The organism is uncultured Brevundimonas sp., from assembly GCF_963975535.1.
In the GTDB taxonomy this organism is placed as follows: Bacteria; Pseudomonadota; Alphaproteobacteria; order Caulobacterales; family Caulobacteraceae; genus Brevundimonas.
On record NZ_CAXBHE010000010.1, the window covers coordinates 1 to 54,495 of the forward strand.

57 protein-coding genes and 7 tRNA genes (1 of these 64 only partly in view) are annotated in these 54,495 nt (G+C 67.4%); 31 read left to right on the forward strand and 33 right to left on the reverse strand.

What is annotated here, in order from left to right; translation table 11 throughout:
• Window positions 1-117 precede the first annotated feature (117 nt).
• Window positions 118-191 (reverse strand) — tRNA-Gly (locus AACZ75_RS12970).
• Between the two features lie 87 nt (window positions 192-278).
• Window positions 279-362, reverse strand: a tRNA-Tyr gene (locus AACZ75_RS12975).
• A gap of 145 nt (window positions 363-507) precedes the next feature.
• Between AACZ75_RS12975 and rlmB the strand changes: the two genes are divergently transcribed.
• Together rlmB and AACZ75_RS12985 are read left to right on the forward strand one after the other, a co-directional pair.
• Complete coding sequence (rlmB, locus tag AACZ75_RS12980) at window positions 508-1,395, forward strand: 23S rRNA (guanosine(2251)-2'-O)-methyltransferase RlmB (RefSeq protein ID WP_339873381.1); 888 nt, start codon at window positions 508-510, stop codon at window positions 1,393-1,395.
• A gap of 43 nt (window positions 1,396-1,438) precedes the next feature.
• Window positions 1,439-2,296, forward strand: coding sequence for a YjbE family putative metal transport protein (locus AACZ75_RS12985; protein ID WP_339873383.1), 858 nt, complete (start codon window positions 1,439-1,441; stop codon window positions 2,294-2,296).
• Here AACZ75_RS12985 and metG read toward each other — a convergent pair.
• The 6 genes from metG to AACZ75_RS13015 form a co-directional block, all read right to left on the reverse strand.
• Window positions 2,293-4,005 carry a methionine--tRNA ligase gene (metG, locus tag AACZ75_RS12990; protein WP_339873384.1) on the reverse strand — a complete coding sequence of 571 codons (1,713 nt, stop codon included), beginning with the start codon at window positions 4,003-4,005 and terminating at the stop codon, window positions 2,293-2,295. The genes AACZ75_RS12985 and metG overlap by 4 nt on opposite strands.
• A gap of 66 nt (window positions 4,006-4,071) precedes the next feature.
• A complete protein-coding gene (locus AACZ75_RS12995; RefSeq protein WP_339873386.1) occupies window positions 4,072-4,488 on the reverse strand; it encodes an MAPEG family protein in 417 nt (138 codons plus the stop codon).
• A gap of 49 nt (window positions 4,489-4,537) precedes the next feature.
• Window positions 4,538-5,905 (reverse strand): MATE family efflux transporter, encoded by a 1,368-nt coding sequence (locus AACZ75_RS13000; protein WP_339873387.1) that lies wholly within the window; start codon window positions 5,903-5,905, stop codon window positions 4,538-4,540.
• A 66-nt stretch (window positions 5,906-5,971) separates the two neighbouring features.
• Entirely contained in the window at window positions 5,972-6,373 is a 402-nt protein-coding gene (locus AACZ75_RS13005; RefSeq protein ID WP_339873389.1) for a DUF1489 domain-containing protein, read from the reverse strand.
• A gap of 242 nt (window positions 6,374-6,615) precedes the next feature.
• A complete protein-coding gene (locus tag AACZ75_RS13010) occupies window positions 6,616-8,514 on the reverse strand; it encodes a biotin carboxylase N-terminal domain-containing protein (RefSeq protein WP_339873391.1) in 1,899 nt (632 codons plus the stop codon).
• A gap of 38 nt (window positions 8,515-8,552) precedes the next feature.
• Window positions 8,553-9,452: an enoyl-CoA hydratase-related protein gene (locus AACZ75_RS13015; RefSeq protein ID WP_339873392.1), complete on the reverse strand. Its 900-nt coding sequence runs from the start codon at window positions 9,450-9,452 to the stop codon at window positions 8,553-8,555.
• A 65-nt stretch (window positions 9,453-9,517) separates the two neighbouring features.
• On the opposite strand from AACZ75_RS13015, the gene AACZ75_RS13020 reads away from it, so the two are divergent.
• On the forward strand, window positions 9,518-9,880 hold the full coding sequence (locus AACZ75_RS13020) for a DUF2200 domain-containing protein (RefSeq protein WP_339873393.1): 363 nt from the start codon (window positions 9,518-9,520) through the stop codon (window positions 9,878-9,880).
• Window positions 9,881-10,041: 161 nt separating this feature from the next.
• Here the strand turns inward: AACZ75_RS13020 and AACZ75_RS13025 are convergent, their stop codons facing one another.
• On the reverse strand, window positions 10,042-11,649 hold the full coding sequence (locus AACZ75_RS13025) for a carboxyl transferase domain-containing protein (protein WP_339873394.1): 1,608 nt from the start codon (window positions 11,647-11,649) through the stop codon (window positions 10,042-10,044).
• A gap of 88 nt (window positions 11,650-11,737) precedes the next feature.
• On the opposite strand from AACZ75_RS13025, the gene AACZ75_RS13030 reads away from it, so the two are divergent.
• On the forward strand, window positions 11,738-13,582 hold the full coding sequence (locus AACZ75_RS13030; protein WP_339873395.1) for a patatin-like phospholipase family protein: 1,845 nt from the start codon (window positions 11,738-11,740) through the stop codon (window positions 13,580-13,582).
• Here the strand turns inward: AACZ75_RS13030 and AACZ75_RS13035 are convergent.
• The 16 genes from AACZ75_RS13035 to AACZ75_RS13110 form a co-directional block, all read right to left on the reverse strand.
• Window positions 13,464-14,252 carry a methyltransferase domain-containing protein gene (locus AACZ75_RS13035; protein WP_339873397.1) on the reverse strand — a complete coding sequence of 263 codons (789 nt, stop codon included), beginning with the start codon at window positions 14,250-14,252 and terminating at the stop codon, window positions 13,464-13,466. The genes AACZ75_RS13030 and AACZ75_RS13035 overlap by 119 nt on opposite strands.
• 28 nt (window positions 14,253-14,280) lie before the next feature.
• A tRNA-His gene (locus AACZ75_RS13040) sits at window positions 14,281-14,357 on the reverse strand.
• Window positions 14,358-14,437: 80 nt separating this feature from the next.
• A complete protein-coding gene (locus tag AACZ75_RS13045) occupies window positions 14,438-15,172 on the reverse strand; it encodes a M48 family metallopeptidase (RefSeq protein WP_339873399.1) in 735 nt (244 codons plus the stop codon).
• Window positions 15,173-15,301: 129 nt separating this feature from the next.
• Entirely contained in the window at window positions 15,302-16,015 is a 714-nt protein-coding gene (locus AACZ75_RS13050; protein WP_339873401.1) for an energy transducer TonB, read from the reverse strand.
• A 15-nt stretch (window positions 16,016-16,030) separates the two neighbouring features.
• Entirely contained in the window at window positions 16,031-16,465 is a 435-nt protein-coding gene (locus tag AACZ75_RS13055; protein ID WP_339873403.1) for a biopolymer transporter ExbD, read from the reverse strand.
• A 5-nt stretch (window positions 16,466-16,470) separates the two neighbouring features.
• On the reverse strand, window positions 16,471-17,373 hold the full coding sequence (locus AACZ75_RS13060) for a MotA/TolQ/ExbB proton channel family protein (RefSeq protein ID WP_339873552.1): 903 nt from the start codon (window positions 17,371-17,373) through the stop codon (window positions 16,471-16,473).
• Window positions 17,374-17,761: 388 nt separating this feature from the next.
• Window positions 17,762-20,344, reverse strand: coding sequence for an ATP-binding protein (locus tag AACZ75_RS13065; protein WP_339873405.1), 2,583 nt, complete (start codon window positions 20,342-20,344; stop codon window positions 17,762-17,764).
• 157 nt (window positions 20,345-20,501) lie between these two features.
• Window positions 20,502-20,577, reverse strand: a tRNA-Phe gene (locus AACZ75_RS13070).
• A 110-nt stretch (window positions 20,578-20,687) separates the two neighbouring features.
• A complete protein-coding gene (gene yacG, locus AACZ75_RS13075; protein WP_339873407.1) occupies window positions 20,688-20,855 on the reverse strand; it encodes a DNA gyrase inhibitor YacG in 168 nt (55 codons plus the stop codon).
• On the reverse strand, window positions 20,855-21,877 hold the full coding sequence (locus AACZ75_RS13080) for a ribonuclease E/G (RefSeq protein WP_339873408.1): 1,023 nt from the start codon (window positions 21,875-21,877) through the stop codon (window positions 20,855-20,857). The genes yacG and AACZ75_RS13080 overlap by 1 nt, the downstream gene beginning before the upstream one ends.
• Entirely contained in the window at window positions 21,874-22,464 is a 591-nt protein-coding gene (locus AACZ75_RS13085) for a nucleoside triphosphate pyrophosphatase (protein ID WP_339873410.1), read from the reverse strand. Before AACZ75_RS13085 ends, AACZ75_RS13080 begins: the two co-directional genes overlap by 4 nt.
• Window positions 22,465-22,476: 12 nt before the next feature.
• The gene (infA, locus tag AACZ75_RS13090) at window positions 22,477-22,695 is read right to left on the reverse strand and encodes a translation initiation factor IF-1 (protein ID WP_003164348.1); all 219 of its coding nucleotides are present in this window, start codon (window positions 22,693-22,695) and stop codon (window positions 22,477-22,479) included.
• A 102-nt stretch (window positions 22,696-22,797) separates the two neighbouring features.
• On the reverse strand, window positions 22,798-23,265 hold the full coding sequence (locus tag AACZ75_RS13095) for a UPF0262 family protein (RefSeq protein WP_339873412.1): 468 nt from the start codon (window positions 23,263-23,265) through the stop codon (window positions 22,798-22,800).
• Window positions 23,262-23,747 (reverse strand): DUF2948 family protein, encoded by a 486-nt coding sequence (locus AACZ75_RS13100; protein WP_339873414.1) that lies wholly within the window; start codon window positions 23,745-23,747, stop codon window positions 23,262-23,264. The genes AACZ75_RS13095 and AACZ75_RS13100 overlap by 4 nt, the downstream gene beginning before the upstream one ends.
• A complete protein-coding gene (gene murA, locus AACZ75_RS13105; protein WP_339873416.1) occupies window positions 23,737-25,026 on the reverse strand; it encodes a UDP-N-acetylglucosamine 1-carboxyvinyltransferase in 1,290 nt (429 codons plus the stop codon). The genes AACZ75_RS13100 and murA overlap by 11 nt, the downstream gene beginning before the upstream one ends.
• Before the next feature lie 99 nt (window positions 25,027-25,125).
• A complete protein-coding gene (locus AACZ75_RS13110) occupies window positions 25,126-25,281 on the reverse strand; it encodes a hypothetical protein (RefSeq protein WP_339873418.1) in 156 nt (51 codons plus the stop codon).
• 100 nt (window positions 25,282-25,381) lie between these two features.
• On the opposite strand from AACZ75_RS13110, the gene AACZ75_RS13115 reads away from it, so the two are divergent.
• A tRNA-Thr gene (locus AACZ75_RS13115) sits at window positions 25,382-25,456 on the forward strand.
• A gap of 192 nt (window positions 25,457-25,648) precedes the next feature.
• The gene (locus tag AACZ75_RS13120) at window positions 25,649-26,002 is read left to right on the forward strand and encodes a hypothetical protein (protein WP_339873419.1); all 354 of its coding nucleotides are present in this window, start codon (window positions 25,649-25,651) and stop codon (window positions 26,000-26,002) included.
• Window positions 26,003-26,089: 87 nt separating this feature from the next.
• On the opposite strand, the gene AACZ75_RS13125 is transcribed toward AACZ75_RS13120, so the two are convergent.
• The 3 genes from AACZ75_RS13125 to AACZ75_RS13135 form a co-directional block, all read right to left on the reverse strand.
• Window positions 26,090-26,695, reverse strand: a complete 606-nt coding sequence (locus tag AACZ75_RS13125; protein ID WP_339873420.1) for a hypothetical protein — start codon at window positions 26,693-26,695, stop codon at window positions 26,090-26,092.
• A gap of 51 nt (window positions 26,696-26,746) precedes the next feature.
• Window positions 26,747-27,244: a peptide-methionine (R)-S-oxide reductase MsrB gene (gene msrB, locus AACZ75_RS13130; RefSeq protein WP_339873422.1), complete on the reverse strand. Its 498-nt coding sequence runs from the start codon at window positions 27,242-27,244 to the stop codon at window positions 26,747-26,749.
• 90 nt (window positions 27,245-27,334) lie between these two features.
• Complete coding sequence (locus tag AACZ75_RS13135; RefSeq protein ID WP_339873424.1) at window positions 27,335-28,813, reverse strand: hypothetical protein; 1,479 nt, start codon at window positions 28,811-28,813, stop codon at window positions 27,335-27,337.
• A gap of 189 nt (window positions 28,814-29,002) precedes the next feature.
• On the opposite strand from AACZ75_RS13135, the gene AACZ75_RS13140 reads away from it, so the two are divergent.
• The 6 genes from AACZ75_RS13140 to AACZ75_RS13165 all read left to right on the forward strand — a co-directional run bounded on the left by AACZ75_RS13140 (window position 29,003) and on the right by AACZ75_RS13165 (window position 36,279).
• A complete protein-coding gene (locus AACZ75_RS13140; protein WP_339873426.1) occupies window positions 29,003-30,997 on the forward strand; it encodes an acetyl/propionyl/methylcrotonyl-CoA carboxylase subunit alpha in 1,995 nt (664 codons plus the stop codon).
• Window positions 30,998-31,341: 344 nt separating this feature from the next.
• On the forward strand, window positions 31,342-32,769 hold the full coding sequence (locus AACZ75_RS13145; RefSeq protein ID WP_339873428.1) for an alpha/beta fold hydrolase: 1,428 nt from the start codon (window positions 31,342-31,344) through the stop codon (window positions 32,767-32,769).
• Between the two features lie 95 nt (window positions 32,770-32,864).
• A complete protein-coding gene (locus AACZ75_RS13150; protein WP_339873430.1) occupies window positions 32,865-33,785 on the forward strand; it encodes a hypothetical protein in 921 nt (306 codons plus the stop codon).
• Between the two features lie 23 nt (window positions 33,786-33,808).
• A complete protein-coding gene (locus AACZ75_RS13155) occupies window positions 33,809-34,366 on the forward strand; it encodes a fasciclin domain-containing protein (protein ID WP_339873432.1) in 558 nt (185 codons plus the stop codon).
• 114 nt (window positions 34,367-34,480) lie between these two features.
• Entirely contained in the window at window positions 34,481-35,032 is a 552-nt protein-coding gene (locus AACZ75_RS13160; RefSeq protein WP_339873434.1) for a DUF805 domain-containing protein, read from the forward strand.
• Window positions 35,033-35,094: 62 nt separating this feature from the next.
• Complete coding sequence (locus tag AACZ75_RS13165) at window positions 35,095-36,279, forward strand: patatin-like phospholipase family protein (RefSeq protein ID WP_339873435.1); 1,185 nt, start codon at window positions 35,095-35,097, stop codon at window positions 36,277-36,279.
• A 39-nt stretch (window positions 36,280-36,318) separates the two neighbouring features.
• On the opposite strand, the gene AACZ75_RS13170 is transcribed toward AACZ75_RS13165, so the two are convergent.
• Together AACZ75_RS13170 and lipB are read right to left on the reverse strand one after the other, a co-directional pair.
• Entirely contained in the window at window positions 36,319-37,986 is a 1,668-nt protein-coding gene (locus AACZ75_RS13170) for an ATP-binding protein (RefSeq protein ID WP_339873436.1), read from the reverse strand.
• A gap of 109 nt (window positions 37,987-38,095) precedes the next feature.
• Window positions 38,096-38,812: a lipoyl(octanoyl) transferase LipB gene (gene lipB / locus AACZ75_RS13175; RefSeq protein WP_339873437.1), complete on the reverse strand. Its 717-nt coding sequence runs from the start codon at window positions 38,810-38,812 to the stop codon at window positions 38,096-38,098.
• A 29-nt stretch (window positions 38,813-38,841) separates the two neighbouring features.
• Between lipB and AACZ75_RS13180 the strand changes: the two genes are divergently transcribed.
• The 6 genes from AACZ75_RS13180 to AACZ75_RS13205 all read left to right on the forward strand — a co-directional run bounded on the left by AACZ75_RS13180 (window position 38,842) and on the right by AACZ75_RS13205 (window position 44,628).
• Window positions 38,842-39,138 (forward strand): FliM/FliN family flagellar motor switch protein, encoded by a 297-nt coding sequence (locus AACZ75_RS13180; protein WP_339873439.1) that lies wholly within the window; start codon window positions 38,842-38,844, stop codon window positions 39,136-39,138.
• Window positions 39,139-39,276: 138 nt separating this feature from the next.
• Window positions 39,277-39,361, forward strand: a tRNA-Leu gene (locus tag AACZ75_RS13185).
• A gap of 61 nt (window positions 39,362-39,422) precedes the next feature.
• Complete coding sequence (gene mgtE, locus AACZ75_RS13190; RefSeq protein WP_339873441.1) at window positions 39,423-40,844, forward strand: magnesium transporter; 1,422 nt, start codon at window positions 39,423-39,425, stop codon at window positions 40,842-40,844.
• A 100-nt stretch (window positions 40,845-40,944) separates the two neighbouring features.
• On the forward strand, window positions 40,945-42,447 hold the full coding sequence (locus AACZ75_RS13195) for a lysozyme (protein ID WP_339873443.1): 1,503 nt from the start codon (window positions 40,945-40,947) through the stop codon (window positions 42,445-42,447).
• Window positions 42,448-42,486: 39 nt separating this feature from the next.
• Window positions 42,487-43,650, forward strand: a complete 1,164-nt coding sequence (locus AACZ75_RS13200; protein WP_339873445.1) for an isovaleryl-CoA dehydrogenase — start codon at window positions 42,487-42,489, stop codon at window positions 43,648-43,650.
• 336 nt (window positions 43,651-43,986) lie between these two features.
• Window positions 43,987-44,628: an exopolysaccharide biosynthesis protein gene (locus AACZ75_RS13205; protein WP_339873553.1), complete on the forward strand. Its 642-nt coding sequence runs from the start codon at window positions 43,987-43,989 to the stop codon at window positions 44,626-44,628.
• 59 nt (window positions 44,629-44,687) lie between these two features.
• On the opposite strand, the gene AACZ75_RS13210 is transcribed toward AACZ75_RS13205, so the two are convergent.
• The 3 genes from AACZ75_RS13210 to flbT all read right to left on the reverse strand — a co-directional run bounded on the left by AACZ75_RS13210 (window position 44,688) and on the right by flbT (window position 46,469).
• Window positions 44,688-45,515: a flagellin gene (locus AACZ75_RS13210; RefSeq protein ID WP_339873446.1), complete on the reverse strand. Its 828-nt coding sequence runs from the start codon at window positions 45,513-45,515 to the stop codon at window positions 44,688-44,690.
• Window positions 45,516-45,718: 203 nt separating this feature from the next.
• Window positions 45,719-46,084 (reverse strand): flagellar biosynthesis regulator FlaF, encoded by a 366-nt coding sequence (gene flaF, locus AACZ75_RS13215; protein WP_339873448.1) that lies wholly within the window; start codon window positions 46,082-46,084, stop codon window positions 45,719-45,721.
• Window positions 46,044-46,469: a flagellar biosynthesis repressor FlbT gene (flbT, locus tag AACZ75_RS13220; protein WP_339873450.1), complete on the reverse strand. Its 426-nt coding sequence runs from the start codon at window positions 46,467-46,469 to the stop codon at window positions 46,044-46,046. Before flbT ends, flaF begins: the two co-directional genes overlap by 41 nt.
• A 157-nt stretch (window positions 46,470-46,626) precedes the next feature.
• Here flbT and AACZ75_RS13225 point away from each other — a divergent pair, with 157 nt between their 5' ends.
• The 13 genes from AACZ75_RS13225 to AACZ75_RS13285 all read left to right on the forward strand — a co-directional run.
• A complete protein-coding gene (locus tag AACZ75_RS13225) occupies window positions 46,627-47,088 on the forward strand; it encodes a hypothetical protein (RefSeq protein WP_339873451.1) in 462 nt (153 codons plus the stop codon).
• A gap of 12 nt (window positions 47,089-47,100) precedes the next feature.
• Window positions 47,101-47,298 carry a hypothetical protein gene (locus AACZ75_RS13230; RefSeq protein ID WP_339873453.1) on the forward strand — a complete coding sequence of 66 codons (198 nt, stop codon included), beginning with the start codon at window positions 47,101-47,103 and terminating at the stop codon, window positions 47,296-47,298.
• A gap of 77 nt (window positions 47,299-47,375) precedes the next feature.
• The gene (locus AACZ75_RS13235) at window positions 47,376-48,248 is read left to right on the forward strand and encodes a MoxR family ATPase (protein ID WP_339873455.1); all 873 of its coding nucleotides are present in this window, start codon (window positions 47,376-47,378) and stop codon (window positions 48,246-48,248) included.
• A gap of 93 nt (window positions 48,249-48,341) precedes the next feature.
• Window positions 48,342-49,211, forward strand: a complete 870-nt coding sequence (locus AACZ75_RS13240) for a methyltransferase type 11 (protein WP_339873456.1) — start codon at window positions 48,342-48,344, stop codon at window positions 49,209-49,211.
• Between the two features lie 250 nt (window positions 49,212-49,461).
• Window positions 49,462-50,055: an HD family hydrolase gene (locus AACZ75_RS13245; protein WP_339873554.1), complete on the forward strand. Its 594-nt coding sequence runs from the start codon at window positions 49,462-49,464 to the stop codon at window positions 50,053-50,055.
• 4 nt (window positions 50,056-50,059) lie between these two features.
• Complete coding sequence (locus tag AACZ75_RS13250) at window positions 50,060-50,998, forward strand: NAD regulator (RefSeq protein WP_339873458.1); 939 nt, start codon at window positions 50,060-50,062, stop codon at window positions 50,996-50,998.
• A 91-nt stretch (window positions 50,999-51,089) separates the two neighbouring features.
• Window positions 51,090-51,179, forward strand: a tRNA-Ser gene (locus AACZ75_RS13255).
• 343 nt (window positions 51,180-51,522) lie between these two features.
• Window positions 51,523-51,984 (forward strand): helix-turn-helix transcriptional regulator, encoded by a 462-nt coding sequence (locus AACZ75_RS13260; RefSeq protein WP_339873460.1) that lies wholly within the window; start codon window positions 51,523-51,525, stop codon window positions 51,982-51,984.
• Window positions 51,985-52,009: 25 nt separating this feature from the next.
• Window positions 52,010-52,342 (forward strand): hypothetical protein, encoded by a 333-nt coding sequence (locus AACZ75_RS13265; RefSeq protein ID WP_339873462.1) that lies wholly within the window; start codon window positions 52,010-52,012, stop codon window positions 52,340-52,342.
• Window positions 52,343-52,361: 19 nt separating this feature from the next.
• Window positions 52,362-52,790, forward strand: a complete 429-nt coding sequence (locus AACZ75_RS13270; RefSeq protein WP_339873464.1) for a hypothetical protein — start codon at window positions 52,362-52,364, stop codon at window positions 52,788-52,790.
• Window positions 52,791-52,858: 68 nt separating this feature from the next.
• Complete coding sequence (locus AACZ75_RS13275) at window positions 52,859-53,125, forward strand: hypothetical protein (protein ID WP_339873466.1); 267 nt, start codon at window positions 52,859-52,861, stop codon at window positions 53,123-53,125.
• Between the two features lie 133 nt (window positions 53,126-53,258).
• Window positions 53,259-53,663, forward strand: a complete 405-nt coding sequence (locus AACZ75_RS13280) for a helix-turn-helix transcriptional regulator (RefSeq protein ID WP_339873468.1) — start codon at window positions 53,259-53,261, stop codon at window positions 53,661-53,663.
• A 539-nt stretch (window positions 53,664-54,202) separates the two neighbouring features.
• Window positions 54,203-54,495, forward strand: the beginning of a protein-coding gene (locus AACZ75_RS13285; protein ID WP_339873470.1) for an aldolase/citrate lyase family protein. 514 nt of this gene lie beyond the right edge of the window; only the first 293 of its 807 coding nucleotides appear in the window; it begins with the start codon at window positions 54,203-54,205; its stop codon lies beyond the right edge, outside the window.

A 54,495-nucleotide genomic window follows, 5' to 3' on the forward strand; every position in this document is an offset into this window, starting at 1 on the left:
CAATCGTGCCGATGTTGCAATGCGGCTTGTTACGTTCGAACTTTTCCTTGGCCATCGCCAAACTCCTGGTGGCCCGGGTCCGTGACGGAAGGGGCGCTTCTGCTCAGTTCAAAAATCTGGAGCGGGTAGACGGAATCGAACCGACATATTCAGCTTGGAAGGCTGCTGTACTACCATTGTACTATACCCGCACGGAGACGGCGTCGGCCGCCCGGAACCCCGGTTGACCTTCACCGCCGACCCTCATCGTCGCCGGGTCCCTCGTTTCGAACAGCGCGTGGTGGGGGAAGCAGGACTCGAACCTGCGAAGCTTACGCAGGGGATTTACAGTCCCCCCCCTTTGCCACTCGGGACATTCCCCCAAGCGCGTTTCGAACCGTCGGACCAACGCCCCGGCAACCTTTCGGTGACCAGGGCAACAAAAGCGTTCGGTCTCCGGCGTCGCCTGCGATACAGGAGGCACCGGACCCGAAAGCCTCAGGGCTCCAAATCGGAGGGCGTCTTATAGTGTCGCAAAATCGAGAACGCAACGACCGGAAAACCGGTAAAAAGCCCCCCTTCCGGGGCAAGGCACCGGAGGCCTCGGACGCGCCGCGCAAGGGCGGCTGGAACCCCAATCCGCCGACCAAGGCCTTCAACCCGTCCGCCCCGCGCCCGTCGCGCGGCAAGGTCGACGCCGACAATTTCGTCTGGGGCCGCCACCCGGTACTGGCCGCCCTCGCCAATCCCGCCCGCAAGGGCATGGGCCGGCTGCTGGCCAGCCCCGACCGCGCCGTCGAACTGGAGCGCGACAACCTGACCCACGGCCACGCCGTCGAGGTGATGGAGCCGCAACTGCTTGACCGCATGCTGCCCGCCGGGGCCGTGCACCAGGGCCTGGTGTTCAAGGTCCAGCCGCTGGAAGGTGTGGCCCTGGCCGACATCGCCGAACCGGCCGAAGGCGTCCTCGTCATGCTGGACCAGCTGACCGACCCCCAGAACGTCGGAGCCATCTTCCGCTCGGCCCTGGCCTTCGGCGCACGCGGCATCATCGTCCAGGACCGCCATTCCCCCGCCCTGGCCGGGGCCCTGGCCAAGGCCGCCGCCGGCGCCACCGAACGCCTGCCCTGCGCCCGGGTGACCAATCTGTCGCGGGCCCTGGAAACCCTGGGCGAGCTTGGCTGGCGCGCCGTCGGACTCGACGGCAGCTCCGATGAGACGCTGGAGAGCGCGCTTGATTCGCGTCCGACGGTGCTGGTGCTCGGGTCCGAGGGGGACGGCATCCGTCGCCTGGTGGCCGAGCATTGCGACACCCTGGCCCGGATCCCCATGCCCGGTGGATTCGAGAGCCTGAACGTCTCCAACGCCGCCGCCGTGGCCCTGTATGAAGCGACGCGGGCCCAGCGGCCGTCCTGATCCCCGTCTTGCCCGCCCGCCCCCAGTGACCTAACAGCGCATCATGTTCGACTTTCTCAGCTCTCCTGAACTCGCCAGTCAGCTCGCCGCCCTCGGCCAGGTGATGATGATCGACCTCATCCTGGCCGGCGACAACGCCATCGCCGTCGGCCTGGCCGCCGCCGCCCTGCCGGTCGAGCAGCGCCGCAAGGCGATTCTGATCGGCCTGGCCGCCGCGGTGGTGCTGCGCATCGGCTTCGCCCTGATCACCGTCCAGTTGCTGGCCATCATCGGCCTGCTGCTGGCGGGCGGGATCCTGCTGCTGTGGGTGTGCTGGAAGATGTGGCGCGAGATGCGCGAACAGGCCACCCACGACCAGGCCGAGGCCTCGGTCGAGATGGAGGCCGCCCTGTCGGTCCATCACGGCGGCGGACCGACGCCCGAGGCCCTGGGCCTGAAGCGCAAGACCTTCGGCGCGGCCCTGGTCCAGATCATGATCGCCGATGTCACCATGTCGCTGGACAATGTGCTGGCCGTGGCCGGGGCGGCCCATGCCCACCCCTGGATCATGGTCTTCGGCCTGGTCCTGTCGATCGCCCTGATGGGTCTGGCCGCCAGCTATATCGCCCGGATGCTGAGCCGCCACCGCTGGATCGGCTACGTCGGTCTGGTCGTCGTCCTGTACGTCGCCCTGCACATGATCTGGGACGGCACCCGGTCGGTGATCGTCCGCACCGATCGCATGGACGCTTTCAATGCCGCGGCTCCGGCCTTCCTCGACATCACGCCCAAGGAGGTCGAGAAATTCCGCCGCGGCACCAGGGATGAGCCCAGACCGGCAACGCCCTCGGTCGATGTGCGGGTCCCCGCCCCGGCCAGGGTCGCTCCGGCGGTTGCGCCGGAACGGGCACCGGCAGGCTAGACCTCGGCCTCACGGCCACCGAAACGTTCGGCCCATTCGGCCACCTGGGCGTCCTCGATCTTGCGGAACAGCACCTCGGCCGCCGCCACCGCCTGGCCTCGTGGCAGCCGGTCCAGCAGGTCATCACTGGCCAGCGGCCAGCTCAGGTCGGTCTCGCCCACCGTGGCGGCGATCTTCGCCGCGCTGGACGGCATGATCGGAGCCGCCAGGCGGGCGAACAGGGCCACCAGATTCAGGCCGGTGCGAACGCCCACGGCCGCCCGCACCGGATCGGTCTTGAACGCGGTCCACGGGGCGGCGACCTGCAGATATTCATTGCCCAGAACCCACACCGCGCGGATCGCCTGGGCCGCCTTGCGGAACTCCATGGCCTCCAGCTGGGCCGTCGCCTCGGCGATACCGGCGGCGAGGTCGGTCTCCAGCTGGGCCTCGACCAGACCGGGCTCGCCGCCGTCGGGCACCACGCCGTCAAAGCGGCTCTCGGTGAATTTGACGATGCGGTTGACGAAATTGCCCAGCACATCGGCCAGGTCCTTGTTGGTGCTGGCCTGGAAATCCTCCCAGGTGAAGGCCGAGTCCGCGTGCTCGGGCCCATAGGCGGTCAGCCGCCAGCGCCAGTAGTCGGCCGGCAGCAGCTCCAGCGCCTGGTCCATGAAGACGCCGCGCTTCTGGCTGGTCGAGAATTTGCCGCCGTACCAGTTCAGCCAGTTGAAGGCCTTCAGGGTGTCGACCGTCTTCCACGGCTCGCCGCTGCCGAGAATGGTGGCCGGGAAGCTGACCGTGTGGAAGGCGACATTGTCCTTGCCCATGAACTGGACATAGCGGACGTCCTCGGCCCCCTCGTCGGTGCGCCACCAGTCGCGCCAGCTCAGGCCGTTGGCCTCGGCCCATTCCTCGGTGGCGGCGATATATTCGATCGGGGCGTCGAACCAGACGTAGAAGACCTTGCCCTCCATGCCCGGGCGCGGCCCGCCGTCGGGCCCCACGACCGGCACGCCCCATTTCAGGTCGCGAGTGATGCCGCGGTCGATCAGCCCCTCGTCCAGATGTTTCAGCGCGATCGAGCGGGCCAGGGTCTGCCAGTCGATGCGCGAGTCGATCCAGTCGCGGATCCGGTCGGCCAGTTTCGTCTGCAGCAGATACAGGTGGCGCGTATCCCGCACCTCGAGATTGCGCGAGCCGGACACCGCCGAATAGGGCGCGATCAGGTCGGTCGGGTCCAGCAGTCGCCCGCAGTTGTCGCACTGGTCACCGCGGGCGCTGGGATAGGCGCAATGCGGGCAGATGCCCTCGACGTAGCGGTCCGGCAGGAAGCGGGCGTCGTCGATCGAATAGATCATCCGGTCGACCCGTTCCTCGATCAGGCCGTTGGCCTCGAGCGCGGCGGCGAAATGCTGGGTCAGGCGCTGGTTGGCGGCGCTGGACGAGCGGCCGAACCAGTCATAGCTCAGGTCGAAGGCCTCGCCGGCGGCCTTCTGGATCTGATGCTGTTCGTCGCAATAGGTGCGCACGTCCTGACCGGCGGCGGCGGCGGCCAGTTCGGCCGGGGTCCCGTGCTCGTCGGTGGCGCAGATATAGAGGACCTCATGCCCCTGGGCCCGCTTGAACCGGGCCCAGACATCGGCGGGCAGCATCGATCCGGCCAGGTTTCCCAGATGCTTGATGCCGTTGATATACGGCAGCGCCGAGGTGATGAGAATGCGGGCCATGGAAGTCCAGACGTTCGGGGAACGTCCATATAGAGAGCACCGCCCCCCGCGGCCAAGCCCCGTGACCTAGATGGCGTGGGTCGCGGCAAAAACAGCCAGCGTGATCGTCATGCCGATCAGGACCAGGATTCCGGTGACGAAGGCCAGGAACCGGCGGCGCACATTATTGCCGTTCAAATGGATCAGGCTGTGCACCAGCCGGCTGCCGACAAAGGCCCAGGCCAGGCCGACCATGACCGGACCGTCGGCCCCGATCACCATGGCCATCAGCACCAGGGCGTAGAACAGCACCGGAGCCTCGAACTGGTTCTGGTACTGGTTGGCGATGAGACGTGCCCGGGGCGGCCAACCGTCATTGGCGACGGCAATATCGGCCAGCCGCACCTCGCGACGCTTCAGCGCCCCGACGCGGGTGTTGCCGAGCAGCAGGACCAGACCCAGCGACAGGGCGATCTGGATCAGGAACGGGAACAGCAGGGTCATGGTGCCTCACCAATGCGTTTTGAAACGCAACTATCTCACCGGACAGCGTTCAGCGCAATGCTGACGCTTCGTCCGGGCGGAGCGGCAGCCGGCGCGCCACGCGGAGGAACCGCGCCGTCAGCAGGACCGAGGAGAACAGGCTGGCGATGATGATCGCCCAGACCAGGCCGTCGACGCCGATCCGGTGCGCCAGCCACCAGCCGAGCGGGATCATCACCGCCCCATAGGCGACGAAATGCATGATCGTCGGCCACCAGACGTCGCCGGCCGCGCGGTTGACCTGGGCCGCCACGACCTGGATGCCGTCGGCGACGAAGAACAGGCAGGTCAGCATCAGGGCCGGCACCACCACGGCCAGCAGGGCCGGGTCACGGTTGTAGGCGCTGGCGATCAGACCCGCGCCCGGCCAGACGATCAGGGCCATCACGAAGCCGAGCACCGACACCACCCCGATCCCGACCATGCCGGCCCGCAGCACGCCGCGCCCGTCCCGCTCGCCATAGGCCCGGCCGACCATCACCCCGGCCGCCGCCGACAGACCCATCGGCACCATGAAGATGATGGCGGTGACGTTCAGCACCACGGCCCAGGCCGAGGTCTCGATCGCGCCCAGCTGGCCGGCGATGAAGGTCATGGCGGCGAAGGCCCCGACCTCGATGAAATAGCTGGACCCGGCCCCGTAGCCGACCTTGCGCTGCTCGCGTTCGGCGGTGCGGTTGCGGGCCGGGCGGTCGAACACGCCCAGGGCCCGCGCCTCCGGCAGGCGCACGATGTAGAGGATGAGGAAGACGGCCAGGGCGGTGCGCGCCCCGAAGGTGGCCCAGGCCGAGGCCAGGGCCCCGTTGATCCCGAGACCCAGCAGGTCCGGCACCAGCACGAGGTTCAGCACCAGGTTGACGGCGTTGGCGATCCACATGGCCCACATCCCGGCCTTGGGCCGGTGCAGGGCCTCGAGGAAGAATTGCGCCGCCACACTGACCAGATAGCCGGGCATCGACAGGGCAAAGACGATCAGCGCCGGTGACGCGCCCTCGCCCAGACCGTCGGCCAGGCCGATGTTGCGCATGATCCAGGGCCCGAACACGACCATCGCCAGCATCGAGGCCACGCCCAGCTGCAGGCCGTAGGCCACGCCGCGCCGGAACACGCCGCCGACCTCGTTCTGACGCCCCTCGCCGAGGTAGCGGGCGGTCATCACCTGGACGCCCATCATCAGCCCGACCGCCGTGGTCACCAGGATGGTGACCGGGGCGAGGGCCAGCGAACTGTAGGCCAGCTCGCGCGCTGACCAGTTGCCGACGACGATGACGTCGGTGAGCCCCATGGTCATGATGCCGATGCGCGCCAGCACGACCGGCCATGCCAGGGTCAGCAGGTCGCGAACGGCGGTACGGGTCTTGGCACTGAGGGCGATCATCGGAGGCGGCAAAGGCCACGCCCGGCGGCCCGGGTCAACACCCCGCGGCGGACGTCAGACCACGTCCTACCAGGCCCCCATCTCGCGCAGGTGTTTGGCCAGATCCTCGGGCAGGTCACCAGGGTCCAGGGTCGAGAGATCCGGCGGGGCGTCCTTCGGTTCCAGATAGCGCCAGCCCTGGAACGGCCGACGCGCCTGGGGGGCGGTGCGCACCACCGCGTTGGACAGGCGGATCTGGCATTTCGCCCCCGTCTTGCCCTCCCCTGCCGGCGTGATGTCCAGCACCCGCTGGCGACAGACGACCGACCCCTTCATCACCCAGTAGAGCGATCCACCGTCCTCGATCTCGGCCGCGCGTTTCGGCGTCATCCGCGTCGGCACGATCAACCATTGATTCTTGGCCGCCCGCCGTTCCAGCGTCTCGACCTTGGCCACGCCGACGCAGAGCTTGATGATGTGAAGAGGCATGGGCCCGGCTTTAGCATCCATTTCGGAGTCGCAAGGAAGAACAACATACGTCCCTCTCCCGGCGGGCGAGGGACAAATCCGTCGGACTCAGGGGGTCCGAAAAAGTGCAAATCAAAGCCAGAGAAATCAAAGACTTGCACTCACTGGACTCGGTATTTGCCGAGTCCGGTCAACCCCGCCTCCGCGACCACAGGGGCCGGCAGATATATCCTGTAAGCTTCTGTATTTTATAACTATCCTGATCAGGCGCCGGCCTCGACCGTCGCCAGCACCGCATCGGCCCCGACCTGTTCGCCGACCGCGAAGCCGACCGCGCCGACCACGCCGTCGAACGGCGCGACCAGGGCGTGTTCCATCTTCATGGCTTCCAGCACCACGACCGGCTGGCCCTTCGTCACGGCGTCCCCGGCCTTGACGGGGGTGGCGACGATCTTGCCGGGCATGGGCGCGCGCAGCGCACCGTCGGAGGCGGACCCGCCGCCGGCACCGGCCCGGGCAAAGGCGCGAACCTCGAAGGCCGAGCCGTTCTCGAAGGCGACGCCGGCCCCATCGGTCAGGGGCAGATAGCTGATCACCGCATGGGCCTCGTCGCGCATCGGCACCGCCCGGCTTTCGCCGTTGACGACCAGGTGCTGAAGCGTCTGCGCGGCCGCGTTGGCCCGGAAACCGAGCGAGCCGTTCCAGCCGTCCCACGGACTGCCGGGGTCTTCGGACACCTCCGGTTCGGCATCGGTCCGCAGATAGTGCGCCGCGTCTTCCAGTCCCATGGCCGACAGGGGGTCTGCCGCCAGCTCGGCCTCTTCCGCGGCAATAAAGCCGGTGTCGATATCCCCGCTGACGAAGCGCGGATGTTCCAGGCATTTCATGGCAAAGGCCGCGTTGGTCCGGATCGGCCAGACCTCGACCTCGCTGCACGCCTCCGCGAGCGCCCCGGCCGCCTCCTCCCGCGTCTCGGCGTGCACGATCAGCTTGGCGATCATCGGGTCGTAGAACTGGCTGACCTCGCCCCCCTCCTCCACGCCGGTGTCGATGCGGATATCGTCGGGCAGGCGGAAATGCTCCAGCCGGCCGATACTGGGCATGAAGCCGTTGGCCGGGTCCTCGGCATAGAGGCGGGCCTCCATGGCCCAGCCGTTCAGGGGAATGTCGGCCTGTTTCAGCGGCATCGGCTCGCCGGCGGCGACGCGGAACTGCCATTCGACCAGATCGACGCCGGTCACGGCCTCGGTCACCGGATGCTCGACCTGCAGCCGGGTGTTCATCTCCATGAACCAGATACGGTCAGCCTTCAGTCCGTCCGAGGCGTCGGCGATGAATTCGATGGTCCCCGCGCCCTCGTAGTGCACGGCCTGGGCGGCGCGCACGGCGGCGTCGGTCACGGCCTTGCGGGTGGCGGCGTCCATGCCGGGGGCCGGAGCTTCCTCGATCACCTTCTGGTGGCGGCGCTGCAGGGAGCAGTCGCGCTCATACAGATGCACGACGGTGCCGTGGCTGTCGCCGAACACCTGAACCTCGATGTGACGCGGGCGGGTGATGTATTTCTCGATCAGGACGCGGGGATCGCCGAAGGAGGACTGGCCCTCGCGCTGGGCCGAGGCGAGGCCGTCGGCGAAGTCTTCGGGGCGCTCGACCTTCTTCATGCCCTTGCCGCCGCCCCCGGCGACGGCCTTGATCAGCACGGGATAGCCGATGGTGTCGGCCGCCTCTTGCAGGCGCTCCAGCGACTGGTCCGCGCCGAGATAGCCGGGGGTGACCGGCACGCCGGCCTCGATCATCAACGTCTTGGCCGCGTCCTTCAGCCCCATGGCCCGGATGGCCGCGGGCGGCGGGCCGACCCAGACCAGGCCGGCGGCCATGACGGCCTCGGCGAAGTCGGCATTCTCGCTGAGGAAGCCATAGCCGGGGTGGATGGCCTCGGCCCCGGTGGCCTTGGCCGCCGCCAGCACCTTGGCCGCGTCGAGATAGGACTCCCGGGCCGCCGCCGGGCCGATCAGCACCGCCTCGTCAGCCTCGCGTACGTGCAGGGCCTTGGCATCGGCTTCGGAATAGACGGCGATGGTCCGGATACCCATGCGGCGGGCGGTGCGGAACACACGACAGGCGATTTCGCCGCGATTGGCGACCAGGACAGATGTGAACATGGGCCGTTCCTAGCGTGCGGATACCGCCCGCGCCACTGTCACTCGGCCCAGCGCGGCTTGCGCTTGTCGAGGAAGGCGCGAACGCCTTCCTGGCCCTCGACCGAGACGCGCGCCTTGGCGATGCGGTGAGCCGTATCCTCCATCAACGAATGATCGATCTTGTGATGGGCGACGTGGTGCACCAGACGCTTGGCGTCACCCATGGCCCCCGGGGCACTGGTGCCCAGCCCTTCACTGACCCAGGCGACATAGCCGTCGATGGCCTCGGCGTCGGCCAGCACCGAATCGATCAGGCCGATGCGGGCGGCGTGATCGGCGTCGAACAGATTGCCGGTCAGGAACAGGGCCCGGGCCCAGCGCGGACCGACGGCCTCGACCACATAGGGGGCGATGGTCGCGGGAATCAGGCCCAGCTTGACCTCGGAGAAGGCGAATTTCGTGCCCCGGACCGCCACGGCCATGTCGCAGGCGGCGACGATGCCGGCCCCGCCGCCCATGGCCGCGCCCTCGACCAGGGCCACGGTCAGGGCCGGGATGTCGTGCAGCGCCTTCAGCATCTTCGCCAGGCCCATGGCGTCGTCGCGATTGTCGCTCTCGGACCAGCCCGCCGCATCGGCCATCCATTGCAGGTCAGCCCCGGCGCAGAAGGTCCCGCCCGCTCCGCGGATGAAGACCGCGCGGATATGATCGGCCCCGTGCAGGGTCTCGAAGGCCTCGTGCAGCGCGCCGACCGTGCGGGCGTCGAACGCATTCTTTTTGGCCGGACGGTTGATGGTGATGAAGACGAGACCCGCCGGGGTCGAGCGGATCTGCACCAGCCGGTCATCGGCGTCCGGGGCCGGGTCGGCCAGCAGCGGATGGACGATGGCGTTGATCTTGGCCGCCTCGGCATCGGTGACGTCGAGCGCGTTGAGGTCGGCTTCGGTCGGTTTGGTCATGGTAGTCTCCTGCTGCTGCACCGGTATAACGCGCGGCGAGGCAAACGGAACACGGGTGAGACGATATGGCGACCAGCACGACCGACCGTGTTCGCCGGATGAGCGTGGCGAGCGTCTATGTCCACTATGTCGCCAAGGCCGAAAAGAAGGGCCGGACGCGGGCCGAGGTCGACGAGGTCACCCGCTGGCTGACAGGCTACTCGCAGGATCAGCTGGAGGCTTTGCTGGCGGCAGGGACCGATTTCGAGACCTTCTTCGCCGAGGCCCCGGCCATGAGCCCGGACCGTTTCCTGATCACCGGCGTGATCTGCGGCCACCGGGTTGAAGAGATCGAGGACCCGTTCATGCGCGAGGTCCGCCACCTCGACAAACTGGTCGACGAACTGGCCAGGGGGAAGGCGATGGAGAAGGTGCTGCGGGGGAACTAACGGCGCTTGTCATCCCGGAAAGCGCGCAGCGCTTATCCGGGACGGACGGCAAAACCCTCAAACCCGCTCCCGGATAGCTGCGGGCGCAGCTTCCGGGCCGAAAGCCTTCATCGTCGGACCGTCCCGGATCGTCGCTTCGCGACGTCCGGGATGACAAGGCGCTACATCCGGAACACGCCGAACGTCGTCTCCGGGATCGGCGCATTCAATGAGGCCGAAATCGCCAGCCCCAGCACGTCGCGGGTCTGGGCCGGGTCGATCACCCCATCGTCCCACAGCCGCGCCGTCGCATAATAGGGATTGCCCTCGTCCTCGTATTTCTGGCGCACCGGGGCCTTGAAGGCCTCGGCCTGGTCCGGGGTCCAGCTGTCGGCGTCGCGGTGGACCGTGGCCAGCACAGCCGCGGCCTGTTCTCCCCCCATGACGCTGATCCGGCTGTTGGGCCAGGTGAACAGGAAGCGGGGTCCGAAGGCGCGGCCGCACATGCCGTAGTTGCCGGCCCCGAAGCTGCCGCCGATCAGGACGGTGAATTTCGGCACCTCGGCCGAGGCCACGGCGGTGACCAGCTTGGCTCCGTTCTTGGCGATGCCCTCGGCCTCGTATTTGCCGCCGACCATGAAGCCGGAGATGTTCTGCAGGAAGACCAGCGGGATCTTCCGCTTGCAGGCCAGTTCGATGAAGTGGGCCCCCTTCAGCGCGCTCTCGGAAAACAGCACGCCGTTGTTGGCGAGGATGGCGACCGGATAGCCCCAGATGCGGGCGAAGCCGCACACCAGGGTGGTGCCGTACAGGGCCTTGAACTCGTCGAACTCGGAGCCGTCGACCAGACGGGCGATGACCTCGCGTACGTCATAGGGGGCGCGCACGTCGTCAGGGATCAGGCCGTACAATTCGTCGGCGTCGAAGGCCGGGTCTGTGGGCGCGCGCACATCGATCTCGACCCGTTTCACGGTGTTCAGGCTGTCGACGATGGTGCGCACGATCTCCAGCGCGTGCTCGTCGTTCTCGGCGACATAGTCGACGACGCCCGAGCGGCGCCCGTGGGTCTCGGCCCCGCCCAGCTCCTCGGCCGAGATCACCTCGCCGGTGGCCGCCTTGACCAGCGGCGGGCCGGCCAGGAAGATGGTGCCTTGGTTGCGGACGATGACGCTCTCGTCCGACATCGCCGGGACATAGGCCCCGCCCGCGGTGCAGCTGCCCATGACGCAGGCGATCTGCGGAATCGATTTCGCGCTCATCCGCGCCTGGTTGAAGAAGATGCGACCAAAATGGTCGCGGTCCGGAAACACCTCGGCCTGGTGCGGCAGGTTGGCCCCGCCCGAGTCGACCAGATAGACGCAGGGCAGGTTGTTCTGTTCGGCGATCTCCTGGGCCCGCAGGTGCTTCTTCACCGTCATCGGGAAATAGGCCCCGCCCTTCACGGTCGGATCATTGGCGACGATCATCACCTCGCGGCCCGAAACCCGGCCGACGCCGCAGATCATGCCGGCACCGGGGGCACCGTCGGGGTCCTTGTCATTGCCGTACATGCCGTTGGCGGCCAGCTGGCCGACCTCGAGAAAGGGCGAGCCCGGATCCAGCAGCCGCTCGACCCGATCGCGGGGCAACAGCTTGCCACGCTTCACATGGCGGTCGCGGCTGGCATCGGAGCCCCCCAGGGCGGCCTTGGCCACCTTGGCGCGCAGGTCTGCGACCAGGGCGCTGTTGTGGGTGTGAAGGGCCTTGAAGGCCGCACTGTGCGGATCGATTGTCGACGTCAGCTTGGGCATGAGGCTGGTTTAGGTCGGTTCAACGCCCCGGGGAAGCCGTTGCCGCAAAAGCACCCGCAGGTTCCGCGAATCGGCGCTAACTGTCGGCATGGCTCCCATGCGATCCGACCGGCTGGAACACGCCCTTCACCGCATCTTCGGTGGCAGCGGCAATACCCACGCCAGCTGGTTCGCCCTGACCGGCGGCGAACCCCTGTTCAATGCCGGCGACCCGTCCGACGTCCTGTATCTGCTGCGCTCGGGCCGTCTCGGGGTCTTCCGCCACGAGGAGGGGCATCCGGCCCAGTTCGTCGGCGTCATCCGGCCCGGCGAACCCGCGGGCGAAATGGCCATGCTGGCCGGCACGCCCCACACCGCCGGCGTCGTCGCCCTGCGCGATTCCGAAATGGTGGCCCTGCCGCGCGAGGCCTTCTTCGAGGCCGCCCGCACCGAGCCCGACCTGATGGTCGAATTGTCACGGCTGATGATCCAGCGGGCCCGCGACCGTGCCGCCGGTGGCGGCGAGCCCAGCGTCTTCGGCTTCATCGCCGCCCGGCCCCGCCCGATCCGCGGCTTCGTCGAACAGGTCGCGGCGGCGATCATCCGCCAGGGCTTCACCTGCCAGGTCATCGACAGCTCGGCCCTCAGCTCGGCCTCGGACTGGTTCTCGCGCGTCGAGGACGCCCACGAATTCGTCCTCTATGTCGCCGAATCCGATGAACGCACCTGGGGCGCGCTCTGCGCCCGGCAGGTCGACCGGCTGTTCATCGTCGGCAACACCCTGCTGGCCCCGCCCCTGTATCCACTGCCGCACAAGGGGGTCCTGGACTCCCAGCAGCGCACCGACCTGATCCTGATGCGTGACCCGCGAATGATCCGGCCGGCCAATACGGCCATCTGGCTCGATACCGTCCAGCCCGGTCGCTGGTTTCACGCGGTCGAGGGCGACACCGGGGACGCCGCCCGCATCGCCAGGGTCGTCACCGGCACTGCCGTCGGCGTGGTCTTCTCCGGCGGCGGTGCCCGGGCCTATGCCCATGTCGGCGCGCTCAAGGCCCTCGCCGAGGCCAAGGTCCCGATCGATTTCGTCGGTGGTTCCTCGATGGGGGCGGTGGTCGCCGCCGGACCGGCCATGGGCTGGTCCCATGAGGAGCTCGAGGCCCGCATCTGCAAGGCTTTCGTCGACAGCGACCCCCTGTCCGACATTACCTTCCCGCTGGTCGCCATGACCCGGGCCCACAAGGTCGCCGAACTGCTGAAGGAGGCCTATGGCGAAGTCGACCTGGCCGACCTCGTGCGGCCCTTCTTCGCGGTTTCGACCAATCTGACCTCGGGTCAGATCCTGGTGCATCGCCGCGGCCTGATGCGCCAGGCGATGCGGGCGACCATCGCCATTCCCGGCGTCATGCCGCCGGTGGTCATCGACGGGCAGGTGCTGGTCGACGGGGCTGTGCTCAAGAATTTCCCCGCCGACGTGATGCGCCAGATGAACAGCGGCCCCGTCGTCGGCTGCGACGTCTCCCGCACCCGTGGCGTCGACCCGGCCCTGATCCAGCAGCCGCAGTCGATCTGGAGCATGATCGTCACCGGCTCATGGAAACGGGGCCCGCCGATCGTCTCCATCCTGATGCGGGCGGCGACCCTGACCTCGGATTCCGAACTCGAACAGTCGCGCGCCGCCACCGACGTCCTGATCCAGCCCACTCCCGAAGGTATCGACATCCGCGACTGGAAGGCATTCAAGCCGGGTGTCGCCGTCGGCTACCAGGCCACACGCGACGTCCTCGCGACCCTGGACAAGCCGATCACCGACCTGCGCCGCCGTCAGTCGGTCATCATCGCCGCGCCACCAGAAACAGTCGGGGAAACGGCAGCAGGGTCGCGCCGTCGGGCTGCGGCGGGAAAGCCGCCGAAAGCGCCGCGCCGAGCGTCGAAACGAAAGCCGCCTGCATAGGCGCATCCCGCTCGAGGGCAGCGAGATAGGGCCGCAGGGCGGCGCCCTTCATCCACTCCAGCACTGCATCGGGGCCGGTCAGGACGTGCAGATAGGTGGTAGACCATAGGTCGACCGACCCCGCACCGGTGGCCAATACCTCGTAATAGCCCTCGACCGGCAAGAGCGCCGCCATTCGGGGAACCGGCGCGAGCGCCTCGGCCCAGGGGCCCTCGGCCGCAACCGAACGCAACACGGCATGATGTCGTGTGCCGTGGGCCATCGGCATCTGCACCGCCAGCGCGCCGCCCGGTGCCAGGGTTCCGACCAGCCGCGTCAGCAGGTCCCGATGGTCCGGGATCCAGTGCAGGGCGGCGTTGGAGAAGATCAGATCCGCAGACCGCGCCGGGATCCAGTCCGCGATATCGCCCTGGACCCAGTCGATGACGGCATCGTGCCGTGCCGCTTCGGCCAGCATCGCCGCACTGCTGTCCAGACCGTGGACCGCCGCCGCCGGATAACGGCCCTTCAGCAGGGCCGCTTGGTGTCCGGCTCCGCAGCCCAGGTCCCAGATTTCACGGGGTGCAAGATCTTCCGGCAGACGCAGCAGCAGATCGAGGGCGGCGCGGTCGCGCTCACCGTCGAACCGGGCATACTGTCGGGGATCCCATACCGGGCTCGCGTCGGTCATGGCGGGGTTCCTCCGTCCGTGACAGCGATGGTACCGCCTCTCAGGCTTGAACTGAGGACCTCCGGTTCCACAAACCGGCGCTCTAACCAACTGAGCTAAGGCGGCGCTATCGACGCGAGGGGCGTTCTCTATCGGGACTTCCCGACCCGATCAAGCGACCGGGCCGGTTTTATGTCACGTGGCGGTCAGTTCCAGCCGCGGCTGGCGATATACTGCTGCAAGGCGTCGATCCGCGAGGCGTCGGACGGATGGGTCGAGGCGAACTCGGGCGTCGCCGTCTGACGCTGTTCCCCCATCAACCGCCACAGGGCGATGGCCTCCGAAGGCCGGTATCCGGCGGCCTGCATGTAATCGACCCCCAGCCGGTCGGCTTCCAGCTCGTCGCGGCGCGAGTAACGCAGCAGGAAGCCATACTGGGTGATAACCCCGGCGACGCCGCCGGCGGTCTCGCCATAGCTGCCGACGCCACTCTGGATCAGGCCGCCGAGGGCGTTGCTCGAGGCGCGCTCGGCCCCGTGGCGCGCGACAACGTGGCCGACCTCATGGCCGATGACGGTGGCCAGCTGGTCGTCGTTCTTCACCAGGGCCAGCAGGCCGGTGGTCACACCGATCTTGTAGGAGGGCAGAACAAAGGCGTTGGGACTGTCGCTGACGAAGACCGCATATTCCCAGCTGCGGTCGCCGAGGCGGGCCCCGCTGACGACCCGGTCACCGACGCGACGCAGGCGCTGGTTCAGGGCCGCGTCGCGCGACACCGGCTGGGTCCGCAACGCCTCGGACCAGGCGGCGTCGGCCTGTCGGGCAAGCGAGGAATCATCGACGATCAGGAGCTGGTTGCGGCCCAGGGTCTCGTTGTAGGCGCAGCCGCCCAGGGTCAGGGCGGCCAGGGCGGCGGGCAGGACAAGGCGGGTCAGGGTCATGGACGTGTCTCCGGAAAGGTCCACCGTAACGCTTTACCGCGCCAGAGGCTCCCGGCCCGCGACCGGAGATCCAAACAAAAACGCCCCGGAGCAAGCTCCGGGGCGTTTCCGATGGATTTGCGTAACCGACTACTCGAGGCGGAAGCGGGTCGTAAAGCGAACCCGGCCACCGGTGGCCACACCGTCCACCTGACGCGGGGTCAGACGGGCGCTGCGGGTGCCGCGGATCGCGGCCTGGGCAAAGCCCATACCACTGGGATCCTCGGAAACCACGTTGCAGTCACTGACGCTGCCGTTGGCCTGAACCTGGCAATCCAGGGTCACGGAGCCTTCCTCGACGTTGCGCTGCATGGCGCGGTCAGGGAAGTCACCAGCCGGACGACGCGCCCAGGCGGGGTTGGTCACGACGGCCGGACGCGGCGGCGCGGGCGGTGCCGGCGGAGGCGGCGGACCGGGGACGATCACGGGCGGGCCCGTATACTCGACGCGGTCTTCCTTCTTCGTCGGCTCGATCGGCAGCGTGACCGGCGGCGGCGGTGCCTGGGTATTGAGCACCGGTTCCCTCACCTGAAGCTTCGGCGGGGGCGGTGTGTCAGGCGGCGGCGGCGGCGGCGGCGGCGGCGGCGGAGGCGGCGCGGGTTCGATCAGCTCCACATCGACGGCGTCGTCGACGTAGTTGAACTCCTTCAACACGAACTTCTCGTTGTAGAGCCAGAGACCCGCCATCAGGTGGATGATGACCGACATGGTGATGCCGATGATCGCGCCTGTGGAGAGGCCCTTTTTCTTCTTACGCGGCGGATCCAGAATCGGATCGCGATGGGCGTGGGTTTCAGCTGTCATACTCTCGACCGACCCCTAGGATGATTGGTCTTCGCCGACCAGAGCAACGCTGTAGAAGCCGTTGTCCTGGAGAGCATTCATGACCTGCATGAAGTCACCGTACCGCGTCTGCTGGTCCGCGCGGATGAAGATCCGCTCTTCGGCCGGGTTCCGGCGACCAATCTGGGTCGTCAGGTCCGCACCGAGGCTGCCGACATCGGTCCTGAAGTCGCCGATGAAGACATCGCCGTCGTTCTGGATCGAGATAAACACCGGCTTCGGCGGATTCTGGGCGGGCGGCGCGACGGCTCGCGGAAGGGTCACCGGCACCGACACGGTGGCGAGCGGGGCCGCCACCATGAAGATGATCAGGAGAACGAGCATGATATCAACGAAAGGGGTGACGTTGATGTCGGAGTTCGCCTCGACGTGATACTTCCCGCCGCCGGAACCTGAAAGCTTGGCGGCCATCCGTCTTACGCTCCCTTGTCGAGTTGACGCGAGATGCCGTTGATCAGTTCAGCGTTGAAGCCGTCCGACCGCGTGCCGTAGCTCGCAATCCGGGTGTTGAAGTAGTTGTAGAAGATAACCGCCGGGATAGCGGCGAAGAGGCCGATACCGGTGGCGAGCAGGGCCTCAGCGATACCGGGAGCCACGACCGCCAGGTTGGTGGTGTTGGACTCGGCGATGCCGATGAACGAGTTCATGATCCCGTAAACGGTACCGAACAGACCCACGAACGGTGCGGTCGACCCGGTCGAGGCCAGGAACTGCTGACCGCCCGAGAGGCGCCCTGCCATACCGGCCTGGACTGCCGCGACGGCGGTCTGGGCGCGGAGCAGGGCCGAGTCACGGTGATCACCGGTGACGCTCAGTCCAGCTTGACGCGACAGTTCGATTTCTTCGGTCGCCGCGGCGGCCATATCGGCCAGCGGGTTACCATCGAAATCGTCCGAGGTGGCGACGCGACGCATGTCAGCGATGGTGCGGGCCCCGCGGAAAGCTTCAAGGAAGCGGTCCGTGGTGCGGCCGAGTGCGCCGAACTCAAACATTTTGATCAGCAGCAGGGTCCAGGAGAAGACCGAAGCCAGGATCAGGCCGATCATCACGACCTTAACGACCATGCCCGCGTCCATGAACATGGAGATCGGGGTAATGCCGCCGCCGCCGTGTCCGACAGTCTCTGCGACCGTTACCGGTGCATCAGCGACCGGAGCGGCTTCAGGAGCCGGGGCTGCCGCAGCGGCGTCAGCCGCCGGGGCGGTCGCGGCTGCGGGTGTTGCTGGGACCGCATCCTGCGCGAGGACCGGCGAACCCGCCATGAGCACGGCAGCGCCGGCCAGAGCGAGAAGCGTATTCTTCATTTTGCTATCGAGCATAGTTCGCCAGTTCCTGCTTTGGTCTGACTCGTGAAAGCCTAAAAGGATCGTCGCCACGAGCGCGGTCGACCCCAATTGAAAATGTCGCCCGCAGGCTCGGTCCTGAGACCATCGACTACGGAACGCCTGCTTGCGCATCCGGTTGCCTCGCGACTTCCGGCAGCGATGTCAAGCGCCCTTGATTAGCATACTCTCGGACGAGAGGCCGCTGGAATTAAGGAGCGGTAAGGCTCCTTTGAACAACCCATACCGGAGCGTCAAGTGCTGAAGGTCTCTTTTCCCCTCTGGGGGGAGTAGCTTGGCAGTTGACCGCACAATTGCGGGAAAAACCGGAGTTTGTAGCGATCCCGCCCAATGCCGGCGGCTTCCGTGCGCAATATTTTGCCACTCACCCGGCGGCAGCCCTGAGGCCGTCCGCCGCCGCGAATTCGCGCTCGGCGTCGTCTTCCGACCGGTCCCGGCCGGACGCCTGAAGGGCCGCCTCCAGAGCCGCGAACAGGCTTGCCGCAGCGATCGGCTTGGTCAGGTGACCATTCGCCCCCGCCTGCACGGCAGCCTCGGCGTGCTCGGGCATGGCATTGGCGCTCAGCGTGTAAATCGGAGTCGCTTTTTCGCCGTCGGCCACCTCACGTGCACGGATCAGCCGGATGGCGGTCAGCCCGTCCATCACCGGCATCTGCATGTCCATCAGGATCATGTCGAACGCCTCCTTCTCGAACAGGGACACGGCCTCGGCCCCGTTCTCGACGCAGGTCAGTTCGACGCCGGTGCCGTCAAACAGAAGCTCCACCACCTTGCGGTTGATCGGATGGTCTTCGGCCAGCAGCACCCGCGGGGCTCCCGCCTCCTGTGGGCGCGCCTGGGACGGGCGGCTGACCTTGGCCACGACACCCGCGGGTGCCCGGGCCAGATTCAATGTCAGGGTGAACGTCGAGCCGAGACCGGGCCGGGACTCCGCCTCAAGCTCGCCCTCCATCGCCTCGGCCAGTGCCCGGGAGATCGCCAGGCCCAGGCCCGTTCCACCGAATCGGCGGGTGATCGAACCGTCCGCCTGTTCGAAGCGCTGGAACAGCCGGGCCTTAACTTCCGCATCGAACCCAATTCCGGTGTCGGTGACAGAGATGATCACCCTGCCGTCGTCAGCCTGGATCGCATTCAGTGAAATACTGCCCTCAGAGGTGAACTTGACCGCATTGGACAGCAGATTGCTGACCACCTGGCGAATACGCACCACGTCACCGACAAAGGCCCCGGCCAGGGCCGGCGCGACCGTCAGGTTGAAGTCCAGGGCCTTCTGCCGCGCGTTCGTCTCGAACAGGGCGACGACGCTCTCAAGGCAGGCTTCCAGATCAAAGGCCTCGGCCTTCAGTTCCAGGTGGCCGGACTCGATGCGTGCCAGGTCGAGCACATCGGTCAGCAGCGTCTCCAGGGTCTCGCCGGACGTCGCGATCAGATCGACCATCTTGGCCTGTTCGGATGTCAGCTCGGTCCGGGCCAGGGCCGCATTGATGCCGATCACGCCGTTCAGCGGCGTACGGATCTCGTGACTCATATTGGCGAGGAACTCACTCTTGGAGCGGTTGGCCTCGTCCGCCAGGCGGGTCGCGGCCTTCAGGCGGCGGGCCTGTTTGATCTGCCAGAACAGGATCGCGGCCAGGAACGCGACCAGAACGACCGCCAGGGCGATGAAATAGCGCCCGAACACGAGCATGCGGGCGTCGGCCTCGGCCAGGGCGTTCGCCGAGGCGAGGGCCTTGCGTCGTTCGGCCAGCTGAACTTCGAGGCTACCGGTGACCTGATGGATGCCGCTGCTGAAGGTCTGCAGCTGCAGGACATTTTCGGTCTGATTATACTGCCGCAGCTTGACGAAGGCCTCGGCGACCCGCCCCTCGGCGAACAGGACCTCGGCCTCCGCGTTCAGCAGGGCGGCCCTGCGGGCAGCGTTTTCGCCGGCTTCGGCGTCCAGCTGCCGGACCACTTCAAAATCGCGCCGCGCGCCACGGGGGTCGCCCGTCTGGGCGCGGGCCACGGCCCGCAGGCGAAGCAGGCTTGTCGTCATGGCCGTCGGGCTCGCCAGGTCGGCGCTCACCGGTGCAATACACTGCAGGACCGCGCGCGGCTGTGCGCGGTCACTGGCCATCCGGGCACAGAGATTGACGTCCCAGAGCCGCAGGCTGTGCATCCCCGTGCGCTCGGTCAGACGATGGTGGGCGGCGGCCAGCCGGTCGGCGACCTGATATTCACCACTCAGCGAGGCCATCTTGGCGAGGTTGTAGAGGCTGTCGAAATCTGGCCGCGGATAGAGAGGGTTGGTGAACTCCACCTCGAAGCGGTTAAAGGCGGCAGCGCTGCCCTCGTAGTCATGAATCTGCATCAGCCCCATGCCGACGACTTCCCAGATGCCGGCCCGGGCCGTGTCGACCTGGGGGCCGGACATCGGAATGGCGGACTCGGCGTCGGTCAGAATTCGGAGCGCCTGGCCGGTCTGACTGTCATCAATCAGGACGAGCGCCTGGAGACGGGCGGCATGGGCCCGGGTGAACCAGTCCAGTTCGGTCGAGTGGATCCGGGCGATCTCGGGAACGGCCGTCAGGTCGCCCTGGGTGAAACGGGCCGCAAGTGTGTTCAGGCGGGCAACCACCTGATAGCGGGCATCGCTTTGGCGCGTCGCCGCGGCGGCCAGCCGCGCGTTCCATAGCTGCGCCTTCTCATAATCCGCCTGGGACTGGAACAGCCAGGCGACATGGTAGAGCCGGTTCAGCCCTTCCCGGTCATTCCGCAGCAGCGCCGCGTCCCCGAAGCGTTCCAGCGCGGCAAAGTCGGTCTGCGAGGCCCGCGCCTCGACGACGCTGGCGAGGGCCAATGTTCGGCCGGTCGCCTTGGCACGCCCGTCCGCCGCCGCCGCATCTGCGCCGGTGGGAAACAGAGACAGTCCCAGGCACAGGACGCAGAGTCGGAAAAAGAAGGACAAGACTGGAAACCCGCAAGCGAATGACTCGATGGGTCACTAGCTGCACGGTCAATGATTAAGATATCGTCGTGTGGCCGACTTATGCCGCAGCAATCAAGCCGCCCGCGCCGCGCCGGCGCGGCCCCACCGAGGGGGGACTGTTCAGCTTCGGGGGAAGTGGTGCCTGGGGGCGGATTCGAACCACCGACACGCGGATTTTCAATCCGCTGCTCTACCAACTGAGCTACCCAGGCGCGCGCACCGGCTCGCGAGAGCGGCGTCTATAGGCGAGGCTGCCGGGGGTGTCCATAGGCCTTCGGGACGAACCTGACAGCGACGTCGACGTCCGTCGTCCTCCTGCGGATCACTCGCGTTCGGCCTCGTCCTCCGCCGACCCCTCGGGACCGGCCGGAATGGCGTAACCGCCGGTGAACCAGCGCTGCAGATCCAGGTCGGCGCAACGCTTGGAGCAGAACGGCTTGTATTCGGGCACCGCCGGGCGTTGGCGGCAGATCGGGCAGTTGGCCATCATCAGTCCTCTTCGATGCGTGCGGCCCCGGGGTCGAGACCCGGCACGACCCGCAGCGCGGCGCGCGGGCCCAGCCGGGCCACCAGCGGCGCGGCGATGGCGGCCTCGTCCGGCGCGCAGGCGGCGGTGAACCGCGGCGTCGCCGTATCGTCCAGCAGGCGATGACGCAAGGCGCGCACCGTGTCCAGCGCCCGGTCCTCGACCGTCCGGCCCAGCACCGCCTCGATCGGCCGCAGCCGCCATGGCAGCGACAGCGACAGCACGCCGAATCGATTGACCGGACCGATCGCGACGGCCGGATCGCCGCCGAAGACCGATTTGGCCGTGCGCTGGATCATCTCGCCGTCCTGACCGGTGCCGATCAGATCGATGGCCACCAGCCCGCCCCAGCCCTTGAGCCGGATCAACCGGGCCGCCTGCACCAGGCCCTCGCGATTGGCCCGCTCGCGGCCCTTGCGGACATCGCGTCCGGCAACGGGGGCATGGTCAATATCCACGGCGACGAGCGCCCGGGTACGCTGCACCGCCAGGTCCAGCCCGATCGCAGGCACCACCATCGTCTCGCCCAGGGCGACCTCGACGGCCTCGCGTCCGGCCGCGATCGCCGCCAGACCCGTCTCCACATCCACGTCAGGCGCAAGCCTGGCGAGCCGGGCAACCACATCAGGTCCCGCCTCAAGCAGACGCGGAGGGCCCTCCCCTGGCCCGAGATGGCGCAGCACCGGCCCCTTGCCGTCACGCGGCTCGGTCGTGACCTCGACTGCAATCCGGTCGCCGTTGCGGATCGTGACCTCGCGGGCCAGCGGCAGAAAGCCCGCCGGATCGCCCGCGCCCAGGTCGACAAAGGCCCCGCGCAGGCCCGCCGCCACCTCGATGACGCGGCCGACGCAAAGCGCGCCCAGCCGGTGCTGGGCCACATCGCTGTCGCGCTGGATCAGAAGATGTTCGGGCAGACCGTCCCGGAAGACCATGCCCCGGGTCTCGCCGGGCATGGCGTCGAGGAAGACCTCGACTGTCGCGCTCACGACCGCCGCCAGCCCATACCGGCCAGCAGATTGACCGTCTCGGGCAAGGGCAGGCCCATCACCGCCGGATGGCTGCCGACGATGCGCAGGATGAAGGCCCCGGCCGGGCCCTGGATGCCGTAGCCCCCGGCCTTGCCGCGCCAGTCACCGGTGGCGACATAGGCGGCGATCTCCGGCTCGGACAGGCATTTGACGCTGACCCGGGTATCGACGACCCGGCTGATGATCCTGTCGTCGACCGCCACAGCCACAGCCGTGAACACCCGGTGATTGCGACCGGACAGCTGGCGCAGGAAACGGGCGGCCTCGGCCTCATCGGCGGGCTTTTCCAGCAGCCGACGGCCCAGGGCCACCACCGTATCGGCGGCGATGACCACAGCGTCCGGCGACCGGGCCGCCACGACAGCCGCCTTGGTCCGCGCCAGCCGCACGGCCAGACGCGTCGGCGTCTCGTCCTTCATCGGGGTTTCATCGATGTCGGCGGGGTCGATGCGATCGGGCACAATCCCGATCTGCGCCAGCAACTCAATCCGGCGCGGACTGGCCGACGCCAGGATCAGGTCGGGGCGTACCCCGGAGGCGGGCATGTCGCCCCGCCCCTATTTGAAGCGATAGGTGATGCGGCCCTTGGTCAGGTCATAGGGCGTCATCTCGACCAGCACCTTGTCACCGGCCAGCACGCGGATGCGGTTCTTGCGCATCTTGCCGGCGGTGTGGGCGATGATCTCGTGGTCATTCTCGAGCGTCACGCGAAACGTGGCGTTCGGCAGCAGTTCGCTGACGACACCGGGAAACTCGAGCAGTTCTTCCTTAGCCATGCGGCCTCTCGCGCCCAGAAAATACGGTTCGCGACCCACACCGGGCGGAGTGTGAGCCAAAAAGAGGGCGCCTCATGCACCAAAATGTCGGGTTAGTCGAGTTCAGCCGCGCCGGTACAAGGCCGTCACCAAGGTGAACAGCCGCCGCGACGTCTCGTGGTCGATGGTGATCTTGCCGTCCAGCCGCGCCTTCAGCAGCTCGGCCCCCTCGTTGTGCAGGCCACGACGGCCCATGTCGACCGATTCGATCTGGCTGGGCGACGATCCGCGCAGGGCCTCGAAATAGCTGTCGCAGATCAACAGATAGTCCTTCAGCACCTTCTTCATCGGTGTCAGCGACAGCACATGGGCGCGGGCGAAATCGGGGCCGGTGATGTCGAACACCAGCCGGCTGTCCTGTAGCGACAGGGTCAGGGCATAGGGGCCGCCCTGCCCGCCGGCCGGCTCGAAGCTGTTCTTCTCGACCAGGTCGAAAATGGCCACGCGCCGCTCGTGTTCGATCTCGGCATTGGCCGCAGGCAGGGTCGCCGCGTCCAGCTCGACCGACGCCAGTCTTTGCAGATCGCTCACGCGCCGACCGCCCCGGGCCCGGCGTCATCCCCGTCATCGGCATGCACCGGCGAGACCCGGGCGGGCCAGCGTTCGGACAGGTCGGCGACCACGGCGTCGAGGCATTCCACGTCGATGCGCAGATCCCCGCCCCCGGCGAACATCAGGATGACCCGCCCGCCGGGAGCCTCACCCGGTTCGAAATCGATGGCCAGCAGTTCCAGTGGCGTCTCGGGGCTCCGTGGCAGACGGCGGCTCTTGACCGCCAGCACATCGCCGAACTGCATGGCCGCCATCACCCGCGTGCCGCCGCACTCCCAGCAGAACCGGCTGAGCGCGATGGTCACCGTGCGTGCGCCGGGTGCCCAGGTCACATCGGCCGGACGCAGGATCGCGTCCTGCAGGGCCGCCGACATGATCTGAAGGTCGATCGCATCCTCGGCCAGCAAGCGCAGCGGCGGTGGCGGTGTCGCGGGCACCGGGGGGACGGTGTCAGTGTTCATGGCCGTCTCCCCGGAGCCGGCGGATATCCGCCCCGCAGGCGCTCAACTTCTCTTCCAGCCGTTCGAAGCCGCGGTCCAGATGGTAGACCCGGCCGACCGTCGTCTCGCCCTGCGCCGCCAGACCGGCAATGACCAGGCAGACCGAGGCCCGCAGGTCGGTGGCCATGACCGGCGCCCCGTGCAGGACCTCGACGCCGGTCACCCGCGCTTCGCCGGCATGGACCGAGATCTCGGCCCCCAGACGCATCAGCTCGGGCGCGTGCATGAACCGGTTCTCGAAGATGTTCTCGTGAATGACGCTCTCGCCCTCGGCCAGGGTCATCAGGGCCATGAATTGCGCCTGCAGGTCCGTCGCGAAGCCGGGATAGACCTCGGTGGTGACATTGACCGCCTTCAGCCGCACGGCCGGGTCGCGGCGGACGATGACCCCGTCCCCGCTCGGGATCACCTCGACCCCGGCCTCGACCAGACGGGCGGTCAGGGCGTCGATCAGACCGGGCCGGGCGCGCGTCAGCCGTACCTCGCCCCCGGCCATCGCCGCGGCGACGGCATAGCTGCCCATCTCGATCCGGTCGGGAATCACCGACCAGGTCGTGCCGTCCAGCGAAGTCACGCCGGTAATCGTCAGCACATCGGAGTCGATGCCCTCGATCTTCGCGCCCATGGCCACCAGGCAGCGCGCCAGGTCACCGATCTCCGGCTCCCGGGCCGCGCGGCGCAGCACCGTCGTGCCCCTGGCTAGCACGGCAGCCAGCAACGCATGTTCGGTCGCCCCGACCGAAACGAACGGGAACTCGATCTCGGCTCCGGTCAGACCATTCGGAGCGGTGGCCGTGACATAGCCCTCGTCCAGCTCGATCTCCGCGCCCAGCGCCGTCAGGGCCTGCAGGTGCAGGTCGACCGGCCGGGCACCGATGGTACAGCCGCCCGGCAGCGAGACCTTGGCCTGGCCGGTGCGCGCCAGCAGCGGGCCCAGCACATTGAACGAGGCCCGCATCTGGCGCACCAGATCATAGGGGGCGAAGGTCGAGGTGATCTCGCGGGCATGGAACAGGGTTTCCTGCCCGTCGGCCCCGTCCCGCTCGGTGACCTCGACGCCGAACTGGCGCAGCAGCTGACCCAGGAATTTGGTGTCCGCCAGGCGCGGCATGTTGGTCAGCAGCAGGGGCTGGTCGGTCAGAATCGACGCGGCCATCAGCTTGATGGCGGAATTCTTGGCACCGCTGATAGGGATGGTCCCGTTCAGCTGGTTGCCGCCCTGGATGGCGATACTGTCCATTGGATCCTTGAAGCGCCCGCCGCGGGGGCGCCGGGGGGTGGCTATCTAGCCCGGAGGCCGGTCAGAGCGAAAGTCCTCGCGCACGCGTGGCGATGACTTTCAGTTCCGATCCTTGACGGGCCGCAGCGGCGCGGCCGCCTTGCGTCGACGCAGATTGTCACGCAGCGCCGCCGCCAGCCGCGCATTGCGCGCGGTCAGGGCCGCGGAAGGCGGCGCTGCGGGGGTTTCAGCGGGAATGACCGGCGGCTTCGACATGACCACCATCAGAGACCGGGCGAAACTTTTGTTCAAGCCTTGGAAAAGAAGGCTTCCCCCCCGGGAGTGGTTTGGCTATACGGCCGCTTCCTCAGATTTCGCCGCCGTAGCTCAGTGGTAGAGCGCATCCTTGGTAAGGCTGAGGTCGTGGGTTCGATTCCCCCCGGCGGCACCATCTGAGATCCCGGCGGGGCCTGACATTCGTGTCAGGCCCCGTTCGGCGTTCAGGGCCCTCTCTCAACAGCCGACCCGAATTGCGCGGCCCCCTCCGCCTGGAGGTCACCCGCCACCGGTTCGACAGGCTTCGGACAACGGTGTTAGGTTGCCGACACCGCGCAGGGGCGCACCCTTATTCAAGGAATATCCAATGTTTAAAGTCTTGGCTCGTCGCGCCTTCATGGCCGCCGCCGTCTCGGCAGTCGCCCTGGGCAGCATGGCCTTCCAGTCCAATGATGGTCAGGACCGCCACGTCCGCATCACCAATGCGACCGGTGTGACCATGACCCATTTCTGGGCTTCCAGCGCCGGCGAGGAAAACTGGCAGGAAGATATCCTCGGCTCCGACGTCCTCCCCAACGGTTCCGCCGTCCGTATCAACATCGACGACGGCTCGGGGGCCTGCGTCTATGACTTCCGGGCCCGCTTCGCCGACGGTGACGTGCTGGAGCGCTATCGCATCAACGTCTGCCGCGTCAGCGAGTACCGCTACTCCGCCGGCTGACCCGTCGGCCTGCCCTTCTGGGCGGGTCCATCGTCAGAAATCAGGGTCGCGCTCGTCAGGGCGTGGCCGTTTTTCGTGCCGGATGACTCAGTCGCGGCCCGGCCGGGCTGAAAAATCGGGGTGTCGCCACGGCGGGGTCGAGCGCCGGTCCCGGGTTTCGATGGCAGTCGGTCCATCGATCCGTTTGCCCGGCGCGGCATGGCCGATGTCGCTGAAATAGGGATCGCCATTGCCGTAGCCCGCCCCGTAGCCGTAGCCGTAACCGAAACCGGGCGAATAACCATTGCCGTACCCGTAAACGGGATAGCCGTTCTCGATCTGCCGGTAGCTGAGACTCAGCCGCCCGGTCTCGCCCACAGGCAGGGAAACGGCGACGCCATAGTCGCGATAGCCGCCGGTGCCGACGCCGACGCTGAACTGGCTGTGCATCTGGCGGTCGTCGACCGATCCGGAGCCGGCCGACTCGGCAAACGGCAGGGTCCCCGGCGAGCGGTCGTCGATCCAGCGGGCGATTTGCTGATCGGTGGTCAGGCCGTGCGGCGCGGCCGCCTGGGCCGCAGCAGCCGGCGATGCCGCCTCGGGCATGTCAGTGGCGTCCAGTTGGACGGTTGTGGCCGGGGCGGTGGCCACCACGCCGTCGGGATCATTGCCCGCCAACACGGCGACGGCGGCGAATAGGCTGACCGTCAACATAGGCGATACTCCCGGATGCGAACGCCATCCTAGCCCTGATTGCGGCCAAGGTCAGGCGATACCGTCGCCGCGGCCCAGCGGATCCGGCAGGGGCTCGCCCGCGACCACGAAGGTCAGGGCCACCGAATTGATGCAGTAGCGCGCGCCGGTTGGCGGCGGCCCGTCCGGAAAGACATGGCCCTGATGGCTGTCGCAGCGGGCGCAGCGGGTCTCGGTCCGCACCATGCCGAACGCGGCGTCGTGCACGGCACTCACATGCTCGGGATCGACGGGTTCGGTGAAACTGGGCCAGCCGGTACCACTTTCGAACTTGGTGCCGGTGCGAAACAGCGGCAGGCCGCACTCGCGGCAACAGAACACCCCCGTCCGTGTCTCGCCCAGCAGGGTGCCACAGAACGGCGCTTCCGTGCCATGGGCCAGCAACACCCGCGTCTCCTCCGGCGACAGGTCGGCTTCCAGCCTGGCGCGCTCGGCGGTGTCGGGGGGCGTCAGGTCGAAACCGGCGGCAGAACGACGGGACGAAGCGGTGGGAGTCGGGGTCTGGGTCATGCCCCAGACATGGGAAGGGCCGGACGGGGGTTCCACCCCATCCGGCCCGACTTTCGTCAACGTCCCGCGCTCAGGCAGCGCGATAGCGCCCTAGAACAGCGTTCCGACCCACGTCCGCACGGCAACCTCATCCGCCGGATTACCGGTGAAGGTCAGGCCCTCGGCCGGGGTGAAGGGCTGATGGCTCGGGCGCTGGCGCGAGGTCCAGGCCTTGTGGCCGTAGCTCAGGTCCGAATAGTTCGACGGCAGCCGCACATTGGTCCGCTCGATGAAGATCGAATCGGTGGCCGTGGTGGCCCCGACCAGTCGCACGTTCGGCAGACGGGTCAGCAGGTCCAGCGTGTCCAGGCAACCGCCCGAGCAACCACTGTCGACCAGAACCACGACCGGGCCCTGGACCGGGTTCGGTGCGCCCGTATCCTGCACGGCCGGACGGCCGGCCAGGGTGAACAGCGGCTGGTTGGCCTCAAGTGCGGCGTCGAACGCCGCGATGATGGCCCGCGTCTCCTCGATCACCGGACCACTTTCCTGGACGAAGCGCGGATCGGCTTCCATCCGGGCCAGGGTCTCGACGAACCACTGGCGATTGCCCGCCGTGGCCCGATAGGTGATCTCGCCCGCCGCCGGCTGACGGCTCACCGTGAACTCGGGGGTCCAGATGCGGTTGGCCAGGCCATAGCCCCGCGTGGTCGAACGGTACGACTGGCCCGAGGCCCCGCGCAGATCCAGCACGAAACCCTGCGGGCCGTGCAGCGACGCGATATCGCCCTCGATCTGGGCGTTGAACGCATCCCAACCGGCGCTGTCGGCGAAGGAATGGACATGGACCCACGGCCGGCCGTTGACCTGTTCGACCGCCAGCGGCGTCGCGGGCGGCATATAGACCGTGGCGCGGTAGGCTTCCTCGATCGCACCCGGCTCGATCGGCTGGGGACGCAGGTCATAGTCTCGCGAACGACGGCCATTCTTGAACTTGCAGGAGCCCGGGACGCCGCCGGTCCACTGGTTGTTTCGGTTCCACAGCAGGTAGGGGGCGCTGCGCACGCGTCCGGCCTCGGTGGTCAGGTCGCCTTCCCAGCGATCCAGACGCGCCATGGCCATTTCCTCGGCAGTCCGACCCTGGCATTCAACCAGCACGGCACCGACCGGCGGCGCGCCGCGCACACCCGGCTTCACATAGGTTACCTCATAGGCCCCGTTGCGCCAGCCGGTGGTGAATCCGGGCCAGCCGGTTACGAAATAGGGACCCAGGCCTTCAAAGGTCGGGGTGATGTCGATGTTCGAATCCCGGAAGCCCGCCCCGTAGTAGCGCATCAGATAGGCATGGGCGTCGCCGCTGTTGACCTGCGCGGCCTTGGCCAGGGAATCGGCGAGACCGGCGTCGAGCCAGGCGCGGAAGGTCTGGCTGGCCGGCCCCGGGAGCACCGCTGCGGGGTGGTTGTCGCGCAGGGCGTCGTGGGCGGCGGTCAGGTCCTGGCGAGCCAGGGCGCGGAAGTCCTGAGCCGAGGCGGCTCCGGCGCAAACGGCAAGCGCAAGACCGGCGGCCGAGGCAGTGAGTAGGCGTTGCATCAATCTGGACTCCAGGAACCGTCACGGGAAGGTAAGCGAGTTAAAGCCGATCCGGGGCAGGCTTGCCAAGCCCGAACCCCGACGGGGCGAACACCCGCCCATGTTTACTCCCAAGCGAACGCGGCCTAATCGGGGCGGTCGCTTCACGCAAAGATCACGTTCAGTTCAGAACGCGCTTCGGGCTTACGCATGTTTTCAAAGATATTGATCGCCAATCGCGGCGAGATCGCCGTCCGCATCATCAAGACCGCCAAACGCATGGGCATCCGCACCGTGCAGGTCTATTCCGAGGCGGACGCGGGCTCTCTGGCGGTCCAGATGGCCGACGAGACCATCCTGATCGGCCCGGCACCGGCAGCCCAGTCCTATCTGCTGGAAGACAGGATCGTCGACGCCGTGCGTCAGTCGGGGGCCGAGGCGGTTCACCCCGGATTCGGCTTCCTGTCCGAGAATTCCGGCTTCGCCCGCCGCCTTGAATCCGAAAACATCACCTTCATCGGCCCCAATCCGCACGCCATCGAGGCGATGGGCGACAAGATCACCTCGAAGAAATTCGCCGCCGAGGCCGGGGTCTCGACCGTGCCGGGTCACATGGGGCTGATCGACACCACCGACTATGCCGTCCAGATCGCCAACGAGATCGGCTATCCGGTGATGATCAAGGCGTCCGCCGGCGGTGGCGGCAAGGGCATCCGCGTCGCCCATTCCGACGATGACATGGCCGAAGGCTTTGCCGCGGTGAAGGCTGAGGCCCTGAACGCGTTCGGCGACGACCGTGTCTTCATCGAGAAATTCATCGTCAATCCGCGCCACATCGAGATCCAGGTGCTGGGCGACAAGCATGGCGGCCTGGTCCATCTGTTCGAACGCGAATGCTCGATCCAGCGTCGCAACCAGAAGGTCATCGAGGAGGCTCCCTCCCCGCTGCTCGACGACAAGACCCGTCGCGCCATGGGCGAACAGGCCATCGCCCTGGCCCGGGCCGTCAACTACGACAGCGCCGGCACCGTAGAATTCGTCGCCGGGCAGGACAAATCCTTCTATTTCCTCGAGATGAACACCCGGCTTCAGGTGGAGCATCCGGTCACCGAGCTTATTACCGGCATCGATCTGGTCGAGCAGATGATCCGGTCCGCTGCGGGCGAGCGCATGGCGTTCGGCCAGGACGACCTGAAGATCAACGGCTGGGCGATCGAGAGCCGCATCTACGCCGAGGACCCCTATCGCGGCTTCCTGCCGTCGATCGGCCGCCTGATCCGCTACGAACAGCCCGAGGAAGGCCCGCAGGACGGCCCCGGCGGGCCCTATGTGGTGCGCAACGACTCCGGCGTCCGCGAGGGCGACGAGATTTCGATGTTCTACGATCCGATGATCGCCAAATTGTGCGCCTGGGCTCCAACCCGGGCCGGGGCCGTGGCCGGCATGTCGCGGGCGTTGGAGGACACCCACCTGGAGGGCGTCGGCCACAACGTGCCCTTCCTCGCCGCGGTGATGGACCAGGACCGCTTCCGCTCGGGCCAGCTGTCGACCGCCTATATCAAGGATGAGTTCCCGGACGGCTTCCACGGTGCGCCGGCCGGGCCGCTGCAACGCGACATCCTCGTCGCCACCGGCATGGCGATGCATGAAATCGTCTCGGACCAGTCCGGCGACCCGTCCGACCGCATCGACTGGATCGTCCAGCTGGACCGCGAACCGGTTCCCGTCAGCCTCGGCTATGACGACGACGAGGCCCTGGTGCTCGACGTCGACAACGGCGACCGTCTGTTGCGCCTCAGCGAGATCGACTGGCGACCCGGCCTGGCCCAGTTCCGCGCCGTGCTCGACGACCAGCCCTTCACCGCCGAGATCAGGCGTGTCGCCGACGGCTGGGACATCCGCACCCGCGCCACGAAGGCCCGCGTCCGGGTCATGACCCCACGGATCGCCGACCTGTATGCCCGTCTGCCGGAGAAGGTCGCCGCCGACACCTCGAAACTGGTGCTGTCGCCGATGCCCGGCCTGGTCGTCTCCATTGCCGTCGTCCCCGGCCAGGAGGTCAAGACTGGCGAGACCGTGGCCATCATCGAGGCGATGAAGATGCAGAACATCCTCAAGGCCGAGCACGACGGCGTCGTGAAGACCGTCAGCGCCAAGGCTGGCGACCCGGTGGCCGCGGATGATGTGCTGGTTGAGTTCGCATAGGCTCCGCCCAGCGCGCGCTCTCCATGCGGGGCGCGCCAGTGGCGTCCAGCGTCAGCCTCGGTAGCGGGATCGGCTCCCCGCAGCCGCCGCAATAGCCGGGCTCGTCGGTGGCAATTCGTCCCGGAGCGGCAGTGCTCATCGCCTGACGTTGCATGGCCTCACCGCGCGACAGCCGGCCCACGCTCTGCTGTTCCAGATCAACGGCCTTGCGGTCGCCGTCGGACGGGGCGTCCGCCGCGGCGGCTCACGGCGTGCAGGCCGGTGCCACCGTCTTCATGGGCAAACCGTAAGCTGACCGACCGGACAAAATCTGTGAGGGTACGACGTCAAGCGGAGGAATTTTCATGCGTTTCGTCATTCTGGCAGCGGTTGCGACGTCTCTTGCAGGCTGCGCGACCCTTCCCCGGTCGATGAGCGCCGACACCGACTTCGTCCCCTGCGCCGACGCCGACAGCCACCCGGCCCTGGCCGGTTCGCTCTGCGCCCTGACCCGGGCCCCGCTGTCTTACACCGCCGCTGATGCCGGTGAGGTCGAGCTGTTTGTCCGCCAGTTCCCAGCCGAGGGTCGCCGCCTCGGGCAGGTCTGGCTGATCGCGGGTGGCCCGGGCGAATCCGGGGCCGGCTTCTATGCCCTGATCGACCGCTTCCACAGCAGCTTCCCCGGCCATGACCTGATGGTGCCCGACCATCGCGGCACCGGCCGTTCCAGCCGCATCTGCCCCGAGGACGAGGCCGAGGCCTCGCCCGGCGGGCGCGACCTGGCCGGTGCTGAATGGGGAACCTGTTTCGGCCTGCTGGAGTCGCGCGCCGCCTGGCCCCAGGCCTTCACCATCACCAACGCCGCCCATGATCTCAGCGGCCTGATGGCCCAGCATGACGGCGGTGGAAAGACCTTCCTGTACGGCGTCTCCTACGGCACCCAGCTGGTGCTACGGACCATGGTCGTCGCCCCGCCCGCGCGGCTGGACGGCATCGTGCTCGACTCCCTCGTCCCGCCCGAGGGCGACGATCAATGGGATCTCAGCCGCCGGTCGCAGGTGGTCGATGCCGTCGGTCTGCAGATGCTGGCCCGGTGCGATGCCGACGCCACCTGCCGCGCCCGCCTTGGCGGTTCGGCCGAGGCGGCGATGCGCGCGGTCGTCGATGATCCCGCCCTCGCCGCCCTGTTCCCCGGCGAACAGCCGAAGCTCTTCTTCGGCAGCCTTCTGGACAGCCCCGACGCCCGCGCCCTGATCCCGACGGTCATCGTCGGCGTTCGGGCCGGCGATACGGGCCCGCTGGAGGCCGCGCAGGGACGAATTGAGGCCCAGGCCGCCGCGTTCGCCGCCGTCGGGGCCACATCCTCCATCCCGCTGGTCGCGGTGATTTCAGCGTCCGAAAACAACGCCCGCCCCGACCTGACCCGTGCCACGGTCGCCGCCGAGGCCAGCGATCTGCTGTTCACCAGCAGTCTGCCGGGTCAGCTGGTCGGTGGTGCCGGCTACGCCTATCCCCGCGACGCCGCCTACGGCACCTCCCCGTCGCGTCTGCCGCCGGTGCTGATCCTGCAGGGCGATCTCGATCCCAAGACGCCCCTTGCCGGAGCCCGCGCCCATGCGGATCGCTTCCGCTCCGCCGGGCCGGTGCGTTTGGTCACCGTCGAGGACGCCCCTCATTTCATCCTGCTGACCGCTCCCGACTGCGCCGTGCGCGAGATGCGTGCCTTTACGCGCGGTGTCCGGGTGGGCGAGGCCGTGTGCAGTCTGAACCGTGGGCCGGTGCAGTCCGATTAACGGCTTGAAACCCCGCGATTCCGGAACCGGCAGGACCACGAGATCGTTGGGGCTCTGATCGATTGCGTATTCGATGGTCCACCAGTGAGCTACCGATGAACCGGCTTCTTCCCCTCACCACCGCGCTCGTTCTGAGTTTGGGCCTGCCCCAGGTCGCCGCCGCCCAGAATAACGGCCACGGCAATAGTGGTCACGACAAGCGCGACCGGGGCTCCGAACGGGACCCTCAGGACCGCGACGATCGCGGCAATGACCGTAGCGAGCGACGGGCCGAGCGCCGGGACGACAACCGAAATGTCCGTGTCGAGGCGCGCCGCGAGGACCGCCAGGAACGCAAGGGCGATCGCGACCGCCACGAGCGCCGTACGGAGCGGGCGGATGATCGTCGGGTCGTCATCGCCGGTGAGGATGGCCGGCCCGTTATCCTGCTGCGCCGGAATCGCGACCGCGGCCTGATCAATGGCTGTCCGCCGGGACTGGCCCGCAAGGACAACGGCTGCCTGCCGCCGGGTCAAGCCCGGCGACTGGCGACGCCGACCCGCCTCGATTCGCTGTGGAACGCCCGCAACGACGAGTTCAGCTACCGCTATGAGGACGGCTATCTGTATCGCCGCGACACCCGGGGGTCGCTGCTGGGCTATATCCCGGTGCTGGGCGGGGCCCTGTCACGCGGGAATCCTTGGCCAGCCCAGTATGACTACCAGCCGGTGCCGACCTATCTGACCAACTATTACGGCCTGAACGACCGCAGCGCCTATCGCTACGCGGACGGCACGGTCTACGGCATGGACCCGAAGACCCAGGCCATCACCCAGGTCGTCGCGCTCCTGACCGGTCAGAATCCGACCGTCGGCCAGCCGATGCCGGCCGGCTATGACATCTACAACGTCCCCAGTGCCTACCGGGACCAGTACGTCGACACGGCGTCCCGCCAGTTCCGCTACAATGACGGCTACGTCTATCAGGTCGATCCCAAGACGCGCCTGGTCCAGGCCGTCATCCAGCTTCTCACCTGATCCCGCGACCGGAGCCATCGACAATGACACGCTATCTGCGCTGGGCCCTGGCCCCTCTTGCGGTTCTGAGCCTGGCGGCCTGCGGAGGTGACGGCGGCAAGTCCGACAGCACGACCGAACCCTCGTCCCTGACCCTGGCCGCCACGCTCCAGGATGACGAGGCCTTCGGCACCCTCAAACAGGTGCTGACCAATGCCGGCCTGATCGAGGTGCTCGAGGGTACCGGACCCTATACGGTGTTCGCCCCCGCCGACGCCGCCTTCACCACGGCCGGCAGCGACACCGACTTCACCGCCGAGGCCATGCGCGCCCCGGCCGCGGCCCTGCTGCGGGCCCACATCGTGCCGGGGGCCCTGACCCGGGCCGACATTGGCGCGGCCATCGACAGCGGTGGCACCGGCACGATCCAGATGCGCACCATGGCCGACACCCTGCTGAGCTTCACGCGCGACGGCGACGCCCTGGTGGTCACCGCTCCGGACGGGGCCCGGGCGCATCTGACGGGCAGCGAGGCGCTGGTCAGGAACGGTGTCGTCCAGCCGATCGACGCCCTGCTGATCCGACCCACCCCGGTGGACTGACCGAAAGCCGAGCAGGCGATCGGCGGCCCTCCGGGCGGGGTCCGGCACGGCACCACCCCCGCATTGTCGCACTGCGAAAACCGTGCCACGCTCACGCCTGGATTGTGAGGGGCCGTGGATATATTCAGCTTTTCAGGGCGGTCCCCCCGCATGGATTTCTGGCTGGTCAGCGTCGGCCTGACCTTCGTGCAGTCCCTTGTCCTTATCCTGTTCGCTTTTCTGATCCTGCCATCACTGGCCTCCTCCACCCTCGCTCTCTCCGGCCACGCGGTGCCCGTCGCCGCCATCGCGGGGCTGGTCATCAACCTGGCCTTTCTCTGGCCGATCACTGCCGTCGCCGTTCGCCGCTCACACGACCGAAACCTGTCGGGCTGGTGGTACGGGACCTACGTCATCGTCGGGATCGGTCTGGACCTGTGGCGTCTGTCGTCGCCGACATCGGCCATCGCTGTCGCCGGGACCAATGTGAATGTCGCGGGTGCCCTGACCCTGGGGTCCTGGGCCGTCGGCCTCGTGTTCCTGCTGGTGCTCGGAGTCCTGCCGGGAACGCCCGGACACAACCGCTTCGGGCCCTCACCCCACAGCCGCCACCGGAACTACCGGGCACCGCTCGTGGACCGGCCCGGCGAGCCGCCGATCGCGGATGAACCCGCCCCCCTGCGCTGATCTGCCCGCCGGACGTGCGCCCCCCCCTTCCCGTCCTGTCCCTGCCGGGGCATGAGTCCCCCATGTCTTCCCACCTGCCGACCCGGCCCCGCTCGCCTCGCACGCCCCCGCCCGCGGTGCGGGGCGAGCCGGTCGGGTTCACCGGGGTCAGGCTGAGCACGTCCCAGGCGCACAAGGCCCTGACCGAGGCCGCGGATCGCATCGCGCCGCGGCGCAGACCGTGGGCCCGCGATCCGATCAACATCCTCGCCGTGTCCGGCGGGGCGGCGGGCGGAGCCTTCGGGGCCGGGTTGCTCGTCGGCCTGACCCGGGTCGGGCGGCGACCGGCCTTCGCCGTGGTCACCGGCATCAGCACCGGGGCGCTGATCGCGCCCTTCGCCTTCCTCGGACCGGCCTGGGACGACCGCCTGGCCAACGCCTTCACCGGCGGCCTGGCCCAACGGCGGCTGGGTCTGCTGGGGTTGATCCCGGGTCGACGCGCCGGGCTCTATCCGGTCGCCGCCCTGGACGGCCTGATCGAACCCTTCATCGACGCGGACGTGTTGAAGGCGGTCGCCGAGGCCCATGCCGCCGGCCGGCGGTTGTTCGTCGGCACCACCGACCTGGACCGTCAGCAGGCCAGTATCTGGGACATGGGGGCCATCGCCAGCCAGGGGCAGGCCGAAGGCAAGGGCGAGGCCGCCCTCGCCCTGTTCCGCACCGTGCTCGCGGCCTCGTCCAGCCTGCCGGGCCTGTTCCCGCCGCGGCTGATCGCCTGCGAGAGCAACGGCGAAATCTATCACGAGATGCATGTCGACGGTGGCGTGGCCACGCCGCTGTTCGTGCTGCCCGACGCCCTGCTGCGCTGGAAGCAGGTCGGACGGCGACTGCGAGGCGGTCGGGTCTATATCATCGTCAACATGGTGCTGGCCCCCGCACCCCAGTCGACGCCGGACAAGGCCGCGGCCGTCGCCATTCGCAGCTTCGACACCATGCTGCGCTTCTCCTACCGGCAGGCCATCAGCGCGGCCGCCGCCTTCTGTGCCGGAGCCGGTCTGCCGCTGGACGTGGCCTCGGTTCCGGCCCGTTCGACGATCGGCAATGGTCTCAGCTTTGAAACCGCGACCATGCGCGAGACCTTTGACGCCGCCGTGGCGAGCGCCGCGGATCCGGATGTCTGGGTTCCCGCCACGCCCGCCCCCCTGAGCCTGGCCGATCTGTTGACCTGGCCGTTTGGCGGAGAGGGTGACGAAGACGGGGACCGCTAGGCTGACCGGGCGCGTCCGGTCGAAGCGAAATCCGGCAGGTCAGCCGACCTCGCGCGCTGGCTCCGCCGCGGCATCCAGGGCAGCGTCGATCCCTTCCAGCAGCGTCAGGGCCGTGATCGGCTTCGGAAGATGAAGATCGGCCCCGGCCGCCAGCGAGTCCTGGCGGTGCCGGACCATGGCGTTGGCACTCAACATGATCAGCGCAGCGCGTGGCGCGTCCGGCCGACCCTGTTCCAGCGCCCGGATGGCGCGCGTCGCCGCCAGCCCGTCCATCACCGGCATCTGCATGTCCATCAACACCACGTCGAACGTCTCGCGCTCGAAGGCCGCGACCGCCTCGGCCCCGTTCTCGACCGTGACCAGGGTGGCGACCCGACCCGCCAGGATCAACTGCACCACCCGCTGGTTGACCGGATGGTCCTCGGCCAGCAGGACCCGCGGCCCGTCGGCACAGACCGGCATGGCCTCCGACGACGCCGGATTTTCCCGGATCAGACCCTGACGGGCGTCGTGCTCCTCCAGCGAGCGGATGCGGGACATCGGCAGGGTCACGCGGAACAGACTGCCCCGGCCAGGCTCCGAGCGGGCCTCAATGTCGCCGCCCATCAACTCGACCAGCGAGCGGCAGATCGACAGCCCCAGGCCGGTCCCGCCGAAGCGCCGGGTGATGGTGCCATCGGCCTGACTGAAGCGCTGGAACATGCTGGCCGCAAATTCGGGGCCGAAGCCGACGCCCGAATCCTCGACTTCCAGCGTCAGCAGCGCCGTGCCCTCCCAGGGATGATTGTCCTGAATGTCCATCTCGACACGGATCCGGCCGGTCTCGGTGAATTTGACGGCATTGGACAGCAGATTGCCCAGCACCTGTTTGATCCGGGTGCTGTCGCCGAGAAAATCGCCGCGCGCCGTCGCGCCGCGCTCGACCACGAAATCGAGGCCCTTGGCCTCCGCGCGTCCCCGCATCAGATCGATGACGGAATCGACCTCGGCAGCCAGGTCCATCTCGTGAATCTCGATGTCCAGCTGGCCGGCCTCAACCTTGGAGACGTCGAGGATATCGGACACCAGCCGTTCCAGCGTGACACCGGACTGTTCGATCAGCCCGACCATCTCGCGCTGCCCCTCCGTCAGGCCGGTCCGCTCCAGGGCTGCGGCGATGCCGATAATCCCGTTCAGCGGCGTGCGGATCTCGTGACTCATATTGGCCAGGAATTCACTCTTGGCCAGGCTGGCTGCCTCGGCCGCCTCCCGGGCCGCGGCCATTTCGCGTTCGACCGCCTGGCGTTCCGTGACGTCCCGCGCCACGGCGAAGACCCGTGCGTTCGCGCGCCGCGCCCGCCATTCCAGCTGACGATAGCTGCCGTCGGCGTGGCGATAGCGATTGACGAAACCGATGACCTCGCCCTCCGGCTCCTGCTGGTTGAGCCGCTCCATATGGGCCAACGTCGCCTCGACGTCGTCCGGATGAACCAGCGGCAGCAGCGGTCGGCCCTCCAGCTGATCCAGGGGGTAGCCGAGCATGGCCTCCCAGGCCCGGTTCAGTTTGACGAACCGACCCGCCAGATCGCGAATACACAGCAAATCCAGCGACACATCGAAGAAGCTGGCCATATCCTGCGACAGCCCGTCCCGGACACCCGGCCCGACCGGACTCTCGTCGCCCGCCGGCCCTTCGGCCACGGAATCGTTCGACGGTCTTCTGGGCATCGAGGGAACGACTCCGGCGAGATCGGGCTGCAGACGGGTCACCCTAGGAGCGTGACGGTTAACCCCACCCTTCCGGCCAGGGAATTTTGCGTAGTAGTGCCTATCGGCTTCAGATCGGGGGCGGTTCCGGAACCAGCGGTCCGAATATTCGCCCGGCCGATACCTTCAGCGCCGCGTCTGCCTCGTCCATCGTCGCCGGAACCCCCAGATCGACCAGGCTGGTGACCCCGTGTTCGGCAATCCCGCAGGGCACAATGCCGCTGAAATGACCCAGATCGGGCTCCACATTCAGGCTGATCCCGTGAAAGCTGACCCATTTGCGGACCTTGACCCCGATAGCGGCGATCTTGTCCTCGCGGCTCCAGCCCGCGCCCCGGCGCTCGACCCAGACCCCGACCCGGCCGTCACGGACCCCGGCCTCGACCCCGAAGGCGGCCAGGGACCCCACCAGCCACTGTTCCAGCCCCCGCACGAAGGCGCGCACGTCGCGGCCGCGCTGGTTCAGGTCCAGCATCACATAGGCCACCCGCTGTCCGGGCCCGTGATAGGTGAACTGCCCGCCCCGACCGGTCCGGTGCACCGGGAACCGGCCCGCATCCAGCAGATCGGCGTCCCTGCTCGATACCCCTGCCGTATAGAGGGGCGGATGCTCCAGCAGCCAGATCAGCTCCGGAGCGTCCCCTGCCGCGATCGCGGCCGCCCGGGCCTCCATCGCCTGCACGGCGGCGGGATAGTCGACCGCCGCGGTCGAGACCGCCCAGCCCACGGGCCGGCCGTCGGAACGAATCAGGCGCGAAGGCTCGGGATTTAACGTGTGCGAAAGCATGACGCTTCAATGTGGGTCCTGAGGGCCCCATGCAAGATGAACCGTCCGCGCAGACCCCAGTATCAGAGTGCGTTGTGAGCCAGATCGAAGCTGTCGATGTCGAGATTTCCGTCGTCCTGGGCCGATCGGTCCTGCCGATGAGCCAGCTGCTGCGCATGGGCCGCGGGGCCGTGATCCCGCTCGACGCCTCGGAACATGACGAGGTCTGGATCCTGGCCAACAACCATCCGGTCGCCCGGGGCGAGATCGAGATCCGGGAAGATCGCATCGCCATCACCGTGACCCGCACTGCCGACGTCTATGATTTCATGGCCGGCGCCGCCTGATCGCCGGTCGGCGTTCAAAAGCCCGTCACTTTCCGTCTGGCGTCGCCCGTGTCCGGGAAAACCGGGACCGTAGCCGCCAGGTGGATTGTCCTCTTCCCTTTCGCTGATCTCTCCGCTATTGCCCCCGCTCCGATGCGAGCGGTCGTGGCGGAATTGGTAGACGCGCAGCGTTGAGGTCGCTGTGGGGCAACCCGTGGAAGTTCGAGTCTTCTCGACCGCACCATCTGGCTAGACAGGACGAGTTACCGGCTGGATCAGGCTGTACCAATCAGGGAGGCAGACACGTGAAAAACACGGACTCCGCCACCCTGAGCCGGATCAAGGGCAGTGACCCCCTCGTCGAGGACCATGCGGCCCTCGACGAGGACTACGTCCTGACGGCCACCTTCGTCGAAAAGGTCGTCGACGCCGCGGATGACGGCGACGGCCAGCGACTCCGCTCCCTGCTGGAAGACCTCCACCCGGCCGACGTGGCCGACCTGATGGGGTTCCTGACGTCCGAACATCGCGGCGTCGTGGTGTTGTGGCTACCAGCCGAACTGCTGGCCGAGACCCTGCCGGAGCTGGATGACGGCATCCGCGAGGAGGTGCTGGAACGGGTCCCCCACCTGATCCTCGCCGAGGCGCTGCAGGAACTCGATTCCGACGACGCCGCGGCGGTGGTCGAAGACCTCGAGGACGATCAGCGCGAACGCGTCCTGGCGGCCATGCCCGAGACGGATCGCGCCGCGATCGAATCCTCGCTGGGCTATGCCGAGGATTCCGCCGGCCGCCTGATGCAGCGCGAGGTCATGGCCGCACCCCAGTTCTGGACCGTCGGCGACACCATCGATCACGTTCGCGGCCAGACCGACGACCTGCCCGAGCTGTTCTTCGACATCTATGTCGTCGATCCGCTGAACCGTCCGGTCGGCGGCGTGCCGATCAGCTGGCTGCTGCGGGCCAAGCGCAATGTAAAATTGTCGGAATTGATGGAGCCGATCAACGAGATCTCCGTCGGCACCGACCAGGAAGAAGTCGCCTACATCTTCGAGAAATATCACCTGATCTCGGCCCCGGTAATCGACGACGCCGGGCGGCTGGTCGGCCAGATCACGGTCGATGACATCGTCAACATCATCCAGGAGGAGAACCGCGAGGACATCCTGCGCCTGGCCGGTGTCAGCGACGAGGGCCGGGACGGCAGCGTGATGGACATCGTCCGGTCGCGTATCCCGTGGCTGATCATCAACCTGGGTACGGCGGTGGTCGCCTCCTCGGTGATCGGCCTGTTCCAGCGCCAGATCGAGACCCTGGTGGCACTGGCGGTGCTGATGCCGATCGTCGCCTCCATCGGCGGCAACGCCGGGACCCAGGCCCTGACCGTCGCCGTCCGGTCGCTGGCGGCGCGCGAACTGACCGCGGCCAACGCCCTGCGCATCGTCCGCCGCGAGGTCGTGGTCGGCCTGACCAACGGCGTCACCCTCGCGGTGCTGCTGGCCGGGATCGCCGCCATCTGGTTCGGCAAGCCCATGCTGTCGCTGGTTATCGGCCTGTCGGTGATCGTGAACCTGTTCGCCGCCTCGCTGGCCGGAACCCTGATCCCGCTGGCGCTGGACAAGCTCGACCGCGACCCGGCCGTTTCGTCTCCCGTGTTCGTCAGCTGGATCACCGATACTGTAGGCTTTTTCGTCTTCCTGGGCCTGGCCGCCCTGGTGCTGATCTAGGACGGGCGGCGCGCGGCCCGCTGCTTGCTGGTTCCCCGGTTGGGCGAACGCGCCCGTCTCGATTTGGGTCAGTCTGTTGTCCGAAGTGACCACGAAACACATGAAAGTCTCCCGTGAGGGCGTTGTCCTCATCAAGAGTTTTGTCGGCTTCCGTTCCAGGGCCGTCCGCGGCGAGGATGGACGCTGGGTGATCGGCTACGGCCATACCGCGTCGGCCCGCGAGGGCCTGACCGTGGCCGAGCCCGATGCTGAACTGCTGCTGCAGTACGACCTTCTGCCTGTCGTGAACGGGCTCAATCGCGGTATCTCGCGCCCGGTCAACCAGCATCAGTTCGACGCCCTCGCCAGCTTTGCCCTGTCCATTGGGGTTGATCGCTTTCTCGGTTCGGACGTGCTGCAGCGCCTGAACGACGGCCTGCCGACCCAGGCCGCCGATGCCCTGATCGGCTGGCCGGCCCCGGTGCCGCTGGATGCTGCGACCCGCCGTCGCGTCGCCGAACGCGCGCTGTTCAACGCCGACCCGAATCAGCCCGTTCATCTCGCTGACCTGTTGATCGCACCGCTGGCACCGCCGGCCGCGGAACCGGCGGCGACCGGGGCACCCGTGGCCGCCGTTGCTGCCCGCGCGGCCGCCGTCGCCACCCTGCTGGGCGAGCCCGCCGGGTCCGATGAGGCCGCGGCCCCCGCCGAGGCGATGGAATCCGTGCCGGACGCGCCTGCGCCGGCGGCCACTCCGGAACCGACGCCGACCCGGCCGGACGCGTCGACGGTACCCCATACGCCCCCACCGACCCCGATCCCGGATCAACCCCTGGCTCCGGCCTTCACCTCGGTCCCGGCCAGCATGCACCTGCAGCGCTACTCGCCGTACGCGGCGGGGAATGTGGGTCCGCTGCCCGACCTGACGGTTGCCGCTGCGACACCGGCCACGCCGCCCTCGCCTGCCGAGCCGGCCGCGCCCGACGCTCCGGCGGCACCGGTCGCTTCGGTCGCCATGAGCATCAGGATGGCGATGGTGGTCGAACAGGGCGTCTCCACGACCGACGCGCCGATCGTCTCCGAACCCGTCCAGGAACCGGCCCCCGCCGCGCCGGTCCCGTCCCCGGTTCCGCCGGCCGAAGACGTGGTCACGGTTCCGCCGGCCGATGAGACGGTCGTGACACCGTTTGCCGCCCCGGCCGTCGCACCGGTCGCGGCCCCGACCCTGGTTCTGACGCCCGCGTCCACCGACCCGGCTCCGGTCGACAACCGGCCCGCCTGGCCCGAGACCGAGCGCCAGGAGCCCCCGGCGAACCAGGAGCCCCTGTTTGTGGAGGAGCCGGCCGTATCCGTCCTGCGCCACGAGATGGAGACCGACGGACCGGCCCGGTTCGAGAAGAGCCAGACCGGTGCCTTTCTGATCATGGGGGGTGTGGGCCTGCTGGCCAGCGCCTTCTCGGCCGCAGCTTTCCGGCTGGCGCTGGAAGAACCGTCGCCGATGGGCGAGACGACCGTCGTCGCCTGGACCCTGGCTGTAATCGGTGGTGTCTGTGTGGTCGTGTCGTCGCTGAACCTCTACATGCGCTGGGGTCGCGCCCAACGGGACGACACCGGGCCCAGTTAGGGTTTTGCACCCGCTCCCGGCTGGTGCTACGCCCGGCCCATGAGCATCCCGAACGCCCCCCAATCGATGGAATTCGGCCTTGGCGAGACCGCCGACGCCATTCGCGACACCACGGCCCGCTGGGCAAGCGACCGGCTGGCCCCGATGGCTGCCGAGATCGATGAAACCAATACCTTCCCCCGCCACCTCTGGCCCGAAATGGGTGAGCTAGGCCTGCACGGCATCACGGTCGAGGAACAGTTCGGCGGGCTCGGCCTCGGCTATCTCGAACATGTCGTCGCCATGGAGGAGGTGTCGCGCGCCTCGGCCTCGGTCGGCCTCAGCTACGGGGCCCACTCCAACCTGTGCGTCAACCAGATCCGGCGCTGGGGCAGCGAGGACCAGAAGCGGAGATATCTGCCGAAGCTGATCTCGGGAGAGCACGTCGGCTCGCTGGCCATGTCCGAAGCGGGGTCCGGCTCCGACGTGATGTCGATGCGCACCCAGGCGGTGAAGACCGGTGACCGTTACGTGCTGAACGGTACCAAATTCTGGATCACCAACGCCCCCTCGGCCGACACCCTGGTGGTCTATGCCCGTACCGGCGACGGCAATGGCGGAGTCACCGCCTTCCTGATCGAACGGGGCATGAAGGGGTTCAGCGTCTCGAAGAAGCTGGACAAGATGGGCATGCGCGGCTCGGATACCGCCGAACTGGTGTTCACGGACTGCGAGGTCCCGGAAGAGAACGTCATGGGTCCGGTCGGCGGCGGTGCCGGCGTCCTGATGAGCGGCCTCGACTATGAGCGCGCGGTGCTGTCAGCCGGCCCGCTGGGCATCATGCAGGCGGCGCTGGACGTGGTGCTGCCCTATGTCCGCGAACGCAAACAGTTCGGCAAGCCGATCGGTTCGTTCCAGCTGATGCAGGCCAAGGTTGCCGACATGTATGTCGCCCTGAATTCGGCCCGGGCCTATGTCTATGCCGTGGCCCGCGCCTGCGACCAGGGCAAGACCACCCGCTACGACGCCGCCGGGGCGATCCTGCTGGCGTCGGAGAATGCGGTGAAGGTGTCGCTCGAGGCGGTCCAGGCCCTCGGCGGGGCCGGCTACACCAAGGAGTGGCCGGTCGAGCGGCTGGTGCGCGACGCCAAGCTGTACGACATCGGCGCGGGAACCAACGAGATCCGCCGCTTCCTGATCGGGCGGGAACTTCTGGGCAGCTGAGGAACCGGCCGGCGTCGCGTCGGTTTTCTCCCCCGAAGCCGTCGCGTGATGCCCGCACGTGCCGCGTCCGGCGCACGGCCGCCGGCGGCACGTTTCAGCCGGCCCGGCGACACGCCGCGGCCGAAATTGTGCGGCGCGCCTCCGGAAACAGTCCGGCTGATGATCCGGGAGGCGGTTGCGGATCGGGCCGGTACCCCGTGGCCGGGTTTGTCGGACCACACGGATCACGATTGATCCCCCGGTTCCGTTCGATTCGTCGGGTCGGCCTGTAGCGCCGGAGGCTCGCCCCCCCTACCTGTTGCATCGGCCCTCCTGGCCAGGACTCTCCACTTGACCATGACGCCCCCCCCGATCCTGTCGCCTGACGCCAAGCGAACGCTTTCCGAGGTGATCGAGAGTCTGGGCTATGGTGACAATCCGAAGCTGACTCTCGCCGAGGTTGTCGAGGCGTTCGGCGAACGGGCTTTCGGGGCGCTGATGCTGATGCTGGCCCTGATGTCGCTTCTGCCCTGGCCGCCCGGGGGCAAGGCGGTGTTCAGCGTGCCGATCATGCTCCTGTCCCTTGAACTGGCCATCCAGCGTCAGACCGTATGGCTTCCGCGCTGGCTGCTGCGCGTCTCGGTCAGCCGGGCGGCCTATCGCAAGGCCAGCGGCGGTCGGGTGCTGCGGGCGATACGCGCCATCGAGCGACTGACCCGCCCGCGCCTGCCCATTCTGACCGGAGAGCTGGCCGATGTGATCACCGGGATCATCTGCTTCGTCCTGGCGGTGATGCTGGCCCTGCCGGTTCCCCTGGGCGACATGCTGCCGGCCCTGACGATCGCCATCTTCGGCCTGGCCATCACCCAGCGTGACGGCCTCGCCGCGTTGGTCGGCGGCATCGGCACGGTGGTGTGCGGCGTCTATGTGATGCTGGTCTGGACCACGGTAGTCGCGGTGGTGACGGGCCTGCTGAACTGGGTCAACCGCCTGCTCTGACCCCAAACGGAAGCGCCGGAGGGGTTTCCCCCTCCGACGCTTGTTTGGACCTGAACGCGTTAGTTGCGGAACAGCGACAGAACGAGCTGCGGCGACTGATTGGCGATGCCCAGGGCCTGCACTCCGAGTTGCTGCTTTGTCTGCAACGCCTGGAGTTTGGCACTTTCCTTCGCCAGATCGGCGTCGACCAGGTTGCCTACCCCCGCTTCCAGTGCGTCCGTCAGCTTGCCAACGAACGTATTGTGGGTCGTGAGCGCTTTCGAGGAGGTTCCGAGGCGCGCGAGTGCGCCCGAAACAGCATCGATGGAATCGTTCACGGCAGTGAGGGAGGCCGTGGCGGCCGACAGGGTGTCGATCGCCTGGCTGGTCGAAACGGAGACGTTGGTCGATCCCAGAGCCATGACCTCGGCGGCCACGGTCAGGGTGGATGTACCGCTCACATTGGCCAGGGCCGCGAAACCGCTCGCGCCGGTCTCCAGCAGGTTGACCCCGTTGAATTCCGCGTTTGAGGTTACACTGGCGATCTGGTCGCGAAGGGCTTTGAAATCCTCGTTCAACGCGGACCGTGCCGCAGTCTTCAGCGACGAATCCGTCGCTGCCAGAGCCTTCTCCTTCATCTGGAGCAAGAGGTCGGAGACCGTCTCGCCCGCCGCCAGCGCCACATCGACCGCGGCAACGCCACGATCGAGCGACTGTTTCACCGCGCCCAACGCGCCGATGTCGGCCCGTTGACCCTGGGCAATCGCCCAGATGGCCCCGTTGTCCTTGGCACTGGAGACCTTTTTGCCGGTGTTGATCCGGCTCTGGGTCATTTCCAGCTGGGCGTTGGTCGCGTTCAGGTTCTGGAGCGCAATCATTGCGCCCACGTTGGTGTTCACCGATGTCATCGGCGGCTCCTTCCATTCTGGAGGTGGGAAACGGCCTTCTGGCCGGCGAACCGGTTCTGGCTCGGGAAGGTCCAACGCAAGAAAAGGGCCGACACCAATGGCGCCGACCCTGTTTGTTTTCAATATCTTGCGGTGTGGTCTCGGCCAGCCCGGCAAGTCCGACCCGGCTCCGGCGCCCCTGTTTGCCTAGTCGTGCAGCGTAATCAGGCCGCGGCCTGTTCGGGTCCCGCCAGCCCCTGCATGACCATGCGATTGATGTCGATCAGCGTCTGGAAATCATCGTCCCCACGCATGATCAGCGACGAATGCCGCCCGACGAACAGGCTGATCGAGATGATCTGGGCCCGCAACGGCTTGGCCATCGCGTTGCCGGGATCGCTGCAGTCCGTCGCCAGTGTCGACCAGAGCCGCCGGTTCCAGTCGAGCGCATCGATCCGCGTCTTGATGTCCGAGGTGTCAACCGTCGCCGCGTGCATCAGGGCACGCGTCACCTGGCCGAACAGCCGGTACTCCATCGCCCGGGGGGATTCAGCCCTCGTCGAGGCTGTCTTGTACGCCTGAAGGGACATTGCCCAACCTCTGCTCTTCGTAATCAACCAGTTTTCGGGTCGCCATAAGGGCCTTGTAGTACTCCCGGGCCAGAACGTGCCGTGACGCCGCAATACAGTCCGACATTACGTCCGGGTTTTGGGTGGCGCTCATAAACTCCGACAGTCGCTGGGCGAACTCATCGAAGAATTTGGGGGCCGATATCTCGTCCAGGTACATCATCATGACCGGGAAATAGATGCGCCTTGCCGGTGTGGTGACCTCGCTGGACTGCATGATGTCCTTCTCGCGAAGAACGCTGGCCTTGTTCTGCAGGATCAGAACGCCCCGGCGATCACCGTTCTGGACGACGGCCCCGTTGAGCACGAACTTTTCGCCGGGCTTGAGCGACAGTTTGAGCGGCATTTCCGGGAAATCTCCAACTGGCCCGCAGGATGAAGCTAGGGGCACGGGTGACAACAGACGTTAAACAGCCGTGGTTAACCATCCCTTGTGAAACCGCCAATCAGTTCCGGAACGTCGCAGGCTCGCCGCGCGTTGGTTGCCTGAACAGGAGGCGGCGATGACAGGCCCGGCGACCGAACCCGATGAGCAGGATCAGTCCGAGATCTTCGACGAAACCCATATCGACGACGAGGGCGAAGGCGATCTCCTTCTCGACGAGGCCGGGCCGGTGCTGGATGTGACCCGTGCGGACGGTGACGGCGACGACGATGACGACGAGCCATCCGGCACGGAGGCCGGCGATCCCGAGCGTCGCCAGGCGTCGGACCGCATCGAGGCGGAAGCCGATGTTCTGCTGGGCCAGCCGGGGCGAAGCCGCGACGACGACGATGATGACGGTGACCCGTCCGCCCCCGGCGAAATCGAACTGGTCTACACCGGACTCATGCGTGAGGTGCGCGGAGCCCAGGCCAGCGCCGCCCACTGGGAAGCCAAACGCCTGTCCGACGATGACATCGCCGATCTCGGCTACGGCCCGGACACCGCCGCCGCCCCCATCGATGCCGACCCGGCCCCTTGAAGGAGACCGTCCATGACCAGCGCAAACGACCCTCGTGATTCCGATGTCAACGCCCCCGCCAGCCGCCCGGCACCGCGCCAGCACGGCAAACCCGATCAGCTGCGCGAAGATGAGCGCAAGGCTGAAAACCGGCAGGAGGCCCTGATCGATGAAGCGGTGGAAGAGACCTTTCCCGCCAGCGATCCGCCGGCCCCCAAGCACATTACCTGAGCCGGAGATTCAAACTGATCGTTGTTAACCCGGGGGCGGATCGGCTAGGCCTCTCTCCAGATTGAGCGGAGCATCCGATGAAGCGGCCCACCGAGCGGTTCGAAGGCACGTCGAACTATATCGCCACCGACGACCTGAAAATCGCGGTCAACGCCGCCGTTGCCCTGGAGCGACCGCTACTGATCAAGGGCGAGCCGGGCACCGGCAAGACCGTTCTCGCCTATGAGATGGCCGCCGCCCTGAACGCGCCCCTGATCACCTGGCACATCAAGTCGACGACCAAGGCGCACAACGGCCTGTACGAGTACGACGCCGTTTCCCGCCTGCGCGACAGCCAGCTGGGCGAGGCGCGGGTCCATGACGTCCGCAACTATCTGAAGCCGGGCAAGCTGTGGGAGGCCTTCACCAGCCCGGTGCGTCCGGTGCTGCTGATCGACGAGATCGACAAGGCCGACATCGAATTCCCGAACGACCTGCTGCAGGAACTCGACCGGATGGAATTCTTCGTCCACGAGACCGGCGAAACCATTCGCGCTGCCGTGCGTCCGGTCGTGGTCATCACCTCGAACAATGAAAAGGAACTGCCCGACGCCTTCCTGCGCCGGTGCTTCTTCCACTTCATCCGCTTCCCGGACGATCAAACGATGAAGGCCATCGTCGATGTCCATTTCCCGGGCATCAAGCCACGGCTGGTCTCGGAGGCCCTGAAGACCTTCTACGAGATCCGTGACACGCCGGGCCTGAAGAAAAAGCCGTCCACCTCGGAGCTGCTCGACTGGCTGAAGCTTCTGCTGGTCGATGACATCGATCCCGAGACCCTGCGCGAGAAGACCCCCAACAGGCTGATCCCGCCGCTGCACGGTGCCCTGCTGAAGAACGAGCAGGACGTCCATCTGTTCGAGCGGCTGGCCTTTCTCAGTCGCCGCGAAGGGGCGCGCCCCGGAACCTGAATCGACCCGGCGCCGCCAGAGAAATTACCGCGATTTCACTGGATTGCCGGCAGAAAGGGGCCACGATAGCCGCATGAACAGGAACCGGCGGCAATGACACGTCCCCTCTTCGTCATGATCTGCGCCCTGGCCGCCCTCACCGCGGCCTGTGACGGCGAACGCACGATCCGGATTTCGAGCACCCATACCGGGCAGGACGGGCCGCATGGCGTGCTCAAGGTCGTTGAGGCCCTGCAATGTCCCCAGACCATGGGCAGCCTGACCCGCAAGGGCTCGGCGCGTGACGGCGGCACCGTCTGCACCTATGTCGGGGCCAAGGGGGCCGAGGTCAGCCTGCATCTGATCCGGCTGGAGAATGCCTCGGTCGACTCGGTGCTGCAGGCCTTCCAGACCCGGCTCTCTCACGAAATGCCGCTGACCATCGCCCGCCTGCGCGCCGCCGAGGAAACCGCCGCCGCGGAAGCCGCCCGGGCCGATGCGGACGCGGCCCGGGCCGACGCCGATGCCGCCCGCGCCGAGGCAGCGGCGGCGGGCGAGCACACCACGGTTCAGATGCCCGGCGTTCACATCGAGACCCGCGGCGACGACGCCAACGTCAAACTGCCGGGCATCGACATCGAATCCCGGGGAGACCGGTCCAGTGTGCGCATCGGCGGGATCAACATCCAGTCCAGCGACGGCTCGGGACGGGTCAATATCCGTGCGGGCGAGGACAACGTCAGCATCCAGTCCCATGCCGACAGTACCGAGGTCCGTACCAGCACCGGCGGCGAGTCGACCCGGGTCACCTGGGTGCTGAATGACCCCGAGGCGTCAGAGAACGGCTGGCGTCTGGTCGGCTATGAAGCGCGCGGTCCGAAGGGCGGTCCGATCGTGGTCGCCACGGTCCGCTCCAGGGACAGCGAGCGCGGCCGCGCCTTCGCCGATGCCCGCGAACTGGTGGCCCTTAACGTCGGACGTTAGACCATCCCTGTTGGCGGTCGAATCGACGGGGATGCCAAAACGGGTCCGGATTCAATCCGGCGCGAATTCTGCGCGGGTCGGATTTCATCCAGCCCACCCGAGGTCGCCCCCGGACGAGTTTTCACCGCGCGCCCTTGATCGCACGGCGCGGATGGGTCACCTGACCCTGCCCAACCGAGCAGGATTCCCGACCTTGGCCGAGCGCCCCAGAGCCACCCCCTCCAGCAAGGCCCCCCGTGCCTGGCAGCGGATGCTGTCCGGGCGGCGCCTCGACCTGCTGGATCCGTCGCCGTTCGACATCGAAATCGAGGACATCGCCCACGGCCTGGCGCGGGTTGCCCGCTGGAACGGCCAGACCACCGGCGAGAACGCCTTTTCCGTGGCCCAGCACTCCTGCGTCGTCGAGGAGATCGCGGCCCACATCAAGCCGGGCCTCGAGCCGAAATGGCGGCTGGCCGCCCTGCTCCATGACGCCTCGGAATATGTGATCGGCGACATGATTTCCCCGTTCAAATCCGCCCTTGGCGTCAACTACAAGGCGTTCGAGGCCCGGCTGGAGAGCGCCATCCACGTTCGCTTCGGCCTGCCGCCGAAAAGCCCCGTGGCCATCAAGACCCTGATCAAGAAGGCCGACCGCGCCTGCGCCTTCTTCGAGGCGACCCAGTTGGCCGGCTTCGAACGGGCGGAGTCCCTGCGGCTGTTCGGCACCCCGCCCGCGGGTTACGAACTGACCATCGACCCCCTGCCCGCCGCCGTGGCCCAGGCCCGCTACCTCGAGCGCTACCGCGTCCTCGCCGAGGCGGTCGGCATCCTGCCGGCCCCCGACGCCTGGCACACGGAGTAGGCGCATGCCGGGCGGCGAACAGGGCGTGCGAATCAGCCTTTCCGCCGTCGTCATCGCCCTGCGCGACCGTCGGGCCTGCGTGCTGACCACCGAAGGGGAGGACGGGGCTGCGGCCCTGCCGTTCGGCCCCTTCGTCCCGACCCGCGACCGCACCTTCGAACTGGCGCTCCGGGCCTTCGTCACGGCCCAGACCGGTTTCCATCTGGGCTTTGTCGAACAGCTGTACACCTTCGGGGATGCCGGACGGGATTCGCCGCGGGCCACGCCGGGACCCGATCACCGCCGCGAGGTCTCGATCGGCTACCTCGCCCTGACCGCCGACTCCGCCGCCGCCCCAACCGCCGACGCCCGCTGGACGCCGGTCCTGGACTTCTTTCCCTGGGAGGACCGCCGTCAGGGCGACGCCGGGGCCACCGGGGCCCTGACCGCCGGCCTGCGGGGCTGGGCGGGGGACGATGCCCGCCGCCTGTCGCGCTGCGACAGCCTGTTCGCCCTGACCCCGGCGCATCGCTGGAACGAGGGGCGGGTGCTGGAACGCTACGAGCTGCTGTACGAGGCCGGACTGGTGGCCGAGGCGGCCCGAGACCAGGAGCGACCGCTCCCCGCGACCGTCCCGGGACGCGCCATGGTGTCCGACCACCGCCGCATCCTGGCGACCGGCCTGGGCCGCCTGCGCAGCAAGCTGAAATACCGTCCGGTGCTGTTCGACCTGATGCCGCCGCTGTTCACCCTGTCCGAGTTGCAGGCCGCCGCGGAGGCCGTCGCCGGCCTGACCCTGCACAAGCAGAATTTCCGCCGGGGTGTCGAACGCACGGGCCTGGTCGAGGCCACCGGCCGGCTGTCGACCGGTACCGGCGGCCGCCCGGCTGAATTGTTCCGTGTTTCCAGCGTCGAGGGCCAGGGCGGCGAGGCCATGGGCCTGCCGCTTCCCGCCCAACGCTGACGACGGCGCTTTTCTTGCCCTGCCCGCTTGCGGCCCGGCTCCGCGCCCATTAGAGAAGCCCCTCGCTCGACCAAGCGACTTACGACCTCGCGGAGAGGTGGCAGAGTGGTCGAATGTACCGCACTCGAAATGCGGCGTGCCCGAGAGGGTACCGTGGGTTCGAATCCCACCCTCTCCGCCACCGGCCTTACAGCCCGTCGAAACAGCCGAATTTCCAGACCCGCAAGGGATGCTCGGCCTGGCCATTCTCCCTTCGGCGCGGCTTTGGCAGCCGCCGGGCGGACCGGCGCGCGCCCAGGGGCCTAGGGCAATTGCGTTTTGCGTCCGGGGGCGGATCAGCCGCACCACGGTTCTGGCGGTCGGGGACCTGATCACCCGGTGAACCGGCAAGGCCCCGATCGCAGATACCGTCGCTCGGGAAACACCATCCCGACTCGCCCCGGGCGGGCCGGCATCCCGCCGTTTCACCCGTTCCCGCCTAGCATCCGGACTTCAACCGACATACGCTCCGATCCGGAGGAGTGATGGCGCAGCGACTTACCGATCGGCAGCTGGAGTGTTTGCGGCTGTCCGCCACGATGACCGACAAGGACATCGGTCGGCACCTTGGCATCTCGCACCACACGGTCAGCCTGCACGTGCGCGAAGCCATGCGGCGACTCCAGGTCCCCTCGCGAAAGGCGGCGCTCCGCCTGATAGCATCTGATCCGCTATACGGGCCGGACGCTATAGCGCCCCGCGCCGGTCCGGTGCCTGTTCAGTTTGCGCCGGGCGATCCGGTCGACGACATGGAAGCGATGATCGGGGCCTCCGCCCGGACCTGGCCTCTGCCGCCGCCACCGCGGCGCAGCGTCCGGCTCGGGCTGATCCTCCTCTTCGCCGCCGTCGCCGCCCTGATCACGGTCGGTATAGTCAATGTGGTGTTCGGGGCCGTTGGAACCCTGGCCGCCCATGCTCCACCGAACGCTATCCTGACGCCTGACTAGTCCTCAAGCGTTAGGAGTCCAGGCGATGAACAACAGACATGTGGGGGTGCGGATTGCCCGTCGCCTCCAGTCCACCGAACACGCAGTCGACAAGGCGATGGTGGAGACCAGCGCGTTGATCCAGACCATGATCGAGGGGCGAAGGGATGCGGGCCTTGCCGCTGAGGTCGGACACCTCGCCCTGCTGGACATGGTGCGGGGCCTCAACCGGCTCGCCGAAGCCCGCAGCGCGGTGATTGACGGACACCAGGCGCTCGCCGATGTCGCATCGGCCCAGGGTGTCCGCTGGAGCCTCGAGGGCCCCCTCGAAGAGAAGACCCGCCCGTTTGTGATCGGGGCAATGGTCAGGGCCGCCTGATGCCGGTTCTGGAGCGGACATGAGCGCCGCCCAGTTCTCCGTCCTCGGCCTGAGCCTCATCTGCATCGGACTGCAGTTGTGGAAGGGGCGGAGCGCGGAGCGGATCGCCGCTGTCGCCTTTCTCGCCGCCCTGTTGATCACGCCGCTGGTGGACGGTTTTCAGATCGGCGGCTTGCGATGGGGGGTGGGTCTTCTGGCCGTCGGCCTGTTCGCCACCCTGGTCTGGCTGAGCCTGGTCGCTGATCGATGGTGGCTGGTCGCGGCGGCCGGGGTCCAGCTCCTGTCGATCGCCACCTACCTGATCGTCTTGCTGAACCCCGACATCCAGGTCTGGGCCAGCGTCTCGTTCCGCATCGTGGTGTGGACCGAACTCATGATGATCGGCCTGTTCGGCGTGTGGGAGTGTCGGGCCGCGCCCTATGCCCAGCCGACGCCGGTCGCGCTCTGATGCCCGGCGTCCAACGTCAATCCTTTCGCGGCCAGAACCGCAACCATCGTCCCGAGGGAGAGTAGTCAATGTCTGAAAGATGGACCTTCGCAAGAGCCGCCGACTTCTGGCACCGGCACTATCGGGCGGACCCCGAGGCGGTATGGGACCGTTTCATCTCCGCTGAAAAATTCATCCTCGACCGGACACCCCGGACGACGGACGAGGCGGAGATCATCTTCGAGGTCCTGCTCGAACAAGGCCTCGATGGCCGGGGTGACGGTCGAGACCTGAAGGCCCTGCAGTCCCTGCACCACTATGTGCGCCAACTTCACCATACCCTGATCGCCGCCTGAACCGTATTCACCCTCGCTTGCATTTGTCGGAAGTCCGCCAGCCCGCGATCCGCGTCACGCGGTGGCGAAGTGTTGACGCGCCCGGCTTGCTCCGCGGACTGGAAGTCGGCCATGATCTCTCCAGGAGATCCGAATGCCGCGCGCCATCGTCACCACAGACCCGGTTGACCTGTTCGTCGGCGAACGTCTGAAGGCCGCCCGATTGCAGGCCGGCCTGACCCAGGTCGATCTGGGTCAGGCGATGAACCTCAGTTTCCAGCAGATTCAGAAATACGAGCGCGGCACCAACCGTATCTCCGCCTCGATGCTGTACCGGGCCGGCAAGGCCCTCGGCACGCCCGTGGCCGACTTCTTTCCGCCGGAAGACCTCGACCTGAAGTCAAACGAGAGAATCGAATTGGGCGCGATCCGGGGGGGGACACCGCTGGCGGAGTATTTTCTCGCCATGGATCCGGCCCAGCGTGTCGTCCTGCTCCAGGTTGCCCAGGCGTTTGCGCAGGGCTCCCGCCAGTCGGGCCGCCAACCCGATCGCCCCTGACCGATACCTGCTCCTGTCCGTCGCCCCCCGCCAGCGGCGGTCCTGTGACCGGTCCGCAGGGCGGATCGCGGCCTGGCACCACGTACGGCTGTTCGGAGCCGGAAGGACGGCCTCGCCCCCTGGGGTGGACCGGAATGAAGGCCGGGACGCCATGGCAAAAGCCCGCCCGCGCCGTCACCGTCGTGGCCATAGTCCTCATCGCCGGATCGGACATCTACTGGTCGGGACCGAACAAGACTTGGGTCTGACCCATGGTTCCGGAGACGCGAGCGCGGGTCAGAAAACACCGGTCCACGACAGTGATCGTGGCCGGGTTGCATCAAAAAGCTGTCTTCCCCAGTGGCTTACGACCATACCCGCCGATGCCGGACAGGGCCCGAAACGCACGAAATCCCTCAAGCGACCACACCAAATTCTGGACTTTATGTCTTGACCTTGACCGCCCCTTAAGAGATTAAGGCAATAGAAAGCCACCTGCAGACGGCACGTTAAGCGTGTATAATCGGCGGCAACCCATAAAAATGCACGGAACTTTTTAGATGAACCTCGCAGAACGCAAAATGCTCGAACAACTAAAGCGTGGGCGGGGCGAATATGGGGTCGTCTCGGTCAAGGCTGAATTCGAAGCGGAAGGCACCCGGCCCGACGAATTTCTGCGCTTGCTTGAGCTGGCCCACCGGGCGGACCTCAAGGTTGCACTGAAGATCGGCGGTTGCGAAGCCGTATCCGACCTGCTGTCCAGCAAGCTTTTCGGCGTGGATTACATCATCGCACCGATGGTCGAGACGCCCTACGCCCTGACGAAGTTCATCGAAGCCAAGGACAAGACCCA

What these genes read in the sequence shown, in the direction of transcription:
- AACZ75_RS13235 (WP_339873455.1), top strand. Translation starts at nt 47,376, where the DNA reads ATGAAGCGGCCCACCGAGCGGTTCGAAGGCACGTCGAACTATATCGCC.
- yacG (WP_339873407.1), bottom strand. Translation starts at nt 20,855, where the DNA reads ATGATGGCCAACTGCCCGATCTGCCGCCAACGCCCGGCGGTGCCCGAA.
- AACZ75_RS13210 (WP_339873446.1), bottom strand. Translation starts at nt 45,515, where the DNA reads ATGACATCGGTGAACACCAACGTGGGCGCAATGATTGCGCTCCAGAAC.
- AACZ75_RS13150 (WP_339873430.1), top strand. Translation starts at nt 32,865, where the DNA reads ATGAACCGGCTTCTTCCCCTCACCACCGCGCTCGTTCTGAGTTTGGGC.
- AACZ75_RS13165 (WP_339873435.1), top strand. Translation starts at nt 35,095, where the DNA reads ATGTCTTCCCACCTGCCGACCCGGCCCCGCTCGCCTCGCACGCCCCCG.
- AACZ75_RS13240 (WP_339873456.1), top strand. Translation starts at nt 48,342, where the DNA reads ATGACACGTCCCCTCTTCGTCATGATCTGCGCCCTGGCCGCCCTCACC.
- AACZ75_RS13275 (WP_339873466.1), top strand. Translation starts at nt 52,859, where the DNA reads ATGTCTGAAAGATGGACCTTCGCAAGAGCCGCCGACTTCTGGCACCGG.
- AACZ75_RS13005 (WP_339873389.1), bottom strand. Translation starts at nt 6,373, where the DNA reads ATGCCTCTTCACATCATCAAGCTCTGCGTCGGCGTGGCCAAGGTCGAG.
- AACZ75_RS13025 (WP_339873394.1), bottom strand. Translation starts at nt 11,649, where the DNA reads ATGCCCAAGCTGACGTCGACAATCGATCCGCACAGTGCGGCCTTCAAG.
- AACZ75_RS13110 (WP_339873418.1), bottom strand. Translation starts at nt 25,281, where the DNA reads ATGTCGAAGCCGCCGGTCATTCCCGCTGAAACCCCCGCAGCGCCGCCT.
- AACZ75_RS13120 (WP_339873419.1), top strand. Translation starts at nt 25,649, where the DNA reads ATGTTTAAAGTCTTGGCTCGTCGCGCCTTCATGGCCGCCGCCGTCTCG.
- AACZ75_RS13225 (WP_339873451.1), top strand. Translation starts at nt 46,627, where the DNA reads ATGACAGGCCCGGCGACCGAACCCGATGAGCAGGATCAGTCCGAGATC.
- infA (WP_003164348.1), bottom strand. Translation starts at nt 22,695, where the DNA reads ATGGCTAAGGAAGAACTGCTCGAGTTTCCCGGTGTCGTCAGCGAACTG.
- AACZ75_RS13250 (WP_339873458.1), top strand. Translation starts at nt 50,060, where the DNA reads ATGCCGGGCGGCGAACAGGGCGTGCGAATCAGCCTTTCCGCCGTCGTC.
- AACZ75_RS13230 (WP_339873453.1), top strand. Translation starts at nt 47,101, where the DNA reads ATGACCAGCGCAAACGACCCTCGTGATTCCGATGTCAACGCCCCCGCC.
- AACZ75_RS12985 (WP_339873383.1), top strand. Translation starts at nt 1,439, where the DNA reads ATGTTCGACTTTCTCAGCTCTCCTGAACTCGCCAGTCAGCTCGCCGCC.
- murA (WP_339873416.1), bottom strand. Translation starts at nt 25,026, where the DNA reads ATGGACAGTATCGCCATCCAGGGCGGCAACCAGCTGAACGGGACCATC.
- AACZ75_RS13195 (WP_339873443.1), top strand. Translation starts at nt 40,945, where the DNA reads ATGAAAGTCTCCCGTGAGGGCGTTGTCCTCATCAAGAGTTTTGTCGGC.
- AACZ75_RS13015 (WP_339873392.1), bottom strand. Translation starts at nt 9,452, where the DNA reads ATGACCAAACCGACCGAAGCCGACCTCAACGCGCTCGACGTCACCGAT.
- AACZ75_RS13050 (WP_339873401.1), bottom strand. Translation starts at nt 16,015, where the DNA reads ATGACAGCTGAAACCCACGCCCATCGCGATCCGATTCTGGATCCGCCG.
- msrB (WP_339873422.1), bottom strand. Translation starts at nt 27,244, where the DNA reads ATGACCCAGACCCCGACTCCCACCGCTTCGTCCCGTCGTTCTGCCGCC.
- flbT (WP_339873450.1), bottom strand. Translation starts at nt 46,469, where the DNA reads ATGCCGCTCAAACTGTCGCTCAAGCCCGGCGAAAAGTTCGTGCTCAAC.
- AACZ75_RS12995 (WP_339873386.1), bottom strand. Translation starts at nt 4,488, where the DNA reads ATGACCCTGCTGTTCCCGTTCCTGATCCAGATCGCCCTGTCGCTGGGT.
- AACZ75_RS13170 (WP_339873436.1), bottom strand. Translation starts at nt 37,986, where the DNA reads ATGCCCAGAAGACCGTCGAACGATTCCGTGGCCGAAGGGCCGGCGGGC.
- AACZ75_RS13145 (WP_339873428.1), top strand. Translation starts at nt 31,342, where the DNA reads ATGCGTTTCGTCATTCTGGCAGCGGTTGCGACGTCTCTTGCAGGCTGC.
- metG (WP_339873384.1), bottom strand. Translation starts at nt 4,005, where the DNA reads ATGGCCCGCATTCTCATCACCTCGGCGCTGCCGTATATCAACGGCATC.
- AACZ75_RS13140 (WP_339873426.1), top strand. Translation starts at nt 29,003, where the DNA reads ATGTTTTCAAAGATATTGATCGCCAATCGCGGCGAGATCGCCGTCCGC.
- AACZ75_RS13010 (WP_339873391.1), bottom strand. Translation starts at nt 8,514, where the DNA reads ATGTTCACATCTGTCCTGGTCGCCAATCGCGGCGAAATCGCCTGTCGT.
- AACZ75_RS13180 (WP_339873439.1), top strand. Translation starts at nt 38,842, where the DNA reads ATGCAAGATGAACCGTCCGCGCAGACCCCAGTATCAGAGTGCGTTGTG.
- AACZ75_RS13280 (WP_339873468.1), top strand. Translation starts at nt 53,259, where the DNA reads ATGCCGCGCGCCATCGTCACCACAGACCCGGTTGACCTGTTCGTCGGC.
- AACZ75_RS13020 (WP_339873393.1), top strand. Translation starts at nt 9,518, where the DNA reads ATGGCGACCAGCACGACCGACCGTGTTCGCCGGATGAGCGTGGCGAGC.
- AACZ75_RS13200 (WP_339873445.1), top strand. Translation starts at nt 42,487, where the DNA reads ATGAGCATCCCGAACGCCCCCCAATCGATGGAATTCGGCCTTGGCGAG.
- AACZ75_RS13260 (WP_339873460.1), top strand. Translation starts at nt 51,523, where the DNA reads ATGGCGCAGCGACTTACCGATCGGCAGCTGGAGTGTTTGCGGCTGTCC.
- lipB (WP_339873437.1), bottom strand. Translation starts at nt 38,812, where the DNA reads ATGCTTTCGCACACGTTAAATCCCGAGCCTTCGCGCCTGATTCGTTCC.
- AACZ75_RS13085 (WP_339873410.1), bottom strand. Translation starts at nt 22,464, where the DNA reads ATGCCCGCCTCCGGGGTACGCCCCGACCTGATCCTGGCGTCGGCCAGT.
- AACZ75_RS13045 (WP_339873399.1), bottom strand. Translation starts at nt 15,172, where the DNA reads ATGACCCTGACCCGCCTTGTCCTGCCCGCCGCCCTGGCCGCCCTGACC.
- AACZ75_RS13135 (WP_339873424.1), bottom strand. Translation starts at nt 28,813, where the DNA reads ATGCAACGCCTACTCACTGCCTCGGCCGCCGGTCTTGCGCTTGCCGTT.
- AACZ75_RS13060 (WP_339873552.1), bottom strand. Translation starts at nt 17,373, where the DNA reads ATGCTCGATAGCAAAATGAAGAATACGCTTCTCGCTCTGGCCGGCGCT.
- flaF (WP_339873448.1), bottom strand. Translation starts at nt 46,084, where the DNA reads ATGTCCCTTCAGGCGTACAAGACAGCCTCGACGAGGGCTGAATCCCCC.
- AACZ75_RS13155 (WP_339873432.1), top strand. Translation starts at nt 33,809, where the DNA reads ATGACACGCTATCTGCGCTGGGCCCTGGCCCCTCTTGCGGTTCTGAGC.
- AACZ75_RS13035 (WP_339873397.1), bottom strand. Translation starts at nt 14,252, where the DNA reads ATGACCGACGCGAGCCCGGTATGGGATCCCCGACAGTATGCCCGGTTC.
- AACZ75_RS13125 (WP_339873420.1), bottom strand. Translation starts at nt 26,695, where the DNA reads ATGTTGACGGTCAGCCTATTCGCCGCCGTCGCCGTGTTGGCGGGCAAT.
- AACZ75_RS13205 (WP_339873553.1), top strand. Translation starts at nt 43,987, where the DNA reads ATGACGCCCCCCCCGATCCTGTCGCCTGACGCCAAGCGAACGCTTTCC.
- AACZ75_RS13055 (WP_339873403.1), bottom strand. Translation starts at nt 16,465, where the DNA reads ATGGCCGCCAAGCTTTCAGGTTCCGGCGGCGGGAAGTATCACGTCGAG.
- AACZ75_RS13245 (WP_339873554.1), top strand. Translation starts at nt 49,462, where the DNA reads ATGCTGTCCGGGCGGCGCCTCGACCTGCTGGATCCGTCGCCGTTCGAC.
- AACZ75_RS13030 (WP_339873395.1), top strand. Translation starts at nt 11,738, where the DNA reads ATGGCTCCCATGCGATCCGACCGGCTGGAACACGCCCTTCACCGCATC.
- AACZ75_RS13270 (WP_339873464.1), top strand. Translation starts at nt 52,362, where the DNA reads ATGAGCGCCGCCCAGTTCTCCGTCCTCGGCCTGAGCCTCATCTGCATC.
- AACZ75_RS13100 (WP_339873414.1), bottom strand. Translation starts at nt 23,747, where the DNA reads ATGAACACTGACACCGTCCCCCCGGTGCCCGCGACACCGCCACCGCCG.
- AACZ75_RS13265 (WP_339873462.1), top strand. Translation starts at nt 52,010, where the DNA reads ATGAACAACAGACATGTGGGGGTGCGGATTGCCCGTCGCCTCCAGTCC.
- AACZ75_RS13000 (WP_339873387.1), bottom strand. Translation starts at nt 5,905, where the DNA reads ATGATCGCCCTCAGTGCCAAGACCCGTACCGCCGTTCGCGACCTGCTG.